The organism is Lysinibacillus sp. KU-BSD001, assembly GCF_042920265.1.
Taxonomy (GTDB): Bacteria; Bacillota; Bacilli; order Bacillales_A; family Planococcaceae; genus Lysinibacillus_B.
This window is the reverse complement of the sequence record NZ_JBDQZI010000010.1, coordinates 57,672-115,342: the sequence shown is the minus strand read 5'-3', so window position 1 is coordinate 115,342 and position 57,671 is coordinate 57,672. Positions and strand designations below refer to the sequence as shown.

Sequence of the window (57,671 nt, the reverse complement as noted above, 5' to 3'; positions counted from 1 at the left end):
ATCTCAGCAAGCATCCACTGGATCCCTTGATATTTTGAAATTTCATTGTTGAAGGCGATACGCTCTTTGGAATATTTTACAGCTTCATCAAGCGCTCTTTGTGCTAAACCGACTGCCATTGCAGCAATACCGATACGTCCACGGTCAACAACTTGCATCGCAATTTTGAAGCCGTCTCCTTCTTGCCCAACTAAATTTTCTTTTGGAATGCGGCAGTTTTCGAAAATGATCTCGTCCGTGCGGGCACCGCGAATTCCCATTTTATCATCGCCAGCACCGTAAATTAATCCTTCTGTGCCTTTTTCTACAATAAATGCACTAATGCCTTTCGTTCCTGCGGCTGTGTCTGTTTTGGCATAGACAACAATAATATCTGCATAAGCCCCATTTGTGATGAACACCTTTTGGCCGTTTAGTACATAGTGGTCACCATCTAATTTTGCTGTTGTACGCATGGCACCAACATCTGTACCACCGCTTGGTTCTGTTAAACCAAATGCAAATAACTTTTCACCTGTACAGCCTGGTGTTAAATATTTTTTCTTTTGTTCTTCACTTGCAGCTAAAAACAAGCCATCAATCCCTAAATAGTGCGCTGTTAAAATAGAGCCTGTTGCTGCGCAGGCTGCTGTGATTTCTTCAACAGCGATAGCTTCTGTAATAGAGTCTGCACCTACACCACCGTACACTTCAGGGTAGGCGATCCCCATTAAACCCATTTCAGCAAGCATTGGAATGGTTTCAGTCGGGAAGCGGTTTTCGCGATCTAATTCCTCTGCTTTTTCTTGTAATACTTCATTGCTGAAAGCTCTTACCATTTTGCGGATTTCAAGTTGTTCATCTGTGTAATTAAAGTTCATAGTCTATTCCACCTTTTCATTATACTAGTTTTTTGTATTTTGAGAAAATTTCTTCGTTGTTTACGCCTAAGACAGGGATTGTTTTGTTAATCTGAGCAGGTGTTTCAGATAGTTTTACTGGGTTCCCAGTAATACGCATTGTGCCAGCGATTGGATGTTCTACATCAATGAGCATATCGCGCTCAGCGATTAAAGGGTCTTCTGCAATATCTTTAATCGTATTAATACGTGAAGCAGGGATACCAGATTGTTCTAAAATTTGCTCTGCCTCAATGGAGCTATAGTTAGCTAGCCATGATTCAATAATTTCTTTTAATTGTGTTTCGTTTTCTGTGCGTAGTTCATCTGTTATAAAACGTTCATCTTTTGAAAGTTCTGGCATTTGAATCGCTTCACAAAATTTTTCAAATAGACGATTATTGGCAATAGCAATAACTAAATAACCTTCTTTTGTTTTAAAAATATCAAATGGTGTACTAATTGGATGGCGACTACCGATACGTTCTGGCACTTCCTTGTTAATTGTGTAGCGAAGTACATTTGTTTCAAGCATGGCAAAAATACTATCCACCATCGAAATATCAACAAACTGTCCGACACCTGTACGTTGTTTATGGAATAGGGCGACCATTGTACCGTAAGCCGCATATAAAGCAGCACTCATATCTCCTAGTGAGTTTCCTGTACGTGTTGGGGGTGAATCAGGATAACCTGTAATACTTGCCATACCACCAATCGCCTGTGCGACTAAATCATAAGCAGGGCGGTGTGACAATGATGTATTTTGTCCGAATCCAGAAATAGACGTATAAACAAGACCGGGATTGATTGCTTTTAAAGTTTCGTAATCTAGTCCGAGTTTTTGGATAACACCAGGACGGAAATTTTCAACAACGACATCTACATCACGAACCATTTCTTTAATTAAGTCAATATGTTCAGGGTTTTTTAGATCCAGTTCGATACTTTTTTTCCCTCGATTCACAAGAGCAAAATAAGCACTTTCGCCATTTACATACGGACCAAAATGGCGTGTATCATCCCCGAAGCCAGGTAACTCCACTTTAATTACTTCTGCACCCAAATCTGCTAAAAGCATTGTACAATATGGTCCTGCAAGTACCCTGCTAAAATCTAGAATAGTAATCCCCTCAAGTGCTTTTGCCATGTTTGATATGCCCCCTTTGATGATTTTCTTTATTGTCATATATAGAAATATTTGTTACTAGCGTAAAAAAAATATGTATTTGTGGATTTTTTAAAGATTAAATGAGATAAAATGTGCACAAAGGGGATTAAAACTTACAAAAGTGAGTTTTTTCGATAAAATGTCCACTTGTATGGAAAATAAACTATTATTAAAATTTTCTAAAAATAGAGTTGTTTTCATCTATTTTTTACACAAGGGGAATGATTTAGCAAAGGGGGAGTATTATGACGAATGTAACAAGGGAGGAACACTTTGAATCAATTTCAGATTCGAAAGTACCGGAAGTAAAAACGACATCACTCGGCATATTTAAGTTTTTGGGGTTTAGCTTAATAGGGATATTAGCATTCTTTATTCCATTTGAAATTAATGGAGTATCATCTATCTTATTAGACCATATTGTGACGTATATTCGTAATTCAGTGCCGACATTTGTAACGTATTTTGCGCTTATTATTTTGTTATTAGGAGCAGCTTTACCGTTTTATGAAAAAACCTGGAACAAATCAATGACAGATATGATCTTATCAGTGTTCAAAGTAATTGGTGCTGTTGCTGGGATAATGTTAGTTTTCGGTTTTGGACCTGCTTGGTTATTTGAGCCAGATTTAGGACCATATTTATATGAAAAGTTAATTAAACCGGTATCATTACTTGTCCCAATTGGAGGGGTATTTTTAGCCTTCTTAGTAGGGTACGGTTTATTAGAATTTATCGGGGTATTTATGCAACCAATTATGCGTCCGTTATTTAAAACACCAGGACGTTCGGCCATTGATGCTGTAGCATCATTCGTAGGAAGCTACTCACTTGGTATTTTAATCACAAATCGTATTTATTTAGAGGGGAAATATACGAAGCGTGAAGCAGCTATTATTGTAACTGGTTTCTCAACAGTATCTGTTACGTTCATGGTTGTTATTGCTAAAACATTAGAATTAATGGATATGTGGTTAACTTATTTTTGGGTGTCTTTAATCATTACATTTACTGTAACAGCTATTACAACACGTATTCCACCGATTAGTAGAATTCCCAATGAGTGTGCACCAGGTGCTACACCACAACCAGAAAAAATGATTAAAAAAGAACGTTTTAAACATGCGTGGGCTGAAGCAATGGAAGTAGTCAATACAACACCAGCATTGCCGCAAAATATTTGGATTAACTTACGTGATGGTTTACGTATGGTCATGAATATTTTACCGACCATTATGTCCGTTGGTTTACTTGGGATGCTACTTGCGCTTTATACACCTGTATTCGATGTGATTGGATTAATCTTCTATCCGTTTACGTGGGCGTTGCAAATGCCAGAGCCTATGTTAACGGCAAAGGCAGCGGCATTATCAGTTTCTGAAATTTTCTTACCAGCACTAATTGCAGCTGGTTCGATGGAATTTACACGCTTTGTTGTAGCGGTCGTTTCAGTATCGGCTATTTTATTCTTCTCAGCGATGATTCCATGTATTTTATCAACAGAAATCAAAGTTAGTATTCCACATTTAATATTCACTTGGTTTGTACGTGTTGTGCTAACATTAATTTTAGTGACACCGGTTGCGATGATATTATTTTAAATCAAAATGTTCCTAAATCGATAGGCGGTTTAGGAACATTTTTGTGGAAATAGAAACGCCATATTTCGCATAGCTACGGTAGGAACTAGTTCACATCGTTAAAATACAAGCACCAAATAAAAAAACGAATGAATCGATTAGATTCATTCGCTTTTATTTATATGCATTTTATTACCGTAAAAGTCGCAGAGGCGATGATTACGTTCCCAAGCCTATAAGATGCACCTTTTATATTACATATCCCAAAGAAGGATGAGTAGAGTACCTAAGATTGTAATAATGACCATTGCAAAGCCATATACGATGTTTGAGTAAATTGACCACTTATCTTCTGTTTCACCAGCGTGCATGAAAATCATAAATTGCAGGCCAGCTTGTAGGAATGCTGTAACTAATAGTACTGTAATCCCTGTTGTCATGGACATGTCCATGAAGTAAACAAGCAGTGCAACTACAGTTAAAACTAAAGAGAATACAAATCCCATTACTTGACCGATTGGAAAGAATTTTGCCATATTACATCATTCCTTTCAAGTAAATGAAACTGAAGATGAAAATCCACACAACATCTAGGAAGTGCCAGTATAGCGAGAAGATGAAAGACTTGTTCGCTGTTTCTGGGTTTAAACCACGTTTCCAAATTTGAATCATTATAAATAATCCCCAGAAGAAACCGACTGTTACGTGCAGACCGTGTGTTCCTAAAGTCGTTAATAGGATCGACGTGAAGGCACTTACAGTAATACCAGCGCCAATATGTGCATAGTGTGTAAATTCATAGATTTCAACACTTAAGAATGCTAAACCTAATAGTAGAGTTACAGCCATAAATGAAAGTGTTGCTTTTTTACTGCCTAAACGCATCGCATGGATCGCAAGACCAATTGTAAAACTACTTGCTAAAAGAATAAATGTTTCAGCTAGGACTGGACCGATTTCAAAAATCTCAGCACCGGCAGGACCGCTACCTGTACGGTCTACTAATGTAAAGTACGCGGCGAATAATGTTCCAAACAGCATAATCTCCGCACCAAGGAATACCCAGAAACCAAAGATTTTTAGGTTATTTTCCTCTGTACTATACTCTAGCGGGCGTGAGTGATCTACTTTAGCCATTATTTCGCACCTCGCTTTTCATATTGACTTTCTGTTGCCTTTACTTCTTCAGCAGAAATGTAGTAACCGTGATCTTTTTCGAATGAACGATGTGCCATACCTGCAAGAATCACGATTAAACCGATAATCGCTGGAATCCACATACTAAAGATTAATGAGAATCCTCCTAGGAAGAATCCACAACTCATAATGAATGGACCACCAGAGTTATTTGGCATATGAATTTTTTCAATATTGCCTTTGAAAATTTTCGTACCTTTTTTCTTCATATCCCAGAATGCTTCAGAAGTGCTGTCTGAGATATCAGGTGTAATTGCAAAGTTGTAATTTGGAACTGGTGTATGAGTTGCCCACTCTAAGCCACGTGCATTCCATGGGTCTGAACCGATGTTGCGTGGAGAGTTTTTAAAGCTATACCAAATGTTCCAAACTAACATGATGAATGATACAGTCATAATTCCTGCACCAACGAATGACACCATGTTTAAAGCGCTAAAGCCAGTTGATTCTGAATAAGTGTACATACGACGAGCTTGTCCGTCTAAACCAGTGATATACATTGGGATGAACGCTAGGACGAAACCAGTCGACATTACCCAAACCGTTGCTTTACCGATTTTTTCATTCAGCATGAAACCAAACATTTTTGGCCAGTAGAATGTTAAACCAGCTAACATCGCGTAAACAACACCAGGGATGATTACGTTATGGAAGTGGGCAACTAAGAACATTGTATTGTGGTATTGGTAGTCAGCTGCAGACATTGCAAGCATAACCCCTGTTACACCACCAAGCGTGAATAACGGGATAAAGTGAACAGCATACAACATCGGTGTTGTAAATTCAATTTTCCCTTTATAAAGCGTAAACAGCCAGTTGAAGATTTTAACCCCTGTTGGGATCGCAATCGCCATTGTTGTGATCGAGAAGATCGAGTTTGTGAAAGCACCTTGACCCATTGTAAAGAAGTGGTGCGTCCATACTGTGAATGCAAACACAGAAATAATAATCATCGACCATACCATTGAGTTATAGCCGTAAAGGTTACGACGTGCAAATGTCGAAATAACCTCTGAGAAAATACCGAATGCTGGTAAAATTAAGATATATACTTCAGGGTGACCCCAAACCCAGAATAGGTTGGCCCATAACATATCCATACCACCGTTGCCGATCGCGAAGAACTGCGTATCGAATAGACGGTCCATCGCACCCATTGCTAACGCTACAGTTAGAACTGGGAAAGCAAATACAACGATTAAGTTGGCAATTAATGCTGACCAAGTGAACATTGGCATTTTGAATAATGTCATACCTGGTGCACGCATTTTCATGATTGTTGTAATAAAGTTAATACCTGTAATTAACGTACCAAGCCCTGCAATTTGGATCGCAATCATATAGTAGTTCGTACCAACTGAAGTACTGAACTCGTTATCTGCTAATGGGAAGTATGAAGTCCAACCCGCGTCAGGAGATCCCCCAACAACGAATGAAAGGTTGAATAGCATTGCCCCCATAAAGAAGAGCCAGAAGCTTAAGTTATTTAAGCGTGGGAACGCAACGTCACGCGCCCCAATTTGTAAAGGTACTAAATAGTTAAAGAAGAATGTAATGAACGGCATTGCCATGAATAGGATCATGACTACCCCGTGTGTTGTAAATACTTCATTATAGTGTTGTGCGTCTAAAAATGTGTTATCCGGAACAGCTAGCTGTAAGCGTAGCATGACCGCATCAACGCCACCACGGAATAACATTAAGAGTGCTACTAGTAAGTACATTATACCGATTTTTTTATGGTCAACCGTCGTAATCCATTCACGCCATAAGTAACCCCATAGCTTGAAGTATGTGATCACCGCGACTAATGCAATCGATACAAGCACAATTAATACCATTGACACGTAAATTAAAAAGCTTGGATGTGGTATCATAAAGCGCTCAAAAAATTCCATATTGTTGTAACTCCTTTCAGACTAGTACCGTCTTTTTAGTTTACATCATTAATGAGAAGAATGATTTTCATGTCCAGTGTCTTATTCTTCATGACCTGCATGTTCGCTATGGTCGGCATTTACAGAATCTGATTTGCCGTGATTATGCTCTGGTGCTGGTGAGAAATCAAGGTGTGTACCTGTATAAGTTGAACGACCAAGGTGACCAGGCTCCAGTAGCTCTTCGAATTTTTCCTCTGTTAGTGGTTCAGCAGTTTCATGTACTTCTTCTACCCACTCATCAAAGTCTTTTTGAGACATTGCTGTTACATCAAATGTTTGTTCAGCTGTTCCCTTACCCGCGAAGTTCGCGTTACGACCCCAAAACTCGCCTTCCACATCTGCAGCTAAGTGAAGCGTTGTTACCATGTCAGCCATCGCATATTTCTGACCGCCTAGCTGTGGAATCCAGAAACTTGTAATTGGTCCGTAAGAGTATAACTTGAACTCAATGTTGCGGTTTGCTGGAATATATAGATAGTTGACCGTTTCAATTCCTTGTTCTGGGTAGCTAAAGTGCCATTTCCAATCAGAAGAAGATGCATAAATCACTAACGGCTCTTCATCTTTATATTGTTCTGGAGCACTTTCTACTAAATAGTTACTTTCTACCGTTCTAAAAGATAAGAACAGAACGATTAGAATTGGAACCCCGATACAAATTGTTTCTACTAGCCAGTGACCATGGATATGTGGCGGCTCGTAGTCAGGACTTTGTTTCGAAGCGCGGTATTTAAATAACATAAATACCAGCAATGCAAGTACAACAAGCACAATGCCAGACATCAGAAAAATTAACATCATTGTGTCATTTGCTTGTACTTCTGCTTGAGGACCTTTAGGGTCAAGCACTAATAAGGGATTACATCCACCAAGAAGCAGAGTGCCAAAGACTATTGATGCTAGTAAAGTCCCTTTCATATTCACTTTCATAGTTAGACTCCTTTCAATTAGATACAGCTAATTAAAGATGTCGTATTTACCTATTTGCACGTTAGAGATAGTGAAAACAAGTAGCAATAGGTATATACAGCATGTCTGAGGTAAACGGTGATATAAAATCAAACGTGATGGATGATGATTCGGTACGTCTATTAGTGCAATCGAATCGCTCTGTAAAGTTTTCTATTTCTGTAAGGTGTCTGTCTAAATCGTTCATTACTGTATAGCAGTTAATTGACAGCTAATTGCCTAAAATAGAATCCATCACCATCGCATCTAATGGTTCATTATGTCAGATAGAACTTTTGATATTTATAATGATAATTACCTCTGACTGCTTAGAAATTTTATTAGAATATTAAGCTATAGTCAAAAAAATAATATGCGATTTTGGATGGTAGAACTATAGAGTCATAATGGATGAAAGTTCCATAGGGCAGGTTGGATAGGAAAAACCGTGTGTTAATCGACATTAATCGACATTTTCGAGCTTTTCAGCATCACGTTTATTTATGTCATTTTTATGACACAGCGTTATTTTCGTAATAATCAAACTATTAAATTAGAGGTTCAACATGAGGGAAAAGAGAGACTATTTTACAGAAAAGTATATAAAAACGATAAAAAAATGAGTATTCTAACAATATTTTGACGATGTGAAGATTTGGATTTTTTTGTAGAAATGAGGACATAATAGTTTAACGATTGTACTGATGAAGATTGTTCTATATAGTCAATTGTTCGACATTTGGGGGTTTTTTGTGTGTGAGATTGCTTAAAAAAAACAAAAAATCATTATTTTTATTAAATTTTTTACGAAATTCAAAAATAATATGTTAATATGTACTTTGTAGAAAAACAAACATCCGCATAGAGAGTACAATTTAGATGCGGTCGGAGGAAATAGATGAAACATTTATTTGCAAGATGGAATCAGATTAATCTAGTAAATCGAATTATTTTCGGTATTATTGTTGGCTTAGTGTTAGCTTTAGTCGCTCCAGAGGCGGCAAGCGGTATTTCAATGGTCGGTTCATTATTTGTAAGTGCGTTAAAGGCTGTTGCACCTGTACTAGTATTTTTCTTAGTAATCAATGCTATTGCAGGACAAAAGAGCGACAACAAAACAAATATGAAATCGATTGTAGTTTTATATGCCGTGGGTACATTTTTAGCGGGATTTGTAGCAGTAGTAGCAAGCTTTATGTTTCCAACGACATTAACACTAAAGGATGCGGCACAAGATGTGGCACCTCCAAGTGGCATTGGTGAAGTATTGCAGACGTTATTATTTAATATCGTGTCCAATCCTGTAACAGCGCTGATGAATGGTAATTACATTGGTATTTTAGCATGGGCTCTTGTGTTAGGAATTGCGCTGAAAAAAGCAAGTGCTTCAACGAAAGAAAGCTTATCGAATATTTCAGATGCGATTTCAACAGTTGTCCAATGGGTCATTAGCTTAGCGCCATTCGGGATTATGGGGTTAGTTTTTGATGCGATTGCGTCAAATGGACTTTCAGCTTTAGGCGAGTACGGACATCTATTATTAGTGCTCGTTGGCTCGATGCTGGTGATTGCGCTTGTTGTAAATCCATTATTAGTATTTGTTTATACAAGAAAAAACCCATATCCTCTCGTTTTAACAAGTTTAAAAGAGAGTGGGATGACAGCCTTCTTCACACGCAGTTCAGCAGCGAATATTCCAATTAATATGAAGCTTTGTGAAAAGTTAGGTTTAGATGAAGACACATACTCTGTATCGATCCCTCTAGGTGCGACGATTAATATGGGAGGGGCAGCTGTAACTATTTCTGTCTTGACACTTGCAGCAGCTCATACACTAGGAGTTGAAGTAGACTTTGTTACTGCTGTCATTTTATCGGTTGTATCAGCTGTATCAGCAGCAGGTGCTTCTGGTGTAGCAGGTGGGTCGCTTTTATTAATCCCGATTGCATGTAGCTTATTTGGTATATCAGCTGATGTGGCAATGCAAGTTGTCGCAATTGGCTTTATCATCGGGGTCATTCAAGATTCTTGTGAAACAGCCTTAAACTCATCTTCTGACGTAGTCTTTACAGCAGCAGCAGAGCAAGCAAAAGCTCGTAAAGGTGCATAAGTAAAATATTGTTGTTTATCAAAAGGGGGTGTTCCGAAAGTAAAAACTTTCGGAACACCCCCTTAATAAATACCTACTAAAAAATATTTCTTCTATGATGGTCGTATCAAAGTGACATCATCCTTTAAAGAGACAAACTACTTAATAGCAGTTAAATTATAAAGCGAAGGAGCTTTCTTTGTGACTCGTATGTTTTAGCCTCTGCGCTTCTATGTTTATAGTGTGCTACGGTAAAAGTAGTGCTACTTTATATAGAATAGAAATAACTGTTCGGAAATGTGCCGATGATACGTTTTATACATAAAAAGAAGCTGCCCCAAAAGACCGTTGAACGATTTTTTGAGGGCAGCTTTTTTGTTTAACGCATATTATCAATAATAGAGGAACGGCTATCTTGCATTTTTTTGATGAAGTTAGTCATCACATCAAATGCTTCATTTCTTCTGTTGGTCATACTTTGAAGACGTAGCATGTCCATTTGATAATAATTATTAAGTTGATCAATGCTTGATTTTAGTTCGGTAATTTGTGATTGTATTGTTGCCTTTTCGCTTTCTTCAGTTGTCTCCTTTAACTTTTGATTTAATTCTGAAAGTTGACTGTTTAGTTCAGTAATTTGCTCATTTCTTTGATTCACTACTTGAACTTGATTTGTTAACTGTGACCCTAACGAGTTAGCTCGCTGTTGTTGTACCATCATTAAAGCTGTTTCAAGGTCCATAGATGAAAGATCGATTGGACTAATACCTTCAATAGACTGTGCAGATGGCTGATTTACTGAAGTAAATAATAGCCCCATTGATAATGGGTCACCTAGCAATAACTTTTTCATAATAAAATCTCCTTTTCATCATATTGTTCGGGACATATCTTATCCAAAGTATAGGGGCAGAAGTTTAAATTTAGGTTAAATACATAGAAGATGAAAAAGGTTTAGTGTAAATGCTTTGGATGCAATAATGAATACTATTTGCGCTTGACTAATCGCTAGAGCATAACGAATGAGACTGCGCTCTTTTGGTAGAAAAAAGCTTTTGTGAACGCCACCTTTCCAACCCACACCTTCGTGAATTTGGAAGGGTATTTTTTTTATTTTCAAAAAAATGTTTATTTTTTGACTATATGGGTAAAGTTGGTTAGGGAGCAACAAATTTCTACAAAGGAGGGGCACTATGCTTAAAATTAGAGCCTGTTTAATTAGTGCTTTTATTGTATTTGCGTCAGCTTCTGCAGTATACGCAACGTCACATTTCCCTGTAAACCTTCATTCTTATGAGCGTATAGATATTCGTGCGTGGGATGCTTTAGAGGAAGTGGTCAGTTTAGATAATCAACTAGAGGCAGAAATTTATACAGTGGCAGAAGGAGATAATTTATATCGCATTGCTGTAAATCATGATATTCCACTTGAAACACTCATGAGTTGGAATGATCTCACGAATTATGTAATTTATCCTGGCGATGAATTAAAAATGTATGGGGAAGAAGTAAAGGATTTAAACGAGCAGAAAAAAGTAGTAGCAACTGTTCCGACTACGATTCCTACCGCTGTTCCTACGCCACCAGCTGTTTCTCAGCCGGTCGTTCAGCAGCCTAAAGAGGAAGTAGTAGCAGAACCGCCAGTAGAACAGACGAGCAAAGAAATGACGGTTACAGCAACAGCGTATACGGCTTATTGTAAAGGGTGTTCTGGCACAACCGCTTACGGTATTGATTTGCGTGCTAATCCAAATCAAAAAGTAATTGCTGTAGACCCACGAGTGATTCCACTTGGGACAAAGGTTTGGGTAGAAGGCTACGGGGAAGCGATTGCGGGTGATACAGGCGGTGCGATTAAAGGGAAGAAAATCGATGTCTTTATTCCAACTTATGAAAATGCTGTAGCGTGGGGCGTTAAAACTGTCAAAATTAGAATACTCAATTAAGAATATGTAGGATGCCAGGTACCTGATGTGATGTTGAGTGAACGTCTTGCTTTAAGATGTTGTCACATTGCAACACAAAGGTACCTGGTATTTTATTGATTAAATATTGGGCATAAGCGCATATTTTTGTTTAAATTCACGATATTTTTGAGCGACCTTTTGATGAAGCGGATGAGCTCGTGGTATCCCTAAGTATTTTGCGATGACGTCATGGATCGTGTGCTTTTGTATAGCCTTTTTTAATTCAACGGCTTCAGGGTCTTCATCATGGTCGTATAGTAAGGCGGCCGCTAGTGTGTTAGTCAGATTCGAAACATCTAAGCCTAAATTATATGTTAGTATCGTTGGACGAACTAATCGATCATTAATGGATAATTTGCGAATGGGTGATCTGCCAATACGAACGATTTCATCGGACAGATAGGGGTTGGCAAAGCGATTCAATGTTTTATGGATGTATCGTGTATGTTCTGTTTCATCGAAATCATGTTTTTCAACTAACATATTACCAGTTTCTTGCATGACTTTTTTTATATCTGTTGCTAATTGAGGGTCCGTCATCACTTCTTGAATCGTCGAATAACCATTTAGGTAACCTAAATAGGCGATGGAGCAATGCCCTGTATTGACCGTAAATAATTTTCTTTCAATAAATGCTTCAAGGGAGTCTACGAACTGTACACCTTTTATGTGTGGTAGTCCTTCAAGCATCGCAGAACGGTCAATAACCCATTCATAGTAGGGTTCAATTGTTACTTCAAGAGGATCTTCGTGATGTAGAGTAGGAACAATTCGATCAACAGCGGTATTGGGAAAGGCTATAAAATGTGAGGCCTTTTCATGTAATTCTTCTGGGAGATGTTCATAGATGTATGTTTGTAGTTTTGTGCTACTATTTATACCATTTTCACAGGCAATAATATGCAGCGGTTCTGGATCGTTGGTTTGCAATCTAAGGCGGATACCTAACGCAATTTTCGAGGCGATACTCGATAAGTTTGCTACACCAACAGCGGTTGTAATCAGATTTGCTTTTGCAATCTGCTTGGCAATCGCGTTTTTGTTTTGGGAAGAAATAGCGGTGACATTTCGAACAAGTATGCGATCATTATTTTCATTGGCAATATTAACGGGGTATTCATTTCTTTGCTGAAGCTGGGTGATTTTCGTTTTGTTACGTGTGATAAAGGTGACATCATAGCCAGACCTCGTTAAAAGTAGACCGATAAACCCTCTGCCAATATTCCCTGCCCCAAAATGCACGGCTTGAGGCTTTTGTGGACGGGTGTTTGCAGTGATATTTAAACCATAAAGCGTGTTGTTACACTTTTTCAAAGCTATTCACTCTCCTTTAGTACATATAAACTTTACAAGAGACGTGCATTAAATCGTTTTTTGCGTAAAACAATCGATAAGCTGTTGTAATTCATAGTGTGCTAAAGATTCAATTGTGTGGTGACCTTGGCCAAAAGTTAATTGTTTTGTAATGGTGTTTTTAATAACGAGGGTATGAAGTCCCGCTGCTACTGCTGCACGAGCTCCGTTTGGTGAATCCTCAATAGCGATTGCTTCGTTTGCTTGAACACCTAATTGCTCCAATGCTTGGAAATAGAGCTCAGGATCTGGCTTTACATGTTTGACTGTATCCGCTGTACAATAGCAGTCGAAGTACTCACCAATGTCTAGTAAGTTAATAAATTGATCAATCCATGCGCGGTGTGAACTACTAGCTAGCCCAATTTTTAAACCGGCTGCTTTAGCTTCCTGTAAAAGTGTTAAAATCCCAGGTCTCATAGATTCTGCCTTCATGAGTTCCGTATGGTTTTGGTGGATTGTTTTTCGGAATGCATCCAAATCCATTGAAATATTGTGATGAGTGCTTAAGTAGGTATACGGATTAAAGGAGTGGAGACTCGTACCGAGGCATTGTGAATACGTATCTAATGATAATTCAACACCGTATTGCTCATAAGCATTTTTAAATACGGTATACCAAGCTGTTTCCGTATCAATAATTGTGCCATCGAAATCAAAAATAATGGCTTTCATCAAATCATCCTTTCTAATTTTAGAATTATTAGAATTAATGGTTAATTTCAAATACAATTATTACCTTAACATTAAAAATTAAGCGGTTCAAGGTTATCCAAATAGCATTATACATATTACAAATTATCTCAACTTACGATAAATGCTGATAAGTAGGTAATGGAAGCGTTATCACTTAAGTGTGTATTATTTTCAAAATTATATCTTTTTTCCTAGTGGGTGTACGAGTTATGATATAGGCGTTTTTTTCGCTGTCACCTTTTGATAAAAAACGTATAAAATAGTATGATCGCCTTTGAATGATGTATAAGAATCGTACTATTTCATTTTGCTTAACAATAGAAGAGGATGATCAAACATGTCAGAACAAATCGAGTATTATAAATATTTAAGGCAGTATGTTGGGACAAAACCTTTAATTTTACCTGGTTCAGTTGTCATCATTGTCAATGATGATGGAGAAGTATTATTGCAAAAGCGCCCTGAGGGAAAATGGGGATTACCTGGGGGATTGATGAACCTTGGTGAAAGCTTTGAAGAAGTAGCGGAACGAGAAGTATTTGAGGAAATCGGATTACGTATACGTAATATTACATTGCTACATGTATTTTCAGGAAAAGACTATTATATGAAAACACCAAATGGCGATGAATTGTATTGTGTGACAGCTGTTTTCATAACGAAAGAGGTAGAGGGAACCGTTCAGTTAGATTGTGCGGAAACGTTAGACGTATGCTACTTTAAATGTATACAGCTTCCTGAAAAAATGGTAGGAAGCCATCGGGAGTTTATCCATCTGTTTCAGAATGAAATTGAGGTGGAACAGAAAAACTTGTAAATGTGTAAAAATAGTCATGGCAAGCTTCGTAAAGCATAAACTAATAATAGAAAGCTTTACTAGTAGTAGCTGTTAGTTGCGAAAGTTTCGTTTCTATTATTTTTGAATACACACATAAAATCACCTAACATCTTAGCATCGAGATTGTAGGTGATTTTTGTTTTGGGGGGAGGGATGGTATGCGTATTTCAAACGGGCGATATTTAGTTGATGGTTTAGAGAAAATCGTACATCTAAGTGACATGAACAAACAGACATATAAAAAACGGTTTAAAGGGAAGCTGTATTGTCCTACGGAGGGGTGTCCGGCATTGCTTTCGTATAGTGGTGGCAAGAAGGCACATTTTAAAACGTGGCGATTACGTCATCATAGTACAGACTGCATGTACAATGTGAATCGTAACATGTTAGAACTGGGTGCTGCTCTAGCTGAAGATGCAACGATTACAATTAGTAGAAACCGTAGACAAAATGCTTTGCGAGATGCTGCAAAAATGTTTGAAGAAACTGTGGAAGAGCACAAAGCGATAAAAGAAGCAAGGTTATCCCGAAAAGGCAGTAATCAGCCAGCGAAGCAAGCACGAAAAAAATATAGGCAAATGACTTTGTATGACGGTGATTTATTAGAAGACGATTCATACGTAAAAGGGAAGGCAATTCGTAAGCGCTTTGTCAATGAGCTGACATTTAAAGATGTTGGCCAAGTTCGTCTCGTGTTAGGTTATGTGCGTTCGATTGTGTTAGTCGGGAGTGTTGCTGATGTGATGATTCAGTATAACGAGCAGTTGTTAAAGGTCACATATCCAGAGGCTTTTGTGAAAGAAAGATTGAATAGTAGCTACTTAAATAAGTTTAGTGCCATCGATCAAGCACTTGAAAGTGGACAAACACTCACTTTCATAGGGATAGGTGATATAGGGCTAGATAAAGAGCAGGAGATGGAGCTTGTGATTTATAGTGGCGCTGATTTTAAAATCAATCAGATGGATTTATCATTATTTGCTAAGCAATATATCGATTAACTCAATTCCTTCTCGATTCTTTTCATAGAATCGGGATTTTTGTTTTGAACGGTTTTGTAGGAGTATATCCCCAATGAATTTAGGCAATAGCTAGTGGAACCTCTATTATTGCATCGAGAGTACATACTGTGAATAGGAGGAACCAATATGTCTGGAGGAACAAGAGACATACTTGCTAAATTTATTTATGTCGTTTTTGCAACAGTTATTGGTGTCGTAATCGCCATACTGGCTTATGCGTGAAATAGAACGATTGCCTAGGTGATTCAGTACTAGGATAAATGGAGTAATAAATATTTATAACTCACCGCCCTTTCGAATCAGTTTCGGAAGGGTGTGTTCATTGCACGAAACAACAAAAAAGTGTGGCATAAAGTGAGTGGTTCTACAATAACCTTATATGGTGGGTGTGAAAGGGAAGGGGGATTTTCGGGGTAGAAAGACACTTAAAATGAGTCTAATTGATCGCTTTATTTGCAGGCTCGGCGCTGTATAATTGCCCTCATTTCATGTATAATAGAACGTATAGGGGGGCGAAACGATGAAAAAGATTGTGATAGACTCACTTGAATTTAAACGTGTAGAAAAAAACCTAGCCCTAGAAGATTTACATGTAAACGAAGAACTTGCTTTAAAGGCCATTGAAACGGTCAATGCAGGGAAAAAACTAACACCAAATATGATAAAAGAAGTGTTAGAGCTTGGAAAAGTATAATTTTGGTGCAGATGTATCGTACTTATTAACTCATAATAAATTAGGCATCCAAACGATGGAACAGCTAGAAAGAGCAGAAGCTTATGCATTTATGATTCGTGCGCTAGAAATTGAAAATGGTCTTTATAAGGTTTCGCACTTTACGAAGCGTAGTTTCATGGACTTACATCGCTATTTATTTCAAGATATTTATACTTTTGCTGGTCAGTTTCGTAGAGTACAACTATCGAAAGGGACCACGCGGTTTTGCCAGTTTCAATATATTGACCAAATGGCCGATGAAATATTTAAGGCGATACAGGTAGAAGAAGATTGGCAGGATATTGAAATGGCTGCAAAACGTTTAGCTCATTTTAAAACAGAGCTAAATATGTTGCATCCTTTCCGTGAAGGGAACGGACGTGCAACACGTATCTTCATTCATGCTTATGCACGTACAAAAGGCTATGAATGGGATTATGCAAGTCTCGAAAAAGATGAATACATGCAAGCGATGATTGAATCAGTTGTGGATACGACATTGCTTGAACACATTTTTTATAGAACATTATCGATCTAAAAATCGGCAAGTCTTCTTACGTTAGAAGAACTTGCCGATTTTTTTAGTACGCTTAGTGAAGCATAATGGAGCCGCCGTCTACCATAAATGTCTGACCTGTCATGTATTTGCAGTCGTCAGAAGCTAAGAATACCGCTACTTTACCGATATCCTCTTCTGGATCACCGAAGCGACCAAGTGGAATACTTTTTAACACTTCTTTGTAGTACTCTGGTTGTGCTTCCGCCCATTGACGAACACCTTCTGAATTTGCGATAGGTGAGATTAAGTTAATATTAATGCCGTCTTTACCGAATTCATTTGCGGCGACACGCGTAATGGCGCGGATCGCTTCTTTTGCTGCTGCATAGGAACCTTGCGTCGCATGTCCTTTTAAACCAGCGCCCGAAGCGAAGTTAATAATATTCCCTTTCGTTTCTTTTAAGTGCGGAATGGCCGCTTGCATTAAATAGAACGTAGGGTAGAAGCCTGTGTTAAACGATAGGTCCATATGTTCTTTTGTCGTTTCTAGGAATGGAACTTGTTTTGATACGTGTGCATTGTTGACTAACACGTTTAGTTTACCGTACTTCTTCACCACTTGCTCTACTAATCCTTTTAATTGATCGTGCTCGGTTAAATTAAATGGAATAAATGAAGAATCAGGTGAAAGGGCTTGTAATTCAGCCTCTGTTTTACGGCCAGCTTCTTCGTTTAAGTCAACGATCACTACTTTTGCGCCCTCTTTTACCATAGCTAGTGCCATCCCGCGACCGATTCCGCCAGCACCACCTGTAATCATAATGACTTTATCTTGTAGTTTTGCCATATAAAACACGCTCCTTTTGTAGTTTCTGTTTTACATTTTTAGCTGAAGAGGAACACATCAGAAGTCTACCTCTTTTTTATTCAATGCCCATAGATAATTTTTGTTTTGGGTGTATCCCTTCGTACCAGTCAAATTCGATCTCGAATGAGTGTTTTTCCCCTTTTTTCGTATATTCATATTCAACTTTCACTTGTCCACTTGGTGCTACCACCACTTGCTCAGTGCCTTGTACAAATATAAATTGCCCCTCTGTTCGTAATTTTTGCGCGATTTTTTCAAGTGTTTCTGCTAATTCTTGAATGCTTTGGTGTTCCTTATGTTTCAATAAAACTTCTGTTACCGGTTTATTTGCTTGCATACAGATCACCTCTTCTTTTTTCCTAATTATACCACGTCGTACATTTTAGCTCGAATGAAACAGCAATTGTTCTCATCGTTGTTACAATTTGCGCTATACTACATATGGAAATATTATTTGGAGGGATTGTTATGGCATTTACAGTGAGCGCCCTAGAGCGTTGCCACAAAGAAACAGAGGAAACGTTAGCAGTTGAAACAGCTGCATTTTTGCAGCAAAATATTAGCTACTTAAAAGCGCATCAAGAAGAGTTTTTATATGCACAGTCAAGTGATTTTACAGAGGCTAAAATTGATGCCGTTGTGTTAGAATTCGATGAAATGTTTAAAGTATACACGGCATTATTCGGTTTACGATTACAAAAAAAAGTGAATCAACAATTAAAAACGTATTTACGTGATAACTTAAAAGGGATGTTAGGTTCGTCTAGTGCCATGTTCTCAGGAGATGAAGGTCTGTGGGAAGTGAATATTGCATTAGATGCAATAGAAGGCTTTACAGGCGAAGAAACATTAGAACAGGCATATGAGTTATTAATCGGCTTTGTGACAAAAATGCTTGGAGTGTTAGAAGCATAATGGTTTCATACTTATACAAATACGGCTGGCGCCCAGATGAAACGGCGCTATGCCGTATGGAAATGCGTGCGTTTTTTGGGACGGACACCGAGGAAAATGTACTCATTTCACCTGTAAAAGTAGAGCCGAGTCGAAGCCCGTTTATACGTGCAAGGCTAGCGATTCAATTTAAGGCAGCGAGTGTAGAAGTGCTGTGTAAACAGCTGACGGATATTCAACTTGAGGACAAAACATACCGTGTCGTGTCATTAAATGATGTAGCTCTTAGTGGAACTGCTAAATGGGCACATACGAAAAGGCGTGCGACAGAGAGACAGCTCGCACTAGCGATTGAAGGGGAACCGGATTTAACGTCACCGGATGTGATATTTGGTGTCGTGCAGATTCATGACACTTTTTACTTTGGAGAGCTTGTGGAAGGGAAGGCTGTTTGGCTAGCACATCAAGAGCGCCCACAGCAATACTCGACAGCACTCAGTACAAAAGTAGCAAGAGCACTCGTTAATATTGCAGTGCCTGTTATTGAGGGAAAGCGTGTAATTGACCCGTGTTGTGGTGTTGGAACGGTATTAGTTGAGGCGCTCTCAATGGGTATTCCGATTATGGGGCGGGATATGAATTGGTTTGTCACATCAGGTTCGCGAAAAAATATCGCGCATTTTGGCTTACAAGGCGAAGTGCAGCTTGGCCCGATTGAAGAGATCTTAGAGCATTATGATGTCGCAATTATTGATATGCCGTATAACGTGTTTACCCATAGTGATTCGGTTAGTTTGCAGTCAATTGTTACGTCCGCTCGTCGCATTGCCGAACGCGTTTTATTTGTGACAGTGGAACCGATGGATGAGTTGCTCATGGTTGCTGGATTTAAAGTAGTGGACCGTGCCGTCGTGAAAAAAGGGAACTTTAGTAGAGAAGTGTTATTGTGTGAATAAAGGAGGAGGTTTGAAAAGCTTTAGCTTTTTAGACCTCCCTTTCTATTACTTGTGATTCTTTCTTGAAGTCCCTATCATAGTAAATATACAGATTATTTTGGGAAATGGAGAGGTTTTCACGTGACACAGCATACATTTACATTACAAACAACGTGGGCAGGCGGACGCAATGATGTGGGGACATTACACGCTGAACGATTATCGACAGCGATTTCAATTCCCCCTGAAATGAACGGTCCAGGCATTGGCACGAATCCAGATGAGATGTTATTAGGGGCGGCAGCGACATGCTACCTTATTTCGCTTGCGGCCATGCTCGAACGTTCTGATATTCAGGCGATGTTAAATATGACATCGGAAGGGATCGTTGATGTAACAAATGGCGTCTTTACTTACGAACAAATTATACACAACCTCCAATTAAAACTTGCTGAAAAGAATGAACGAAATGAACGGATTGCCACACGTCTTGCGCATAAGGCGGAGCAAACGTGCATGATTAGTAAAGCACTAAAAGGCAATGTGGAGATAAAGGTGAATGTAACGATGGAGTAAAGGGTGTGAGTGAATGGATGTTTGGCAGTTGACGATGCAAGTCATCATTGCATCAATCTTGATTTTTTTCGTGAGTGGTCGATTAATTGGTTTTAATGTTAATCTAGTAAAACGAATCTTATCTGTTGTACTAAGTGTTTCATTCACAACATTTGTGTTTTGGTATACGTATTTACGTGATAACCCTGTAAACACAGAAGGGCTTATAGAAAATGTCTTAAATGTCGCAACGCTTTTATGGTTTGGCAGCATGCTGCTCATTTCTATGTTACTTTATTTATTTTTTGAATTATTCGATCCCATTTCATTGGACGAAAATGGCGCCCCTTTGAAAGGAAAAAATAATTTTTTTAAGAGACTTTTCATCTATTGGCGTCGGCAAAAGCGACTGCGCCACGTAGTCCGTATTGCGATGACGAATGGGATTACGCGGACGATGAAATATGTTCGAAATCGTGAGGATGAAAGAGAATTAGCGCTTGCGTTGCGACTGACGTTAGAGCAGTGTGGTGGCATCTTTGTGAAATTTGGGCAAGTGTTATCGACACGTAAAGAATTATTCTCACCGGTGTTTATTGAAGAACTCGAAAAACTACAGAGCAATGCACCGCAGTTGTCAAAAGAGCAAGTAGATGCCATTTTGCGTCAAAATGTACCATCACCAGTTGATGAAGTGTTTAGCTACTTTAGTGAAAAGCCTTTAGCCGCCGCTTCGATTGGCCAAGTACATACAGCTGTGTTACGTGACACAAATGAACAAGTAGTTGTGAAATTACTACGTCCAGAAGTAAAGGAAATTATGCAAGATGACTTAGGGATTTTAGTAGAGTTTTCAAAGTGGATTACGGAAAAATCTACATGGGCAGAAAACTTAGGGTTTAAAGAACTGGCAATTGGTTTTGCGTTAGCATTAAAAGAAGAAATTAATTTTGAAATTGAAGCACGTAATATGATGCAAGTTATGAATATGATGGGGACATCTGTATTGAAGGTTAATGTACCGCGTGTTTATACACAGTACAGCAATGAAAACATACTCGTTATGGAGTATATTGACGGTGTATCGGTTGCTAGCGCGGATGAAGTATTTGAGAAGTTTAAGATTGACCGACACAAATTTGCAGAAACGCTCCTTTATAACTTTTTAGAACAGGCACTGATTTCAGGTATTTTTCATGCCGATCCACATCCAGGGAATGTGTATATTGACAACCGAAGTGGCGTCACGACGATTCTTGATTTTGGGGCGGTTGGTCGTTTAGCTGCACCACAACAAGAAGGATTAAAACTATTTTTAGTAGGGATTTACCAAAATGATGCGAGCGTTTTATTTGATGGGATTACATTACTTGTTGAAAATGCCGATTTAGCAGAGCGGGAAAAGATTGAGCAGGCGATTAGCCATGTATTGTTAAAAATTTCATATGTGAAGCATGTACCAACGGATGAGCTCATTTATTCGATTTTCTCGATTGTGCGTGAATTCGGTTTGCATTTTTATCCGTCGGTCAGTGTAGCATTGCGCGCAATTGTGACATTAGACGGCACATTACGTGTCATTGATCCGACATTTGATATTTTCCAGGAAGCAAAGCTATTTTCAAATGAGTATATTAAAAATAGCATCAAACAACCGTTTAAAGAGCCAGCCGTTACATGGGGGAAATTAGAGGAGGAAATGTCCTTACTACTCCCCAATTTGCGCAAAATTCCGCGTCGTATTGACCAATTAGTAAAGAAGGTCGAGCGTGGTAAAATTATTTTGCATCATGATATTTTTTCAGACAAGGCTAATGCCAATTTTGTTACACAGCTCTTTGCTCAATTTGTGTTATTAATGGTCGGCATTACGTTCGGAATTATTTCGGTTGCCCTGTTAGCGATTTCGCAATTTATTCATACGGCTTATGCTATTTATTTAAATACAGCCGCCTATTTAGGGCTCTTTTTATGCGCGATTTTACTTGTACGATTATCGATTCAAGCGATTCGAAATATGAAGCGATTTTAAAAAAGGGGGTGTTCCAGAAACTTTTCGGAACATCCCCTTCACTTCTTGAAGAAATATTGCTCCTACAGTGATCGCATCAACATGCCACCATCCTCGTCGCAAAGGATCCGTCTAGACGGTCCCTTTCTAATTCCTTAGAAGAAGTTCCCTTCTCCGAATACATAAATAATAGCAATAATCATTAGCGTGACAAGTACTGCAATTGTTACTTTAATTGCAGAGATGGGTGATTGTCCACCAACTTTTCCTGTTTGCCCATTTTTCAGATAGAATGTCGTTTAATGCTTGTGCGAGTTCTAGTGTATGGCCAGGTAGTGCACTGTAGCGGATACCCATTGTTGAAATTTTTGCGAATGCTGGTTGTAGCGCGGTTAATAGCTCTGTACGTAATTGTGTTTCAATCTGTGAGCGACGGAATTCTGTTTCCACATTCCCAGCTACATTTGTATAAAATAAAATCGGGTCTATAATTTTGTATGAGTATTCACCGTGACAGCGAATAGAAATATCGATATCAAGGCCAATGTTGTGATCGATTACACGAAACGGAATAGGGCTCGGTGTGCCGTATTTATTGCCTGGAATTTCTTTTTTGTTGAAAAAGTAAATGCGCTGATCTTTCGGTGCTTCTCCACCAAAGGTAATCCGCTTACCTAACTGTTTAAATGTTTCTTGAATGTTATCACTTAAATCGCCGTAGAAAATACTTGGCTCTGTTGACGTGTCAAATAAAAATTCGCCTGCTTCTGCACAGAATTCGATAATTTTCCCTTGCTCCACAATCATCATGGCTTGCCCTTCATTTACGGCAATAATGGAGCCATTACTAATGATATTATTGCTCCCTTTTCTGTTAAAGCCACGCTTACCGCCCTTTTTCTCCGCTTTCATCATTAATACATCAGCTGGAATAGCATCACAGTAGAAATACTCTCGCCATTGATCTGCTAATACGCCTGTTGCTGCATCAATACCTGCTTGTAATAAACCCATACATATCTCTCCTATAAAGATTTATTTAATTATGACTCTTCACCAAAACGTGTACTTGACCGCACATTCCGTTACGGGCGGACGCTTTCCGCGGGCTTGGCTTCAATCTCCTCGTCACTACGTTCCTGCGGGGCTTTCCGCTCAAGCTTATCCCGCAGGAGTCGCCGCCCTTCACTCCATGTGCTTTTAAAGTGCTCCTCTTTTTAATCAAGAACATATTTTGGTGTTGAGCTTTAATTATACTTCAAAAAAATTCGAAAAGTTTCAAAAATTGAGCGTGGTATTTATTATTTTGCTATATTAATAGGTTTCTGTGAAATGAACTAATGAAAGTAATTATATAGGTATTTATGTTTTAGTGACTTATTTTTGAATAGTAAATAGAAATTTTATATTACTTATAAATAACCGAAGTAGTTATATATAACTAGAAATGTAGAATTATTTAGAAGATAATAGAGGTATCAAAGGGGACAAAGGGGTTTGAAGAAATGAAAAAGGAATCGGTAGTACAAGTATTAGAACAGCAACAACAAGTAAAACAACCAATTTGGATTCAAAATGCGGCACAGATTATTACATTGGCGTCACATAAAAAAGGACCGCGCGTGAAAGAAGAAATGTCGGATTTGCAAGTAATCGAAGGCGGTAGTATATGGATAGAAGATGGCAAAATTCGAGCAGTCGGTACAATGCAGCAAATGATTCCGATTTGTATGCCACGTGCACATGAAGCAAAAATTATAGATGCAACAGGAAAAATTATTACGCCTGGATTAATTGACCCGCATACGCATATTGTGCATGGAGGCTCTCGTGAATTTGAATTCGAAGCGCGGATTAAAGGGAAAGGGTATATGGAAATTTTGCAAAGCGGTGGCGGTATTCATGCGACCGTGAAAAAGACACGCGAAATGTCAGAGGAGCAAATTTATAATGATACGGCACTTCGCTTAGATTCATTTTTACAGCATGGTGTTACGACGTTAGAGAGTAAAAGTGGATACGGTCTAGACTTAGAAACTGAGCTCAAGCAATTACGCATTATGCAACGTTTACATGAAAAACATCCGATTGACATTATTCCGACGTTTATGGGAGCTCACGTTGTGCCAGAAGAATTTGCAGGGCGTGAGGATGAGTATGTTGATTATATCATTACAGAGATGATCCCAGAAATAGCCCGCCTTCGTGTGGCGAAGTTTTGTGATGTTTTTTTAGAAAAAGGTGTGTTTACGGCTGAACAGGCAGAGCGTGTGTTACTGGCAGGAAAAGAGTACGGACTGATGCCAAAAGTGCATGCGGATGAAATCGAATGCTATGGTGGAGCGGAGTTAGCTACAAAAGTAGAGGCGATTTCCGCAGACCACCTATTAAAAACGAGCGATGATGGGCTTCAAAAGCTTGTCGGTAGCGGTGTCATTGCCTGCTTGTTACCAGCAACAGCACTAATTTTAGGGGAGCCCCCTGCAAGGGCACGACATATGATTGACTTAGGCATACCAGTTGCAATATCAACGGATTGTAATCCAGGTTCTTCCCCGACAACATCAATGCCACTTGTCATGAACTTAGCGTGTATTACAATGCGCATGACACCCGCTGAGGCGCTATGTGCGGCCACTTATAATGCAGCATGTGCCATTGGGCTGGAAGAAATCATTGGCTCCATTGAAGTAGGAAAACAAGCAGATTTAGTCGTTTGGAACGTCTCAAACTATCAAAAACTACATTATATGTTTGGTGTAAATCACGTTCATCAAGTGTGGAAAAATGGCGTGAAGGTTGTCGGATAATCCAACTTGAAGGAGCAAGATAAATGATTTCCTTGAATGGTAATCAGTTAACGATGAAACAAATGAAAGCAATCTTGTATGAAGGTGCTTCGATTAACATCGCAGAAGAAGCGAAAGTTAAAGTAATAGCAAGTCGGGTGCGAGTAGAAAAAATTGTCCAGCTGGGTGAAACGGTGTATGGCATTAACACAGGCTTTGGCAAGTTGAGTGATGTGAAAATTGAAGAACGTGAAGTAAATCGATTGCAGCTTAATTTAATCCGCTCACATGCCTGTGCGTTTGGCGAGCCGTTTTCAGAAGTGGTTAGTCGCGCGATGATGGTACTACGTTTGAATGCATTGTTAAAGGGTTATTCAGGTATTCGGCTGGAAGTGCTTGAGCGTCTCGAGTGGATGATAAATGAGCAAGTTCATCCTGTTATTTTCCAGCAAGGTTCGCTAGGTGCCTCAGGTGATCTAGCACCGCTTTCACATTTAGTGCTGGCGCTGATTGGAGAAGGTGATGTATTCCATCATGGTTATCGTTATGCAGCAAAAGCGATTTTTGAAAAGTTTCAGCTTGTACCGATTGAGCTTCGAGCGAAAGAAGGGCTAGCATTAATAAATGGCACGCAAGCGATGACAGCGCAGGGCGTTATAAATTATATTGAGGCGGAAAAGCTAGCGTATGATAGCGAGTGGATTGCGGCTATGACGCTTCAAGGGTTGCGAGGGATTATAGATGCTTTTCACCCGGCTGTACACGCCGCACGTGGTTTTGTGGAGCAAATGGATGTAGCGAGTAGGATGCGGGATTGGTTAGCAGGAAGTAAGCTTATGACAAAGCAAGGGGAACTACGCACGCAAGACCCTTATTCGCTTCGTTGCATTCCACAAATTCATGGTGCAAGTTGGCAAGTGTTAGCTTATGTCAAAGAAAAGCTAGAAATCGAAATGAATGCCGCGACAGATAATCCGCTATTATTTGAAGATGGTACAGTCATTTCCGGGGGGAATTTTCACGGACAACCGATTGCCTTTGCGATGGATTTTTTTAAACTAGCCATAGCAGAATTGGCAAATGTTTCTGAGCGAAGAATTGAACGGTTAGTAAATCCAAGTTTGAATGAAGGCTTACCGGCATTTTTAAGTGCTAGACCAGGACTTGAGTCAGGCGCGATGATTTTGCAATATAGTGCAGCGAGCCTTGTCTCTGAAAATAAAACATTAGCACATCCAGCAAGTGTCGATTCCATTCCGTCATCAGCCAATCAGGAGGATCATGTGAGCATGGGGACAACAGCGGCTCGTCATGCGTATATGATACTTTGTAATGCGCGGCGTGTGTTAGCGATTGAAGCCTTTTGTGCATTGCAAGCAGTTGAATATCGGGGGATGGAATTAATGAGTCCGCGTACCAAAGCGAAGTGGCAGGAACTCCGTGCATTTGTAGCACCTCTTCAGGAGGATCGCGTTTTCCATGATGATATTGAAAAGATTACGTGTTATTTAAAGCCCTAGGATAACCCTCGGCATGAGCGTTTTGCGTCGGCAAAATGCTCATGTATTAGGGAAAGTCACGTAAAAGTAGATGAATGCCGCGTAAAAGTCTTATACAGTCGCGTAAATCGCCTCCTAAAAAGTACGCATTTATCCAAATGCATTAGTTGTTATGAATATTTAGAAATCCATTTTTCAATGTTTTTGTTTATCTAAATAAGTCTCTTTCGTCGGCATTTGTCCAGAATTTGATATAATAGAAATGTCGTAGAAAGAGGGGCTTTGAAGATGACAAAACATTTACTGATTGTAGACGGCATGGCATTGTTATTCCGTTCATTTTTTGCGTCTGCAGCGATGAACCAGTTTATCCGTTTAGAAGATGGTACACCAACAAACGGCGTACAAGGATTTGCGCGTCACGTATTAACAGCGCAGCATCTCATGCAGCCGACGCATATCGCTGTTTGTTGGGATATGGGGATGCATACGTTTCGAAATGATTTATTTGATGGATATAAAGCAAACCGTCCTGCACCACCTGAAGAGATGGTGCCGCAATTTGATCTAGCAAAGGAAGTTTCTGCAATGCTAGGGTGGACAAACTTTGGTATTACAGGAATAGAGGCAGATGATCTCATTGGTTCAATGGTGAAAAAGTGGCAACATGATGCACAAATGACGGTTATTAGTGGAGATAAAGATTTATTACAAATTTTAAATCCATCTACAACAATCGCCTTTACAAAAAAAGGATATACAGAATATGATGTCTATACACTAGAGCGATTCCGAAAGGAGTATGGCATTGAGCCAGAACAGTTTGCCCATGTCAAAGCGTTTATGGGAGATACAAGTGATGGCTACCCAGGCGTAAAAGGAATCGGTCCTAAAACGGCGCTTAAATTAATTCAAGATTTCAACTCCGTTGAGGGCGTGCTGGAGGCGCTCCCAACATTGAAGGCTGGACAACGGATTAAAATTGGTGAAAATGAGGATATGCTGAAATTGTCGTATCAGCTTGCTCAAATTCATTGTGAAGCACCGATTGAAAAGCAGCTGGATGAGCTGATTGTCCCAGCAGATTATACGCAACACTTAGAGCAATTACACGAGCGTGGCTTTAGACTAATTGTGAAGCATGCTAAGTCATTAGGTTTATAACTGCATTCATAGAGCCAAGAGAGTTTATTCTCTTGGCTCTATTTTAACAAAGCTGAGTACATGACGGTTATCGTCGTATTTAATAGAGCGGATTTGACTATCTCGATTGCGACCACCGTTGTCATGAATGATTAAATATAAACTATCATTTTTAATTTCGTATCCAATAAGTGGCACCCAATGATATTTAAATGTAGGCTTCTTTTTCGTAAACCACTGAAAGGTAAAATATTGATCGAACTTCATAGCGACAGGGTATCCGTACCTGAGTTGCCAAATCGCTTCGGATAAATTGCATGAATCAATGCAGAAATTCGGGCCTAGTTGAGCGCGTAAATTGTGAATGAAGCGCCATTTAAACAACCCGATTTTTGTGCTCCCTAACAGCTGATACATTTCGTTAATGTTCTTTTTAGCTACGTGATGATCCTTGCACAAATAGTTTAAAATGACGTGTGCTGTCGTTGGTCCGCAAGCAGAGTTGCGAAATTGTGGATAAACAACCTCACTGTATTGAGACACCCCGTTCACATCTAATAAAACCTTCATTGCTAAACCACCTCCGATAGTATGAACATACATTAATATCCAATTCACATCAAGGGAAGTCTTTTTCAGCGTATAAAATAAGGCTCGCCATGTATGATATGACGAGCCTTGCAATCATTTATGCATTTTGTGCTTCTAAAAAGTCTGTTACTTGGTCAGGTGATTTTGCATTTGCGCTGTGCAAGTGCGCTAATTTTTCACCATTTTGGAAGATTAATAGTGAAGGGATACCCATCACTTGATACTTTTCTGCTAATTCTGGGAAGTTGTCGCGGTTCGCTGAATACCAAACATATTGATTGTATTCTTCTACGATTGGGTCAATGAACATATCCATACGTGTACAATCTGGGCACCAACCAGCGAAGAATTTGACAATCACCTTTTGATCACCTGAAATGATTTCGTTAAACTGTTCTACTGTTGTAATTTCCTGCATCTTTATCACGCTCCTATAATTGCTAGTTTACACATTTTAGTGAAAAGCTAAAAGTAATTTGCTTTCTCTAGATGCTAGATGAGATAATTTTAAAAAAGAGTGAATGAGTATTCAGTTTTTCCTTGGTATATTAACGTTTATGGAGAAATATTTAGAATTTTATAGAAATAAATGTTAAAAAACGTTGCTAAAACTGACAAAATAATCTACACTAAGAACAGAAAAGCTGTTTCGAGTTTTTTTTTCGGTTAAAAATGAATGGCTATTCATTACGATGAAGAAGAGTGGAGAAGGGGGAAATTCTCGTGACTTACAAAATTCAAAAAGCAGCCGTATTAGGCTCAGGGGTTATGGGTTCAGGTATTGCCGCTCACTTAGCTAATATCGGTATCCCAACATTATTGCTAGATATCGCACCAAAAGAGCTAACTACAGAAGAGCAAGCAAAGGGGTTAACGCTTGAAAATCCTGCAGTACGCAACCGATTTGTAAACGGTGCATTGCAAAAATTATTAAAGCAAAAACCAGCACCTCTCGCTTCTAAGAAAAACTTAGCGTTAATCACGCCAGGTAACTTTGAAGACGACTTGGACCAATTAAAAGATGTAGATTGGATTATTGAAGTTATTGTAGAAAACCTTGAGATTAAAAAAGGCCTAATGGAAAAAATTGATGCGGTACGTACGCCAGGTACAATTATCAGCTCGAATACGTCAGGCGTCAGCATTAATGCGATGGCGGAAGGGCGCTCAGAAGATTTTAAAAAGCATTTCCTTGGCACACACTTTTTCAATCCGCCACGTTATTTAAAGCTATTAGAGGTCATTCCTTCTACTACTACTGCGCCAGAAGTGGTGGAGTTTATGCAAGTATTCGGTGAAGATGTGCTTGGTAAAGGCGTCGTAATTGCAAAAGATACACCAAACTTCATTGCCAATCGTATCGGTACGTACGGCTTAATCGTGACGATGAAGGAAATGCAAGAACGTGGCTACTCCGTTGGTGAAGTGGATTCGGTAACAGGCCCACTTATTGGTCGTCCATCATCTGCAACATTCCGTACACTTGATGTGGTGGGGTTAGATACATTTGCGCACGTAGCGAAAAATGTTTACGACCATACAACAGGTGAAGAACAGGCGGTGTTTGCTGAAGATCCAACATTAAAGAAAATGATTGAAAATGGTTGGCTTGGCGCGAAATCAGGTCAAGGCTTCTTCTTAAAACAAGGAAAAGAGATTAAAGAGTTAAATTTAGATACATTTGAATATGAGCCAGTGAAAAAGCTAAAAACGCCTTCTATTGAAATGGTGAAACAAGCACGTGGTCTTGCCAATAAAGTGAAGACATTAGTGTACGCAAAAGACCGTACTGGCGAACTTTTATGGAATATTTTTGCACCAACATTAATTTACTCAGCGCAGCTTACAGGTGAAATTGCGGATGATATTGTTGCGATTGATAATGCACTGAAATGGGGCTTCGGTTGGGCGCAAGGTCCATTCGAAATGTGGGATGCAATCGGCGTCAAACAATCTGTTGACAAAATGAAAGAAGAAGGACGCGAAATTCCAGCGTTTGTTCAAGGCTTACTCGACAAAGGCTTGGAAACATTCTATTCAGAAGTTGATAATGAGCTAGCTTACTACAACGGTACTGACTATGTAAAAGTACCAGTAAACGAGAAAGCGATTGATTTAAAACGTTATAAGAAAAAGCATGGTGTCATTAAATCGAATGCTGGCGCTAGCTTAATAGACTTACAAGACGGTGTTCTTTTATTAGAGTTCCATTCACAATCAAATGCCATTGGCTTAGACATTATTCAAATGTTAAATACGGCCATTGATGAATTGGAAAACAACGCAGCGTATAAAGGGCTTGTTATTGGTAACCAAGGCAAAAACTTCTGTGTAGGGGCCAACCTTGGCATGATCTTAATGGAAGCGCAAGATGATAATGTTTTTGAACTTGATTTTGTCATTGGGGCATTCCAAAAAGCAATGCGTCGTATTAAGTACGCCTCAAAACCAGTTGTAGCAGCACCGTTCCAAATGACGCTTGGTGGTGGAGCAGAAGTTTGCTTACCGGCAGCACATATTCAAGCTTCAGCAGAGACGTATATCGGCTTAGTAGAGGCAGGAGTTGGTGTCATTCCAGGTGGTGCAGGGAACTTGGGACTTTATGAAAAGTTCCTAAAAGGTTTACCAAATGGTGTAGATATCGATTTACAAGCAGTAGTCAATAAAGTGTTTGAGACGATTGCGATGGCAAAGGTGTCAACATCTGGTGAAGAAGCACGCGAAAATAACTTCTTAGATTTTGCAGACGGCGTATCGGTTAACCCAGATCACTTAATCTATGATGCGAAACAAGCAGCAATCGCCCTTTATGATGCAGGATACAAGCCACCAGTGAAGAAGAAAGTGAAAGTGGTTGGGGCATCAGGCTATGCAACATTACTGCTAGGGGCGCAGGGAATGTTCGATTCAGGCTATATTAGCGAATACGATTTATCGATTGCGAAAAAATTAGCATTTGTTCTTGCAGGTGGTTTAGTACCATATGGAACAGAGGTTGAGGAAGAGTATATTTTACACTTAGAAAAGCAAGCATTCTTGGAGTTAGTACAGCAACCGAAAACACAGCAACGTATGCAGCATATGCTTGTGAAGGGGAAACCGCTTCGTAATTAATCTACGAGTTTAATAGAAAATGATGAATAGCATGAAGCTAAACAAGGGGGAGACATCATTATGCGTGAAGCCGTAATTGTAGCAGGTGCACGAACGCCTATTGGGAAAGCGAAAAAAGGTTCACTTGCAACAATGCGTCCAGATGATTTCGGTAGCATTGTTGTAAAGGAAACATTAAGACGAGCAGGCTATGAAGGTCCGATTGATGATTTAATTATGGGCTGTGCCATGCCTGAAGCAGAGCAAGGGATGAATGTAGCGCGTTTAGTCGGCGCGTTAGCAGGGCTACCTGATACGACACCAGCTATTACAGTAAATCGCTTCTGTTCATCAGGGTTACAATCCATTGCATATGCAGCAGAACGTGTTATGTTAGGCCATTCAAAAGCGATTATCGCAGGTGGTACAGAATCGATGAGTATGATTCCAATGACGGGTAATACAGTGCGTTTAAATCCAACATTAGCAGAAACAGCACCTCAGTACTATATGGGCATGGGACATACAGCAGAGGAAGTAGCACGTCGCTATGAAGTAAGCCGTGAAGACCAAGATGCTTTTGCTGTACGTTCACATGAGCTGGCTGAAAAAGCGATTAAAGAAGGTAAATTCAAAGATGAAATCGTACCGATTGAAGTCACACAACACTTCGTTGGTAAAGATCATAAACCTGCAACACGTACCTTTACGTTTGATACAGATGAAGGGGTACGTTCGAATACAACCGTTGAAGGATTAGGGAAACTTCGCCCAGCATTCAATGTTAAAGGGTCTGTAACAGCAGGAAATGCTTCACAAACTTCTGACGGTGCAGCAGCAGTGCTTGTAATGGACCGTGAAGAAGCAGAGTCGCAAGGATTAAAACCAATGGCGAAATTTTTAGGATTTGCTGTTGGCGGTGTACCACCAGAAGTAATGGGAATCGGACCAATTGAGGCGATACCGAGAGCGTTAAAAATTGCTGGTCTTACACAAGATCAAATTGACCTGTGGGAAATCAATGAAGCATTTGCTTCACAGTCTATCCAAGTTGTACGCCACTTAGGAATTGATATCGATAAAGTGAATGTAAATGGTGGTGCGATTGCGCTTGGTCACCCACTTGGTGCAACAGGAGCGATTCTGACACTAAAACTGCTTCACGAATTAAAACGTCAAAATAAGAAATACGGCGTTGTCACAATGTGTATCGGTGGCGGTATGGGTGCAGCTGGTGTATTTGAAGTCCTTTAATTTCTAGAAACAGCTTTTGGAAAGTTTATTCTCTTTGCCTCCGAGTAAACTTTCCGAGCTTTTCTATACACAAATTATGAATAACTATTCAGTTTTTGCTTTTTTATAATGGTAGGAAAATGAATTGACTATGAGGGGGAAATGGGTATGAAATTAACAACAAACATCATTAAAGGCGGCGGCTTTTTAATCGAGGACGTAGATATCAATCGTGTTATTACACCAGAGGATTTCACGGATGAGCAAAAAATGATTGCGCAAACAACGACTGATTATGTACAAAATGAAGTGTTACCAGTAGTGGAAAACTTAGAAAATCATGAGTTTGAGCATTCGGTACGTTTATTAAAAACAGCAGGGGAATTAGGACTACTCGCTGCCGATGTGCCAGAAGAATATGAGGGTCTAGGTCTAGACAAAATTTCTTCAGCGTTAATCGCTGAAAAAATGTCTGTCGCTGGTGGTTTCTCTATTACGCACGGTGCACATGTAGGAATCGGTTCTTTACCAATCGTATTATTCGGTAACGAAGAGCAAAAATCAAAATACCTTCCGAAATTAGCTTCTGGTGAGTTAATTGCTGCGTATGCCCTAACAGAACCAGGTTCAGGTTCAGATGCATTAGGTGCAAAAACAACTGCGAAGTTAAATGAAGCAGGAACACACTATGTATTAAATGGTGAAAAACAATGGATTACAAACGCAGGCTTTGCAGATGTATTCGTTGTGTACGCTAAAATCGATGGGGAAAAATTCACTGCCTTTATCGTAGAAAGAGCGTTCCCAGGCGTTTCTGTCGGCGCGGAAGAGAAGAAGATGGGCATTAAATCATCCTCTACTCGTACATTAATTTTAGAAGATGCACAAGTGCCGGTAGAAAATTTACTTGGTGAAGTCGGTCGTGGTCACGTCATTGCATTTAACATTTTAAACATCGGTCGTTATAAGCTTGGTATAGGTACTGTTGGTGGAGCGAAGCGTGCACTGGAGCTTGCTATTCAATATACGAACCAACGCCAACAATTCAAAACGCCAATTTCTAGCTTCAACTTAACGAAAGAAAAATTAGCGACAATGGCAGCACATTTATATGCGTCTGAGTCATTAAATTATCGTACAGTAGGGTACTTCGAAGATACGCTTAACCAACTATCAGAAGAAGAGCAAAAAAATGGTGTAGCCATTGCAGCAGCTGTCGCTGAGTATGCAATCGAATGTTCAATCGCCAAAGTGTTTGGCACTGAAACATTGGATTATATCGCGGACGAAGCAGTACAATTACACGGCGGTTATGGTTTCATGGCTGAATATGAAGTAGAACGTATTTACCGTGATTCACGTATAAATCGTATTTTCGAGGGGACAAATGAAATTAACCGCATGATCGTACCGGGTACATTTATGAAGAAAGCGTTAAAAGGTGAGTTACCGCTTCTTCAAGTAGCGCAAAACCTACAAAGTGAACTGCTCATGATGATGCCAGAAGAGCTTGAAGATGCGCCGTTAGCACAAGAAAAATATCTTGTGAAGAACGCGAAGAAAATCGCAATTCTTGCAGCAGGTACAGCAGCGCAGGCGTTCGGTGCAAAATTAGATCAAGAGCAAGAGCTACTTGTAAACATTGCAAACATTGCGAACCAGTTATACGCGATGGAATCAGCAGTTATACGTACGCAAAAGGCAATTGAACGCGAAGGTGTAGAAAAAGCAGCGCAAAAAATCCTTTACACACAAATCTTCTGTCAAGAAGCGTTTGCCATTATTGAAGCAGAAGCAAAAGATACATTACTTGCTTCAGTAGAAGGCGACAATGGTCGTATGATGTTGTCAGCTCTTCGTAAATTAACACGCAATAGCCCTTACAACTTAATTCCGAAAAAACGCGAAGCAGCAGCAAAACTGATTGAAGCTGAAAAGTACGTAGTGTAAGGTATAAAATCCGGATGCTAAAAACATCCGGATTTTTATTGATTTGAACAGTTTACAATTCGTTTTGTCGCTCTTTGCTACATATGAATATGATAATAGAGCGGGGGACGCTTCATTTACTGGAGCGAGGCATGTCGTTTAGTTCTTTTTTTAGCATTCGGCTAGGAAATCTTATACAATAGAAGAGAAGATAACAATAAAAGGAGCTACATACATGCCATTAAAATTTATTCAATATCCAAAATGTACGACATGTAAAAAGGCACAAAAATGGCTAGAAGAAAACAATGTCGCTTACGAATCTATACACATTGTTGAACAAACGCCAACACAGCAACAATTAACAGAACTCTATAAGAAAAGTGGCCTTCCACTAAAGAAGTTTTTCAATACTTCAGGGAACAAGTATAAAGAACTAGGCTTAAAGGATAAATTAGCAAATATGTCCGAAGAAGAGCAATTAGCTTTGCTTGCATCTGATGGGATGTTAATTAAACGTCCAGTTGTGACAGATGGTGAAAAAGTTACGCTTGGTTTCAAGGAGTCTGACTTCTCAGAAACGTGGAAATAGGCTGATTACAACCTTGTTTTTACTACTGAAATATGTCAAACTGAAAGAGATTTATACATTTTGTTGGAGGGATTTTCATGAGTATTCCTAAAGATTTACGCTACACAAAAGAACACGAATGGGTAAAAATCGAAGGCAATAAAGTACGCGTTGGTATTACGGATTTTGCACAAAACGAACTTGGTGATATTGTATTCGTTGAGCTACCAGAAGTAGGCGATACAGTAACAATTAACGAACCGTTCGGTAGTGTAGAGTCAGTAAAAACAGTTTCTGAATTATATTCACCAGTATCTGGTACAGTAGTAGAAGCAAACGACGAATTATCAGATAACCCAGAATTCGTTAATGAATCTCCATACGAAAATGCTTGGATGATTGTGGTTGAACTTTCAAATGAAGCAGAAGTGGAAGAATTATTAACTGCAGAAGCATACGAAGAGTTTATTTCTGAATAATACAAAGAAGCGCCTGAATCTAGTATGGATTTTGGCGTTTTTTTCGACGTAGGGGGAGAATTGAATGATTGAAAAGTGTATAATCGTAGAGGGTCGCTCTGATAAATTAAAAATCACACCCCTTCTTGCTGAGCAAGTATTGATTTTGTGTACAAATGGCACAATCGACGAAGAAGCATTAATCGATTTACTTGAACCATACGAAGATATTGAGCTATTTACCTTTTTTGATCGCGATAAATCAGGGGATTATTTAAGAAAAATTATGCGCCGAACATATAGCGAGGCTGTGCAACTTGAATTACCTGTGCCATTTAATGGTGTAGCCGAGGCACCAAGTAGTGTCGTGCGTGATATTTTACAAGCGGCTAAATTCAAAGTGAAATAGGATGAGCAGATGGAAGACTGGACAAAAGAACAGTGGCAGCAAATCATAAACGAAAAAGAGATGGCCGCTTTTTATTTATATACACCGATGTGCGGTACATGTGCTGTTGCATCTAAAATGTTAAATGTGGTGGAAGAGTTACTGCCCACATTACCCCTTGGTAAAGCAAATTTAAATTATATGGAAGACCTAGCATATGACTATGAAATTGAAAGTGTGCCGTGTTTAGTAATCGTTAAAAACGGTAAAATTGTCCAAAAAGTGTACGCATTTCAATCCGTACTAAATTTGTATGAAATGTTAAAAAACAATTGACGGACAATTAATAGTCATGGTACATTTACATGCATAAAATAAATTTTATAACGTTACTCTTATAAAGAGCGGTGGAGGGAAGTGCCCTATGAAGCCCGGCAACCATCACAATTGTGAAAAGGTGCCAAGTCACTCAAAGTTTTGCTTTGAAAGATGAGAGAGCGGTTAACGTATAAATTGTGCGAAAACCTTTCTGCTTGTCTATATTAGTAGGAAGGTTTTTTCATGTAGAAGGAGTTTATTATGATTGAGTTAAGTAATATAACAAAGGTTTACAAGACCAAAAATGGTGAACTAAAAGCTGTTGACAATGTAAACTTAGCGATTGAGAAAGGCGAAATATACGGCATTATTGGCTATAGTGGTGCTGGTAAAAGTACGATGATTCGCCTGTTGAATGGTTTAGAAAAGCCAACAACAGGTTCGGTAGTGGTGAATGGTGAAGAAATTTCGGCGATTTCAGGCAATAAGCTACGTGCAGCGCGTCAAAAGATTAGCATGATTTTCCAACATTTTAATCTTCTATGGTCGCGTACAGTGGAAGAAAATATTGCGTTCCCATTAGAAATTGCAGGTGTACCAAAGGATGAGCGCGCAAAGCGTGTGGCAGAGTTAATCGATTTAGTTGGTCTTGCAGGGCGTGACAAAGCGTACCCTTCACAACTATCAGGTGGTCAAAAGCAACGTGTCGGCATTGCACGAGCGCTTGCCAACAATCCGGAAGTATTGCTTTGTGATGAGGCGACATCTGCACTTGACCCAGAAACAACGGATTCGATTTTAGAGCTGTTATTAGATATTAATAAGCGACTTGGTTTAACGATTGTATTGATTACACACGAAATGCATGTTATCCGCAAAATTTGTCATCGTGTCGCTGTCATGGAAGCTGGAAAGGTAGTAGAGGCTGGCGAAGTATTAAACGTCTTCCAAAACCCACAAGCCCCAATTACAAAAAAATTCGTTTCACAAGTGTCCGGTACAAATGAAACAAAAGAATCGATTGAGCAAATTTTAGCCAACTACCCTACAGGGAAGCTTGTGAAAGTGACATTTGTAGGACAAGCAACCGAACAGCCGGTCATTTCGCAAGTCATTAAAGAATACGGCGTCGATGTGAATATTGTACATGGTTCGATTTCACATACAACAAGTGGTCCATACGGGACATTGGTTGTGCATATTGATGGCACAGAAGAGCAAGTGCAACAAGCACTAAACATATTATCGCAGCATGAGATTCAGACGGAGGTGATTGAACATGCTTAGTCAATTATTTCCGAATGTAAAATGGGAAACGATGTATGAGGCAACATACCAAACGATTTACATGACAGCCATTTCAACAGTTATTACGCTTATTTTAGGGTTAGCCATTGGGGTTTTATTATTTTTAACGAGTCCGAATCAAATGTGGGCAAATAAAATCGTTCATTTTTTAACGGGGTCATTGGTGAATATTTTCCGTTCGATTCCGTTTATCGTCTTGATTATTTTATTAATTCCATTTACGAAGTTTTTAGTTGGCACAATTCGTGGCACGAACGCAGCGCTCCCTGCATTAATCATTGGGGCTGCACCATTTTACGCACGTATGGTATTAATTGCGTTACGTGAAATCGACAAAGGCGTTATTGAAGCAGCTCGTTCAATGGGGGCTAAAACATCCACGATTATTGTTAAAGTGCTTATTCCAGAAAGTTTACCAGCACTGATTTCAGGGATTACCGTAACAGCTGTTGCGCTTGTTGGTTACACAGCGATGGCAGGGATTATCGGAGCAGGCGGTTTAGGGAACTTGGCGTTTATCGAAGGGTTCCAGCGTAGTCGTGATGACGTAGTGTTGATGTCAACGATTATTATTTTAGTAATTGTATTTGTGATTCAATGGATTGGCGATGCGATTACAGCACGTACAGACAAGCGATAAGGTAGTATCGGCAACAGCCGTTTTTATAAAAAGACATATAAGATAAAGAAAAGGGGTTTCAACACATGAAAAAGTATTTATCATTATTAGCAGTACCATCATTAGCACTTGCATTAGGAGCTTGCGGTTCTGATGACGAAAAACCAACAAATGATACAGCAACAAATGATGCTGGGGAAACAGCAGAAGATACAAAAATTGTTGTTGGTGCTTCAAATGGTTTACATGAATTAATTTTAAAAGAAGCAGAGCCGATTTTAGAAGAAGAGGGTATCGATTTAGAGATTAAGCCATATCAAGACTATATTATGCCAAACCAAGATTTAGAGTCAGGTGATCTTGATGCGAACTATTTCCAACATATCCCTTATTTAGAGCTTGAAATCGCAGAAAAGGGCTATGATTTCGTAAATGCTGGTGGGATTCATATTGAGCCAATCGGTATCTACTCTCAAAAATATAAATCATTAGACGAGCTACCAGATGGAGCTACAATTATCATCTCAAACTCAGTATCTGACCAAGGTCGTATTCTTCAATTATTAGAAGCACAAGGATTAATCACATTAAAAGAGGATATCGACAAAACAGCTGCAACGATCGATGATATTGTAGACAATCCGAAAAAATTAGTAATTGATGCAAGCTCTGCACCTGAATTATTAGTAACATACTATGAAGAAGGTGAAGGAGATGCAGTAGTTATCAACTCTAACTTTGCAATCGATGCTGGGATCAATCCACTTGAAGATTCAATCGCAATCGAAGGTTCTGAGTCTCCATATGTAAACGTCATCGCAGTTCGTAGCGAAGACAAAGACAGTGAAGCAATTGCTCGCTTAGTAGAAGTACTACGTTCTGAACCAATTCAAGAATTCATTCTTGAAGAGTGGGGCGGCGCAGTCGTACCTGTATCTGAATAATAAAATGATTTATCCCGAGGTTAATATCAAAACCTCGGGATTTTTTGTCGTAAATTGCGTTTTTCTAAGCGCAGTTCGCTAATATTTCCTAGGAAATCACCCTACGTACGTCATTATTGAAATTGTGTTAAACGAGAGAAGAAGTTTGTAACAAATTGTAGAAATACTTGTTCAGATGGAGCGAGTTCTCGGTTCGTTGGGGAAATGACACCAACTGTTCGACGGATTACAGGTAATGCGATTGGGACTTTTACGGTAAAGCGTGGTGTCGAGTCAGATAAGGAGCTTTCAGGTAATAACGTCACGCCGATACCTGCTGCCACTAACCCTTTTAATGCGTCCATATCTTCTCCTTCAGATGTAATCTTTGGGACAAAACCGGCTGATTTACATGCTTCCACAGCTACTTTATGCAAAATATACCCTTCTGGGAATAAAACAAAATTTTCGTTACGTAAATCTACTAAGTTAAGACGCTCGTTTTTGGCAAGGGGGTGATTTGCTGGTAATAGTGCATGGATATTCTCACTAAACAGAATGGTTGGCGTAATCGCTTCATCTTTTGGCGGAAGCGGACCTAAAAAAGCTAAATTTAATTCTCGATTTTTGACAGCCTCGATTAAAAATTTATACGAACCTTGTCGCAAATGAAAAGATACATCGGGATATTCCTTTTTAAAGGCAGAAATGACTGTTGGCAATACATAACTTGCTAAACTTGTCGGGAAACCGATTTTGATTGTTCCTTTTGCTGGATCTAAGTATTCTTCCACTTGCTTTGCAGCAAAGTCAATTGCCTTCAACGCGGTAATTGCATGTTCTAAAAAAATTTTACCGATTGGTGTTAATTTAACATTGCGCCCAATTCGTTCGAAAAGCGGTGTTCCTAGTTCATCTTCTAAATTTGCGATTTGTCGGCTAATCGCTGACTGTGCTACGTGAAGATAGTCTGCTGCTTCTGAAATATGTTCTCGTTCAGCTACCTCTACAAAGTAGCGTAATTGCCTTAATTCCAACGCTTTCACCTCATTTATCGAAATATTAGATTGATTCCATCCAAACTATATATTGTTTATATTATTTCGAAAACTTTAAAATGTAAATACGTTAGTGAAAGATTTGGGGGGAATTTATTATGACTTTTCATCAATATCCACAACCACAGGGCCTGTATTCGCCACAATTTGAACATGATGCGTGCGGTATTGGGATGTACGCAAATTTTAAAGGGAAGCCATCACATGATATCGTAAAAAACGGTTTAGAAATGTTATGTCGCTTAGAGCACCGTGCCGGACGTGGCGGAGACGGAAAAACAGGTGACGGAGCAGGGATTATGGTACAAATCCCTCATGCCTTTTTTAAATCGAACTGTCCAGACATGCATTTACCAGAAAAAGGTGAATATGCTGTAGGGCAATTATTTTTTACAGACAAAGAGCAAGAACGTACGGCCATTGAAGAAAAAATGAATGAGCTGATCGCACAAGAAGGTCAACGTTTAATTGGTTGGCGCTGGGCCCCGACAAACAAACAAAACTTAAGTGCGATTGCCAAATCTTCTGCACCGGTTGTACGCCAAGTATTTGTACGCAACGAAGCAGGAGAACGTTTAGCCTTTGAACGTAAATTATACGTCATCCGTAAACAGTTAGAGCACTGGGCAGAGGCACAGGGCTATGAGTTATATATGCCAAGTTTGTCAAGTGAGACAATGGTATTTAAGGGCTTACTTGCGCCAGAGGAAGTAAGTGACTTCTATCAAGATTTGCAAGATCCTAGCTTTGTATCGGCTTTTGCGCTTGTTCACTCCCGTTATTCTACCAATACATTCCCTTCTTGGAAACGTGCACACCCAAATCGTTATATTATCCATAACGGTGAAATTAATACACTACGCGGTAATATTAACTGGATGCGTGCACGTGAGCAACAGTTTGTATCGGAAGCATTCGGTGAAGATTTACAAAAAATCTTGCCGATTATTGATACAACAGGATCTGATTCATCGATGTTGGATAATGCATTTGAGTTTTTTGTATTAGCAGGTCGTACACCTGCACATGCAGCGATGATGTTAATTCCAGAGCCATGGACAGAAAACCCACGTCTGGAGAAAGACCGTAAAGCATTCTATCAATATCATGCGAGTTTAATGGAGCCATGGGACGGTCCGACAGCCATTTGCTTCACGGATGGTAAACAAATCGGTGCCATTTTAGATCGAAATGGCTTACGTCCAGGGCGCCTATATGTAACAAAAGACGACCATGTTATTTTCTCTTCTGAAACGGGCGTTGTCGATGTTCCAGAAGAAGACGTTGTATTAAAAGACCGTTTAAGCCCAGGTCGTATGCTGTTAATTGACCTTGAGCAAGGCAAAATCATTTCAGATGATGAGCTAAAGGCAGAAATGGTCGCAAAAGAGCCCTATCAACAATGGCTTGAAGATAATATGTTAAAGCTGAAAACTGAAAAAGAGCAGCCAGTCGTGCTGAATGATTTAACGCTGCGTCAAAAAATCTATGGCTACACATTTGAAGATGTGCAAAAATATATCGTTCCGTTAGCAAAAGACGGAAAAGATCCGCTCGGTTCGATGGGGAATGATACACCACTCGCTGTGTTATCCGATCGGCCACAATCATTATTTCATTACTTTAAGCAATTATTTGCACAAGTAACAAATCCACCGATTGACTCGATTCGTGAGCATGTTGTGACGTCCACAATGACCTTACTTGGCAAGGAAGGAAATTTACTTCACCCAAGTGCAGAAAATGCGCGACGTATTATTTTAGATACACCAATCTTAACAAACAGTGAGTATAAACAATTAGTAGCCAACGAAGAGAAGGGCTTCCGATCGGCGGCCATCTCACTTCAATATACAGAAAATATTGAAAATGAATTGAATCGTATACGACAAGAAGCTGTTCAAGCCATTACAGCAGGTAAAACGTTATTAATACTTTGTGATCATGTTGAAGATCCAGCAACACCGACAGTCCCTGTACTACTAGCGGCTAGTAGCTTACATCAATTTTTAGTGCGTGAAGGTTTGCGAACGAAAGTAAGCCTTATTGTTAATAGCGCGGAAGCACGTGAAGTGCATCATTTCGCTGCATTGATTGGCTTTGGGGTTGATGCCATTCATCCGTATTTAGCTTATGCGACAATCGCAGAGGCCATTGAAAAAGGGAATTTAACACTGGATTATCAAACAGCAGTGAAAAAATTTCGTCAAGGTGGTGCAGACGGTGTTGTCAAAGTCATGTCGAAAATGGGCATTTCGACAGTACAGTCATACCGCGGTGCACAAGTATTTGAAGCGGTTGGCATTGGGAAGGAAGTCATCGAGGAACATTTTACAGGAACAGCGTCGCAAATTGATGGGATCGACTTAGCCACAATCGGTGAAGAGGCAAAACGTCGTCATGCAAGTGCTGTAAAATCATTGCGAGCAGAGTTAGAATCAGGCTCTGACTTCCAGTGGCGAGCAGACGGAGAGCATCACGCGTTTAATCCAAAAACAATTCATACATTACAATGGGCCACACGTAAAAATGATTACGGTTTATATCGTATGTTCGCAGAAATGGCAAATGAAGAACGTATTGGCTTCTTACGTAACTTATTTGATCTCAAAAAAGCGGAGAAAAAAATACCTTTAGAAGAAGTAGAGTCAGTAGAATCGATTGTCAAACGCTTTAAATCAGGGGCGATGTCATTTGGTTCTTTATCAAAAGAAGCGCATGAGACACTTGCCATTGCGATGAATCGTTTAGGTGCTCGTTCAAACTCTGGTGAGGGTGGAGAAGATCCAACACGCTTCACGCCAGAAGCAAACGGGGATAGCAAACGCTCTGCTATTAAACAAATTGCATCAGGTCGCTTCGGTGTAAAATCGCATTACTTAGTAAATGCAGATGAGCTGCAAATTAAGATGGCACAGGGCGCTAAACCAGGTGAAGGTGGGCAATTACCAGGGAACAAAGTATATCCATGGGTGGCAGAAGTACGAGGTTCAACACCAGGTGTAGGTTTAATTTCACCACCACCGCATCACGATATTTACTCGATTGAGGATATGGCGGAGCTAATTCATGACTTAAAAAATGCTAACCGCTTTGCACGTATTTCGGTGAAGCTAGTTGCGAAGGCAGGGGTCGGAACGATTGCTGCTGGTGTAGCAAAAGGGGCAGCAGATGTCATCGTGATTTCTGGATATGATGGTGGTACAGGAGCTTCTCCGAAAACATCGATTAAGCATACAGGTCTACCATGGGAGCTTGGTCTGGCAGAAGCGCATCAAACGCTCATGTTAAACGGTCTTCGAGATCGTGTCATTTTAGAAACAGATGGGAAGTTAATGACAGGGAAAGATGTTGTCATGGCGGCGTTATTAGGAGCGGAAGAATTTGGTTTTGCAACAGCACCGTTAATCGTTTTAGGCTGCGTCATGATGCGTGCGTGTCATTTAGATACTTGTCCAGTAGGGGTGGCGACACAAAACCCAGAACTTCGCGCCAAATTCATGGGCAGTGCCGACCACGTAGTGAATTATATGCGCTTTGTAGCAGAAGAAATGCGTGAATATATGTCAATTTTAGGTTTCCGTACAGTGGAAGAGATGGTTGGTCGTACAGATCTATTAACGATTTCAGAACGTACAAAGCAGCATTGGAAAGCGAGTCAGCTAGATTTATCAGCCCTTCTTTATCAAGTGCAAGGTACACGTACAAAACAACGTGAGCAAGATCATGGTATCGAGCAAAGCTTTGATATGGTGCACTTATTGCCACAGCTTGAACAAGCGATTGCTGAAAAACGGAAAATGGAGTTACAATTCCAAATTAAAAATACAGATCGTGTCATGGGCACAATCATTGGTAGTGAAATTTCACGTAAGTATGGTGAACAAGGATTACCAAATGATACAATCCATTTAAAATTCCATGGTCATGCTGGTCAAAGCTTCGGTGCCTTTATCCCACGTGGTATGACAATGACGGTTGTTGGAGATGTCAATGACTACTTCGGTAAAGGATTATCTGGCGGGAAGGTAGTAGCTGCTTCACCGATAAAAGGTCATTATGAGAAAAATGTGATCGCTGGTAATGTATGTTTATATGGTGCGACAAGTGGTCAGGCATTTATGAACGGACGTGCTGGACACCGATTTGCTGTCCGTAACTCAGGGGCAAATATTGTGGTTGAAGGTATCGGGGACCACGGCTGTGAGTACATGACAGGCGGAAAAGTTGTCATCTTAGGTGATGTTGGTCAAAACTTTGGGGCTGGTATGTCAGGTGGTATTGCCTATGTATTACCGACAAATGAAGCAGTGTTCAAAGCACAATGTAATATGGAAATGATTGAATTTGCAAAGCTAGAAGAAAAAGCCGAGATAGAAGCTGTGCGTACAATGATTATTCAGCATTTAGAGCACACAGATAGCTCGCTAGCACTGGATGTATTAGCGAAGTGGGAGCAAATGGTGCCGAAATTTGTAAAGGTTGTACCAACAGATTATCAAAAAATGCTTGATAAAATCGAATTCCACAAGCTACAGGGCTTAACAGAAGAAAATGCTGCAATGCAAGCATTCGTAGAAACAACAGGCAGCAAGGAGCTTGCCATTTCTAAATAAGAGGAGGGTTCTAGCATGGGTAAACCTACTGGATTTATGGAATACAAACGAGAAAAAACAAAGGAACAGCCAACACTAGAGCGTGTCTCGAGTTGGAAAGAGTATGCTTCTAGGTTGTCAGATGAGTCTTTACAAACACAAGGAGCACGCTGTATGGATTGCGGTACACCATTTTGTCATATGGGAATGGAAATTCGCGGAACAGCTGCAGGCTGTCCGATTCATAACGTGATTCCAGAGTGGAATGATTTAGTATATAAAGGACAATGGAAGGAAGCTTTAGATCGTCTGCATATGACGAATAACTTCCCAGAATTCACAGGGCGCGTTTGTCCAGCGCCTTGTGAGGGGTCTTGTACATTAGCGATTACAGATCCAGCAGTAGCGATTAAATCGATTGAACGGACGATTATCGATAAAGGCTTTGAAAATGGATGGGTTGTACCGCGCATGCCCCGCCAACGTACAGGATACAAGGTAGCAATCGTCGGCTCAGGCCCTGCTGGTTTAGCAGCGGCAGATCAATTAAATCAATTTGGGCATACGGTAACAGTATTTGAACGTGCTGACCGTCCAGGTGGGCTTTTAATGTACGGTATCCCAAACATGAAGCTTGAAAAAGAAGTCATTGAGCGCCGTGTAAATCTCCTATCATTAGAGGGCATTGAATTTAAATGTGGTATCAATGTAGGGGTAGATGTAACAGCAGACGAATTACGCACACAATATGATGCCGTTGTTTTATGTATCGGTGCACAGAAACAACGCCTACTCCATATGGAAGGCTCAGATGCACAGGGTATTCATCTAGCAATGGATTATTTAACAGACGTTACAAAAAGCTTATTAGACTCAAATTTTGCAGATGGTAAAGCATTAAGTGTAGAAGGTAAAGACGTCATCGTTATTGGTGGAGGTGATACAGGGGCAGACTGTGTAGCGACAGCGATTCGTCAAAAATGTAAATCTGTTTATCAATTTGGTAAGCATCCAGCACTGCCATTCACACGTACAGAGGATAATCCATGGCCAAAAGATCCAAACGTATTCACATTAGACTACGCATATGCAGAAGTGAATGATGTGAAAGGGTATGACCCACGTGAGTATTGTATTCAAACACAAAAAATTGTGAAAGATGAACAGGGCCAAGTAAAAGAATTACACACGATTCAAATGGAAAAAATCTTAGGTGATGACGGTTTCCATTACTTTAAAGAGTTACCAGGTACAGAGCACATTTGGCCAGCTCAGCACGTATTTGTAGCGATTGGTTTTGAAGGGGTTGAAAAATCGTTACCGAAGCATTTTGGTATAGAAATTGCGAATAATCGCATTCGCGCATCGATAAAAGATTTTGAAACGAATATCCCAGGCGTATTTGCAGCGGGGGATGCACGGCGTGGTCAAAGCTTAGTCGTTTGGGCGATTAAGGAGGGGCGTGCTGTAGCAGCGAGTGTGGATTACTATTTAACTCATGCGAAAGTAACTCTATAATAGATAAAAGTGTTGCTCGAAAAAGAGCAACACTTTTTTGTATTTCACTTTATTTTTACTTGTTAGTATTTTGAGAGTTATGTGCTGTATGATGGGGAAGGGGTGAGTGTGCATGTGGAAAAAGCTAACGAGTTGGATACTGATATTGTTATCAATTCTGATTCTTTTTTTTATGATATTTAGTGATCAAGATACACGGAAAACAAAGATTCAAGCTGAGGATGGTGTACTCGATTTAACATCGATTACACTAGATGAGCAAATTGTCGCACTTTCAGGTGAATGGAAGTTTATTCCTGGTGAATTGAGTGCTACTCAAATTTTCCAAGAAGATGCACCGACGCAGGTCGTACCAGGAGCATGGAAAGTGGACGCGCAGTTTGGAACATATCAGCTTAAAATTAAATTACCTGAACATTTTAAAGACATCGGATTAAGAATTCGAAATATTTGGTCTGCTCATCAGCTATATATTAATGGAGAAGAGCTAGCCTCCCAGGGAAAAGTAGGAACTGAGAAAGTGGATGTAGACCCAAGTAACCCAACGTATGAGGTTTATTTTACCCCTGAAACAAAAACGATTATTTTAACGATTCAAGTCGCGGATTTTTATAATGCTAGACAAGGTATTATTTTTCCCATTGATATCGGGGTAGCAGAAGCAATACAAAATGATGTAATTCAAGATGTAAATTTGGAATGGACTGTTATTTTACTATTACTTATTTTTTCTATTTTTCATTTTAGTTTATTTTTACTTAGGACAAAAGATAAGGCATTTTTCTATAGCGCATTTTACTTTATATCATTAGCCGTTCTCGTGTTAACGCGTGGAGAGCGAATACTATTACGTTATTTTCCGGATTTACCGTTTGAGTTTTATTTTCGATTTCAGGATTTTATCACGTTTTTTAATGGCTTTATGCTCATTTATTTTGTGTATTACACAATCGATGCAGTATTGAAGCGTCGGACTGTATTCATGTTGTCGTTACCTTTAATCATTTACAGTATTGCGATTTTATTATTTCCTGCGAGGGAATTATCTAGCATGCAATACGTTTTTTTCGGTTATATGAATTTGTTAGCGTTTTTATTGGGTGTGCGCTGTTTATTTTTATTTATTACGAAGAGGACGAAAGCACCTAAAAATGAGTTAGTCACGTTAATTTTAATTTTTTTCTCGATTTTGATTTTTAGCCTTAGTGGTACGTTTGATCAATTGTTTTTCTCAGGACGAAATATTTTTAATCGGATTGGCATGGTACTTTTTCTTTTAAGTATGAATATTTTCCTTGCGCTGCGATTAGTGAATCGAACGATAGATGCAGAAATGTTTAGTGAGCGACTGGAAAAAGCAACAATTGGAAAGGACTCTTTTTTAGAAGTGACGACGAAAGAGCTAGAGCAGCCTCTTTACCATGCACTCAATATAACAAGGACCATAGGAGAAAACCAATCGTCCGATGAGAAGCGCTTACTTGAGCAACAGTTGGAACGCTTGCTTTATTTGGTGAGCGATTTAAAGGATTTTACACGTATTCGTTTTGAGGAATTTCAAATTTCGGTATCTTCAATTAATCTTCAGATGATCCTTCAACATGTGACGACGATGCATGCACTAACAATGGAAAAGAAAGGAATATGTCTATTTTTGCAGGTAGATAGTACATTAGAGGTCACGGCGAATGAACAAAAGTTAAGTCAAATTATGTACCGGGTACTTGAAACAGCTATTCATCATGCAGTCAATGGGCAAGTGATTATATCGGTCATGCACCTCGATACAGATGTTCGCATTACAATCGAAGGAAATGGACCGGAAGTAACAACATTAATAGCCGCTGATGAAACTGGGCAATCGATCGGCCAAGCTATTATTGAACAGATGAGAGGCTCTTATGTTGTGAATACTACAGAGCACGGTATTCGTTATACCATCACATTACCATTTGCAAAATATGCAAAACAGCATGAAATGCAACTTGCATCGAATGCTCATGACAAAAGCTTAGTAAGTGATACTCGCCTACCTCAATTACTGATTGTAGAGGATGATGTGACACATGCTGAGGTTTTACAAGCGTTACTAAGTAGTCATTATACTATTCAGTTGGCTCATAATGCAGAAACTGTGCTAGTAAAATTAGAAGATTGTAAGCCTGATTTCTTACTAATGGATGAAGTAATGCCACACAAAGATGGATTAGCTTTAACAAAGATCATTAGAGAAAAGTATAGCTATTTTGATTTACCGATTATTATGCTTGTAGCAGATGAATATCCAACGAATATTTCACTCGTTCTCGGGGCAGGGGCAAATGATTATGTTCGAAAGCCCGCAACAAAGGAAACCATTATGGCTAGATTATCTGCTATCTCTTTAACGAAAGAGGCGATGAACAAAGCAGTAGAGAACGAAATGGCATTTTTACAGGCACAAATAAAGCCCCATTTTTTATATAATGCTCTTAGTAGTATTATTTATTTTTGTTATACAGATGGTGAAAAAGCAGGGCATTTATTGACAATGCTCTCAACTTATTTACGTTATATTTTTGAGTCAAGCAAAGAAAGTACAATTGCTACTGTGGAAAAAGAATTAGAAATTATTGAAGCTTATGTTGAGATCGAGCAGGCACGCTTTGGGGAACGATTAACTGTTCAAATAGAGATAGATGAAACGTTAAATTTAAATATGACGAAAGTGGAATTGCCAAGCTTACTTATACAGCCTCTTGTTGAAAATGCGATTCGTCACGGTATTTTTGAAAAGGAAGGCGAAGGGCATGTCACAATTACTATTCAACAATTCTCTCAAATGATACAAATTAAAGTCATTGATGATGGTATAGGTATGACAGAAGAGCAGGTAACGATGCTGATGGAAGGAAAAATTATTAGCAGTAGCGGTATTGGATTTAGCAATGTACTGCGCCTACTGCGCCGTGTACGAGAGATGCAGAGTGCGACCTTAACAGTGCATTCAGAAGTGAATGAAGGAACAACTGTTACGTTAACATTACCGACTAAAGGAGAGTAGCTATGTGGAAAATTGTCATGGTGGAAGATGAGCAGCCGATTTTAGAATTGCATAAGCGAATTCTTGAAAAAGATCATCTATTTCAAGTGATTGCTAGTTTTACATCTTCGGTAGCGGCAACATTAGAACTACCAAAAATTCAAGCGGATGCATTTTTGTTAGATATTGAGATGCCCAAAATGACGGGACTTGAGCTTGCTCAAAAGCTTGTTGAAGAAGGAATCGATGTTCCTATTATTTTTTCCACAGCGTATGCGCAATATGCTGTAGAGGCCTTTCGGGTGCAAGCATTAGACTATGTATTAAAACCAATGACACCTAGTATGGTGCATCAGTTAGACGAACGACTTTCCAAATACTATGGCATAAAAAAACAACGCCATATGTCAAGGTTAGAGGTATGCTTGTATGGGGAAGCGGAAGTGCGTATAAATGGTCAAGCATTGAAATGGCCTACAAAAGTAACGGAGGAGCTATTTTATTACTTGCTAGTTCATGAGGGGAAAAGGGTTTCGAAATATCGAATATTAGATGATCTTTGGCCAAATCATGAGGAGAAGAGGGCATTAGCCAACTTATATAATACAATTTACCGGTTACGTCAGTTATTTACTGAGCATGATTTGTCTATTGAAATTGAACGTATTAACGATGGGTATGAATTAAAGTCAAATCATGCGATTACACGCCTATCTTCGCTAAATTCTCATGGGACACTTTTAGAAACAAAAGGCTATTTGTGGGCATATGCGAAAACAGATGTCTATTGATTTATAAGTTTGTAATAATATATAATTTTTCTTCTCGAAATAAGGTACAACCAAAGAGGTGAGTCGATGAAGTTATTGGATATACGTGAGCGGCTTTCCAATGATAAGCAAAAAGAGTTAGAGTGGCAATTGTTTTATGAGAATATGATGCGTAGTAAACTCTTTGCGAAAGTGGTTATTGTATTTGAAGTTTTACTCATTTTAATGAATGTCTTCTCACCAGATGAAATATTCAATCCTTATTTCTTCATGTATATAACATTATTGCTTTTAGCATTAGTTATGTTAGTTTATATTTCAATCTTTGAGAAGGGCGATATTCATGAAGAATCTCGATTTAAAAAATTTCAAAAAGGCTTACATGTTTTAGTTTTTTTATTTTTATTATGGGGGGCTGTATTAACACTAGTTGATCAACACAGCTATGGACATATTATGGCTTTTGTTGTAAATGCAATGTGTGTTTCCATATTATTCCATGCTTCTAATACAGTATTTTTTCGTTTATTTACAATCCCAGTTATTGTGTTGGTAGGAGGGCTCCCTTTTTTTCAAGTGTCTGAAGAAGTTTTAGTCGGACATTATATCAATTTAGCCGTCTTTTTATTTTTCTGTTGGTTAGCTGCTAAAATGCTCTATACAAGCTATTATCGAAACTTTTGTAATAAGGTACTGCTTGAGGAATCCAATGAGAAACTAGCACAAAATATGGAGGAAAATATTCATATCAACCTTCAACTTGAACAAGCGGTCAAACAGCTGAAACAATTAACAACGATGGATGAATTATCTCAAATTCCAAATCGTCGAGGATTTGATGAATATATTCAAAAGTATATAGAACGGATCGATACAAAACAACGTTTGTCAATTATTATGCTAGATATCGACTCTTTTAAACTATATAACGATTATTACGGGCATGTAGCTGGTGATAGCATTATTCGCGAGGTGGCCCAGCAAATTCATGCATATATTGATCCGACAATTAGTTTAGCTGCAAGATATGGTGGCGAAGAATTTATCATAGCAACATTTAATGTACCTGTCAGTGATGTTCAGCGACTAGGGGAGAAAATTCGGATAGCTATTGAACGGCTACAAATTCCACATAAGGAATCGTCTATTTCTAATGTTGTCACAATCAGTTTGGGATTGGCAGCGGGTGATATTACACAAGAAGCTGATATTAAAGTATTAATTGAAAAGGCCGATCAAATGCTATATAAGGCTAAGCAAACTGGGAGGAATCGTTTAGAAATATGGGCTGAAGATCAATTACGTATATAACATGTAAAGGGTCTGTGTACGATACAATGTCGAACACAGACCTACATTTTTCAATTTGATTAGTAAATACATAATTAGTAAATAAAATATAGCCATAACTCTCACGCCACGTTACTTCAAATGTTATGTTAGTATCCGTCGTAATAGCCCTCTCTTTCAACTCTTCTTGCTTCGTTCCTAGTGGTTACGATTTTTTATAGTAGCCTAATTCTATTTGATTGTAATTCTACATAAATAAATGAAATTGATTCTCAGTTAAAGGTGACTTATTGAAAATATAATACGAGATTCAAATTTCGATACAATAATGCAAATTCAAGTAATAATAACGTTTTTGATTAATAATTCTTCTTTATTTAATTAAAATCATTCTAAAGTATTTGCAACTCATTCTCATTTCAGTTAAGATTGTTTATGATAATAAAATAGCAATGGAAAAACCATGCGATGAATTAATGGAGGTAGTTTAATGGCAACTTTAGAAATTAAAGATCTTCACGTTGAAATCGACGGAAAAGAGATTTTAAAAGGTGTAAATCTAACAATTAATACAAATGAAGTACATGCAATCATGGGTCCTAACGGTACTGGTAAATCTACACTAGCATCTGCAATCATGGGACACCCTAAATATGAAGTCACACAAGGTGAAGTATTACTTGATGGCGAAAACGTGTTAGAAATGGAAGTAGACGAGCGTGCAAAAGCAGGTCTATTCCTAGCAATGCAATATCCATCTGAAATTTCAGGTGTTACAAACGCAGACTTCTTACGTTCAGCAATTAACGCGCGTCGCGAAGAAGGTGATGAAATTTCATTAATGAAATTCATCCGCGAATTAGATAAAACAATGGCATTTTTAGAAATGCCAGAAGAAATGGGTCAACGTTACTTAAACGAAGGTTTCTCTGGTGGTGAGAAAAAGCGTAACGAAATTCTTCAAATGATGATGATTAAACCAACTTTCGGTATTCTTGACGAAATCGACTCAGGTCTTGATATCGACGCATTAAAAGTTGTATCAAAAGGTATTAACGAAATGCGCGGCGAAGGCTTCGGTTGCTTAATGATCACGCACTACCAACGTCTACTGAACTACATTACACCTGACCACGTTCACGTAATGATGCAAGGGAAAGTCGTAAAATCAGGCGGTGCTGAATTAGCACAACGTTTAGAAGCTGAAGGTTACGAGTGGATTAAAGCTGAATTAGGTATTGAAGATACAAGCGCTGTAGTAGAAGAAGCTTAATTAGAGGAGGACGTACAAGATGACGGTTGAAACAAAATTAGCGTTATCCGTAGAAGAAGTTCGCTCGTTCTCTCAAAGCAATGGGGAGCCAGCAGCATTTGCTGATTTCCGCGCTACAGCTCTTGAAAAAGCGGCAGAGCTTGCACTACCAACGCCAGATAAAACAAATATTACAAAATGGAACTTCACTGAATTTCCAGTACACACTGTAGAATCAGCACCATTCTCTTCATTAGAAGAGCTTCCTGAAGAAGTAAAAGCGTTAATCGATATCGAAGGGCAAGAAAACCTGTATATCCAACGCAACAATACACCTGCATTTATTAAAGTTTCGGAAGAACTTGTAAACAAAGGTGTACTTTTCACAGACATTCAAACAGCTATTCGTGAGCATGCGGATTTAGTTGAAAAATATTTTATGACAACGGCTGTAAAAGTAGATGAGCATAAATTAGCGGCTTATCACGCAGCACTTGTTAACGGTGGTGTATTCGTATATGTACCACGCAATGTGATTATTGAAGCGCCTCTTCAAGTAGTATTCTTAAACGACAATGAAGAAGCTTCATTATTTAACCACGTACTAGTTGTAGCAGAAGAATCTTCAGCTGTAACGTATGTTGAAACATACGTATCAACAATTGATGAATCGAAAGGTCAAGCAAACATTATCGCTGAAGTAATTGCAAAAGACAATGCACAAGTAACTTACGGTGCTGTAGACGTGTTAGCAAAAGGCTTCACAACTTATGTAAACCGTCGTGCAAACGTAGCGCGTGATGCAAAAATCGATTGGGCACTTGGTTTAATGAATGATTCCAATACAATTTCTGAAAATATTACGCACTTAGTAGGTGATGGCTCAGCGGCAGATACAAAGACAGTAGTTGTTGGTCGCGGTGAGCAAAAACAAAACTTCACAACAGAAGTTCGCCACTGGGGTAAAAACTCAGATGGTCAAATTTTAAAACATGGTGTTATGAAGGATGCAGCTCAATCAATCTTCAATGGGATTGGTAAAATTGAGCACGGTGCTACAAAAGCAAACGCTGAGCAAGAATCTCGCGTATTAATGCTTTCTGAAAAAGCACGTGGCGATGCAAACCCAATTCTTTTAATTGACGAAGACGATGTAACAGCAGGACATGCAGCATCTGTTGGACGTGTTGACCCGACTCAACTGTACTATTTAATGAGCCGTGGTATTTCGAAAGCAGAAGCAGAGCGTCTTGTAATTCATGGATTCCTTGCGCCAGTTGTAACTAATCTGCCAATCGAAGGCGTTAAAAAGCAGCTGACGGAGGTTATCGAAAGGAAAGTTCGATAATGATGGCAAAAGACATTAAAAGCTATTTTCCAGTTTTAAATCAAGAAGTAAACGGGCACCCGCTCGTTTACCTTGATAGTGCAGCGACGTCACAAAAACCAATTCAAGTAATTGAAGCGATGAAAAGATACTATGAATTCGATAATTCAAATGTGCATCGCGGCGTTCATACATTAGGTAATCGTGCTACGGATTTATATGAAGGTGCGCGCGACAAAGTGCGTAAATTCATCAATGCAAAATCAACGAAAGAAATTATCTTTACACGTGGTACAACAACTTCTATTAATAAAGTTGCAGCAGGATATGCACGCCAGAACTTGCAAGAGGGTGATGAGATTGTCATTAGCATGATGGAACATCACTCCAATATCATTCCTTGGCAACAAGTAGCGAGAGAAAAAGGCGCAGTTTTAAAATATATTGATTTAGAAGCAGACGGTACAATTTCTTTAGAAACGGTTCGACAAACGATTACGCCTAAAACAAAAATTGTATCTGTCATGATGGTTTCAAACGTATTAGGTACCATTAATCCAATCAAAGAGATTGCTCAAATTGCACATGACAATGGGGCGATTATGGTGGTCGATGGTGCACAAGCAGCACCTCATATGAAAATCGATGTGCAAGAAATCGATTGTGACTTCCTAGCATTCTCGGGGCATAAAATGTGTGCGCCAACAGGAATTGGTGTACTATACGGTAAACAAGCGATTCTCGAAAACATGGAGCCGGTTGAATTCGGCGGTGAAATGATTGACTTTGTAGGGCTTTATGAGTCGACATGGAAAGAGCTACCGTGGAAGTTTGAAGGCGGGACACCGATTATTGCAGGGGCAATTGGTCTTGGTGCAGCAATTGACTTCTTAAACGAAATTGGACTAGAGAACATCGAAGCATACGAGCACAAGCTGGCTGCGTATGCAATGGATCAAATGGAAACAATTAATGGTCTCACAATTTATGGTCCTCGTGATGCAAATGAGCGCTGCGGCTTAGTAACATTCAATCTAGATGATGTACATCCTCATGATGTGGCAACAGTATTAGATATGAGTGGAATTGCTGTACGTGCAGGGCATCACTGTGCTCAACCGTTAATGAAATGGCTTCAGGTGACGGCAACTGCTCGTGCAAGCTTCTACATGTATAATGATGAAGCGGATATCGATAAATTAGTTGCAGGATTGCGTTCGGCGAAGGAGTATTTTAACGATGTCTTTTAATAATAACTTAGATCAGCTATATCGCTCAGTCATTATGGATCATTACAAAAACCCACGCAACAAAGGCTCTTTAGCAGACAATAGCGTAACGATTGATATGAACAACCCAACATGTGGTGATCGTATTCATTTAACGTTACAAGTTGAAAACGGGCTTGTACAAGATGCGAAATTTGACGGTGAAGGCTGTTCCATTTCCATGTCTTCTGCCTCGATGATGACACAAATCATTAAAGGTAAAAAAATCGAAGAAGCACTTGAGCTAGCAGACATTTTCTCAAAAATGATGCTTGGCGAAGAGTTTGATGTAGATAAGTATGATTTAGGGGACGTAGAGGCACTACAAGGTGTAGCGAAATTCCCAGCGCGTATTAAATGTGCGACATTAGCTTGGAAAGCGATGGAAAAAGGCGTAAAAGAAGAAAACTAACTTTTACGCACTAAATGAAAGGGGCAGTCTAAAACACTATCTACATTTTGGTGGAGGTGTTTTAGTACTTTCCTAAAATGAACGGAGGAGACAACATGGCTAAAAAAATGCCTGATATCGGCGATTACAAATATGGTTTCCATGACAAGGACGTATCTATTTTCCGTTCTGAGCGTGGTTTAACAGAAGAAATCGTTCGTGAAATCTCAAAAATGAAAGAAGAGCCAGAGTGGATGCTTGAATACCGCTTAAAAGCTCTTGAAAAATTTTATACAATGCCGATGCCACAATGGGGTGGCGACCTTGCAGCATTAAACTTCGATGAAATTACGTACTACGTAAAACCATCTGAAGCAACACAACGTTCTTGGGATGAAGTACCGGAAGAAATCAAAGCAACATTCGATAAATTAGGTATTCCAGAAGCAGAACAAAAGTATTTAGCAGGTGTATCTGCTCAGTACGAATCTGAAGTAGTTTACCACAACATGAAACAAGACCTTGAAGATATGGGGATTGTGTTCAAAGATACGGACTCAGCATTACGTGAAAATGAAGATATTTTCAAACAACATTGGGGTACAGTAATCCCTTATACGGACAACAAATTTGCTGCGCTGAACTCAGCGGTTTGGTCAGGTGGTTCATTTATTTACGTACCACCGGGTGTAAAAGTAGAAACGCCATTACAAGCTTACTTCCGTATTAACTCTGAAAACATGGGTCAATTCGAACGTACGCTAATTATCGTAGACGAAGGCGCACACGTACACTATGTAGAAGGATGTACAGCACCTGTTTACACAACAAACTCTCTACACTCAGCTGTCGTAGAAATTATCGTTAAAAAAGATGCTTACTGCCGTTACACAACGATCCAAAACTGGGCAAACAACGTATACAACTTAGTAACAAAACGTACAGTGGTTGAAGAAAACGGTACAATGGAATGGATCGACGGTAACATCGGTTCGAAATTAACGATGAAATACCCAGCTTGTATTTTAAAAGGTGAAGGCGCTCGTGGTATGACGTTATCGATTGCACTTGCAGGTCGTGGACAGCATCAGCACGCAGGGGCAAAAATGATTCACTTAGCACCAAACACTTCGTCAACAATCGTTTCTAAATCGATTGCGAAACAAGGCGGGAAAGTGTCTTACATGGGTCAAGTGAAGTTTGGTCCAAAAGCAAGCGGTGCACGTGCGAACATTGAATGTGATACATTAATTATGGATAATGAATCTACTTCAGATACAATTCCATACAATGAAATCTTTAATGATAATGTCTCTTTAGAGCACGAAGCAAAAGTATCAAAAGTATCTGAAGAGCAATTATTTTATTTAATGTCTCGTGGTGTTTCGGAAGAAGAAGCAACAGAAATGATCGTAATGGGCTTCATCGAGCCATTTACAAAAGAGCTTCCAATGGAATACGCAGTAGAAATGAACCGTCTTATCAAATTCGAGATGGAAGGTTCTATCGGTTAATCGTTATAAAGTATAATTATGGAAGGGTTTCTTAGATGTATTGGCATCTAAGAAACCCTTTTTACTCTATGTAGTGGTATTTTGGAATTGATAAAAAATATTTTAGCAAATACTATCAAAAATTCCTTTTTCTTTTCCGTTAAGATGAAAGTGAGGTGAGCAGCATGTACAGTGATGTGACAAGAGACATAATCAGCTATATTGAAGAGCACTTATTAGAAGATCGATTTCTAGATGATATTGCAAAAGAAGTGGGTTATTCAAAGTTTCATTTATCCAGGCTATTTAAACAAGAGACAGGTGTAACGATTAGTGAGTATACTCGTATGCGACGTTTAGCAGTAGCAGCGATGTATTTGTTGTATTCCGATGAATCGATACTTCAGATTGCTTTTTCATTACAATTTCAGTCACAAGAAGCATTTACAAGGTCTTTTAAGGAACTGTACGGAATGCCACCAGGAAAATACCGAAAAATGATGAAGGCACTTAGTGGAATGGAGGAAGAAGGAATGAATGGACAAACAATGATTAAAGGGTGGACTTTAAGTGGCTCACATCCGAATTATTACGATGTAGGTATCGATGATCAAATTTTCCATACAGGAACGAAATCCGGTGTTCTATATGCAAAAGGGAATGCAGGCG

50 protein-coding genes and 1 riboswitch (2 of these 51 cut by a window edge) are annotated in these 57,671 nt (G+C 39.2%); of the genes, 35 read left to right on the top strand and 15 right to left on the bottom strand.

Annotated elements, in window-relative coordinates; translation table 11 throughout:
- Both AAGS61_RS14695 and AAGS61_RS14690 read right to left on the bottom strand, forming a co-directional pair.
- Nucleotides 1-860, bottom strand: partial view of an acyl-CoA dehydrogenase family protein gene (locus tag AAGS61_RS14695; RefSeq protein WP_391373407.1) — the 5' portion only. The gene continues 280 nt to the left of window position 1, outside the view; the window shows 860 of its 1,140 coding nt (coding positions 1-860); it begins with the start codon at nt 858-860; its stop codon lies beyond the left edge, outside the window.
- 19 nt (nt 861-879) lie between these two features.
- Complete coding sequence (locus tag AAGS61_RS14690; RefSeq protein ID WP_391373404.1) at nt 880-2,028, bottom strand: CaiB/BaiF CoA transferase family protein; 1,149 nt, start codon at nt 2,026-2,028, stop codon at nt 880-882.
- A gap of 266 nt (nt 2,029-2,294) precedes the next feature.
- On the opposite strand from AAGS61_RS14690, the gene AAGS61_RS14685 reads away from it, so the two are divergent.
- Nucleotides 2,295-3,650, top strand: a complete 1,356-nt coding sequence (locus AAGS61_RS14685) for a YjiH family protein (protein WP_391373401.1) — start codon at nt 2,295-2,297, stop codon at nt 3,648-3,650.
- A 233-nt stretch (nt 3,651-3,883) separates the two neighbouring features.
- On the opposite strand, the gene qoxD is transcribed toward AAGS61_RS14685, so the two are convergent.
- The 4 genes from qoxD to qoxA form a co-directional block, all read right to left on the bottom strand.
- Complete coding sequence (qoxD, locus tag AAGS61_RS14680) at nt 3,884-4,165, bottom strand: cytochrome aa3 quinol oxidase subunit IV (protein WP_391373398.1); 282 nt, start codon at nt 4,163-4,165, stop codon at nt 3,884-3,886.
- 1 nt (nt 4,166) lies between these two features.
- Nucleotides 4,167-4,766: a cytochrome (ubi)quinol oxidase subunit III gene (locus tag AAGS61_RS14675; protein WP_391373395.1), complete on the bottom strand. Its 600-nt coding sequence runs from the start codon at nt 4,764-4,766 to the stop codon at nt 4,167-4,169.
- Nucleotides 4,766-6,724: a cytochrome aa3 quinol oxidase subunit I gene (gene qoxB / locus AAGS61_RS14670; RefSeq protein ID WP_391373392.1), complete on the bottom strand. Its 1,959-nt coding sequence runs from the start codon at nt 6,722-6,724 to the stop codon at nt 4,766-4,768. The genes AAGS61_RS14675 and qoxB overlap by 1 nt, the downstream gene beginning before the upstream one ends.
- Before the next feature lie 81 nt (nt 6,725-6,805).
- Complete coding sequence (qoxA, locus tag AAGS61_RS14665; RefSeq protein ID WP_391373389.1) at nt 6,806-7,696, bottom strand: cytochrome aa3 quinol oxidase subunit II; 891 nt, start codon at nt 7,694-7,696, stop codon at nt 6,806-6,808.
- A gap of 916 nt (nt 7,697-8,612) precedes the next feature.
- Between qoxA and sstT the strand changes: the two genes are divergently transcribed.
- A complete protein-coding gene (sstT, locus tag AAGS61_RS14660; RefSeq protein ID WP_391373386.1) occupies nt 8,613-9,824 on the top strand; it encodes a serine/threonine transporter SstT in 1,212 nt (403 codons plus the stop codon).
- A gap of 358 nt (nt 9,825-10,182) precedes the next feature.
- On the opposite strand, the gene AAGS61_RS14655 is transcribed toward sstT, so the two are convergent.
- Nucleotides 10,183-10,656: a hypothetical protein gene (locus AAGS61_RS14655; RefSeq protein WP_391373383.1), complete on the bottom strand. Its 474-nt coding sequence runs from the start codon at nt 10,654-10,656 to the stop codon at nt 10,183-10,185.
- A gap of 340 nt (nt 10,657-10,996) precedes the next feature.
- On the opposite strand from AAGS61_RS14655, the gene AAGS61_RS14650 reads away from it, so the two are divergent.
- On the top strand, nt 10,997-11,749 hold the full coding sequence (locus AAGS61_RS14650) for a 3D domain-containing protein (protein ID WP_391373380.1): 753 nt from the start codon (nt 10,997-10,999) through the stop codon (nt 11,747-11,749).
- Nucleotides 11,750-11,848: 99 nt separating this feature from the next.
- On the opposite strand, the gene AAGS61_RS14645 is transcribed toward AAGS61_RS14650, so the two are convergent.
- Both AAGS61_RS14645 and AAGS61_RS14640 read right to left on the bottom strand, forming a co-directional pair.
- Nucleotides 11,849-13,084, bottom strand: a complete 1,236-nt coding sequence (locus AAGS61_RS14645; protein ID WP_391373377.1) for a mannitol-1-phosphate 5-dehydrogenase — start codon at nt 13,082-13,084, stop codon at nt 11,849-11,851.
- A gap of 48 nt (nt 13,085-13,132) precedes the next feature.
- Nucleotides 13,133-13,801, bottom strand: a complete 669-nt coding sequence (locus tag AAGS61_RS14640) for an HAD family hydrolase (RefSeq protein WP_391373374.1) — start codon at nt 13,799-13,801, stop codon at nt 13,133-13,135.
- A gap of 355 nt (nt 13,802-14,156) precedes the next feature.
- Here AAGS61_RS14640 and AAGS61_RS14635 point away from each other — a divergent pair, with 355 nt between their 5' ends.
- From AAGS61_RS14635 to AAGS61_RS14620, 4 genes are all read left to right on the top strand, one after another.
- On the top strand, nt 14,157-14,636 hold the full coding sequence (locus tag AAGS61_RS14635) for an NUDIX hydrolase (RefSeq protein ID WP_391373371.1): 480 nt from the start codon (nt 14,157-14,159) through the stop codon (nt 14,634-14,636).
- Nucleotides 14,637-14,815: 179 nt separating this feature from the next.
- Nucleotides 14,816-15,658: a hypothetical protein gene (locus tag AAGS61_RS14630; RefSeq protein WP_391373368.1), complete on the top strand. Its 843-nt coding sequence runs from the start codon at nt 14,816-14,818 to the stop codon at nt 15,656-15,658.
- Between the two features lie 541 nt (nt 15,659-16,199).
- Nucleotides 16,200-16,373, top strand: a complete 174-nt coding sequence (locus AAGS61_RS14625; protein ID WP_391373365.1) for a hypothetical protein — start codon at nt 16,200-16,202, stop codon at nt 16,371-16,373.
- Nucleotides 16,360-16,932 (top strand): Fic/DOC family protein, encoded by a 573-nt coding sequence (locus AAGS61_RS14620; RefSeq protein ID WP_391373362.1) that lies wholly within the window; start codon nt 16,360-16,362, stop codon nt 16,930-16,932. Before AAGS61_RS14625 ends, AAGS61_RS14620 begins: the two co-directional genes overlap by 14 nt.
- 52 nt (nt 16,933-16,984) lie before the next feature.
- On the opposite strand, the gene AAGS61_RS14615 is transcribed toward AAGS61_RS14620, so the two are convergent.
- Both AAGS61_RS14615 and AAGS61_RS14610 read right to left on the bottom strand, forming a co-directional pair.
- Nucleotides 16,985-17,740, bottom strand: coding sequence for an SDR family NAD(P)-dependent oxidoreductase (locus tag AAGS61_RS14615; protein ID WP_391373359.1), 756 nt, complete (start codon nt 17,738-17,740; stop codon nt 16,985-16,987).
- Between the two features lie 76 nt (nt 17,741-17,816).
- On the bottom strand, nt 17,817-18,098 hold the full coding sequence (locus tag AAGS61_RS14610) for an amphi-Trp domain-containing protein (protein ID WP_391373356.1): 282 nt from the start codon (nt 18,096-18,098) through the stop codon (nt 17,817-17,819).
- Between the two features lie 131 nt (nt 18,099-18,229).
- Between AAGS61_RS14610 and AAGS61_RS14605 the strand changes: the two genes are divergently transcribed.
- The 4 genes from AAGS61_RS14605 to AAGS61_RS14590 all read left to right on the top strand — a co-directional run bounded on the left by AAGS61_RS14605 (nt 18,230) and on the right by AAGS61_RS14590 (nt 22,177).
- Nucleotides 18,230-18,676: a hypothetical protein gene (locus AAGS61_RS14605; protein ID WP_391373353.1), complete on the top strand. Its 447-nt coding sequence runs from the start codon at nt 18,230-18,232 to the stop codon at nt 18,674-18,676.
- The gene (locus AAGS61_RS14600; protein WP_391373350.1) at nt 18,676-19,611 is read left to right on the top strand and encodes a TRM11 family SAM-dependent methyltransferase; all 936 of its coding nucleotides are present in this window, start codon (nt 18,676-18,678) and stop codon (nt 19,609-19,611) included. The genes AAGS61_RS14605 and AAGS61_RS14600 overlap by 1 nt, the downstream gene beginning before the upstream one ends.
- 120 nt (nt 19,612-19,731) lie before the next feature.
- Nucleotides 19,732-20,166, top strand: a complete 435-nt coding sequence (locus tag AAGS61_RS14595) for an SACOL1771 family peroxiredoxin (RefSeq protein WP_391373347.1) — start codon at nt 19,732-19,734, stop codon at nt 20,164-20,166.
- 13 nt (nt 20,167-20,179) lie between these two features.
- Nucleotides 20,180-22,177, top strand: coding sequence for an ABC1 kinase family protein (locus AAGS61_RS14590; RefSeq protein ID WP_391373344.1), 1,998 nt, complete (start codon nt 20,180-20,182; stop codon nt 22,175-22,177).
- Nucleotides 22,178-22,387: 210 nt separating this feature from the next.
- On the opposite strand, the gene AAGS61_RS14585 is transcribed toward AAGS61_RS14590, so the two are convergent.
- Nucleotides 22,388-23,170 (bottom strand): SPFH domain-containing protein, encoded by a 783-nt coding sequence (locus AAGS61_RS14585; protein WP_391373341.1) that lies wholly within the window; start codon nt 23,168-23,170, stop codon nt 22,388-22,390.
- Between the two features lie 491 nt (nt 23,171-23,661).
- Between AAGS61_RS14585 and hutI the strand changes: the two genes are divergently transcribed.
- From hutI to AAGS61_RS14570, 3 genes are all read left to right on the top strand, one after another.
- Nucleotides 23,662-24,966 (top strand): imidazolonepropionase, encoded by a 1,305-nt coding sequence (gene hutI / locus AAGS61_RS14580; RefSeq protein WP_391373338.1) that lies wholly within the window; start codon nt 23,662-23,664, stop codon nt 24,964-24,966.
- Nucleotides 24,967-24,989: 23 nt separating this feature from the next.
- On the top strand, nt 24,990-26,465 hold the full coding sequence (gene hutH, locus AAGS61_RS14575; protein WP_391373335.1) for a histidine ammonia-lyase: 1,476 nt from the start codon (nt 24,990-24,992) through the stop codon (nt 26,463-26,465).
- A gap of 267 nt (nt 26,466-26,732) precedes the next feature.
- A complete protein-coding gene (locus tag AAGS61_RS14570; protein WP_391373332.1) occupies nt 26,733-27,608 on the top strand; it encodes a 5'-3' exonuclease in 876 nt (291 codons plus the stop codon).
- Nucleotides 27,609-27,632: 24 nt separating this feature from the next.
- On the opposite strand, the gene AAGS61_RS14565 is transcribed toward AAGS61_RS14570, so the two are convergent.
- Both AAGS61_RS14565 and AAGS61_RS14560 read right to left on the bottom strand, forming a co-directional pair.
- Nucleotides 27,633-28,157: a C39 family peptidase gene (locus AAGS61_RS14565; RefSeq protein ID WP_391373329.1), complete on the bottom strand. Its 525-nt coding sequence runs from the start codon at nt 28,155-28,157 to the stop codon at nt 27,633-27,635.
- Between the two features lie 118 nt (nt 28,158-28,275).
- Nucleotides 28,276-28,596, bottom strand: a complete 321-nt coding sequence (locus tag AAGS61_RS14560) for a thioredoxin family protein (protein ID WP_391373326.1) — start codon at nt 28,594-28,596, stop codon at nt 28,276-28,278.
- A gap of 305 nt (nt 28,597-28,901) precedes the next feature.
- On the opposite strand from AAGS61_RS14560, the gene AAGS61_RS14555 reads away from it, so the two are divergent.
- From AAGS61_RS14555 to AAGS61_RS14510, 10 genes are all read left to right on the top strand, one after another.
- Complete coding sequence (locus AAGS61_RS14555; RefSeq protein WP_391373323.1) at nt 28,902-31,292, top strand: 3-hydroxyacyl-CoA dehydrogenase/enoyl-CoA hydratase family protein; 2,391 nt, start codon at nt 28,902-28,904, stop codon at nt 31,290-31,292.
- A 60-nt stretch (nt 31,293-31,352) separates the two neighbouring features.
- Nucleotides 31,353-32,525, top strand: coding sequence for an acetyl-CoA C-acetyltransferase (locus AAGS61_RS14550; RefSeq protein ID WP_391373320.1), 1,173 nt, complete (start codon nt 31,353-31,355; stop codon nt 32,523-32,525).
- A gap of 147 nt (nt 32,526-32,672) precedes the next feature.
- Nucleotides 32,673-34,454 carry an acyl-CoA dehydrogenase family protein gene (locus AAGS61_RS14545; protein WP_391373317.1) on the top strand — a complete coding sequence of 594 codons (1,782 nt, stop codon included), beginning with the start codon at nt 32,673-32,675 and terminating at the stop codon, nt 34,452-34,454.
- Between the two features lie 214 nt (nt 34,455-34,668).
- Entirely contained in the window at nt 34,669-35,025 is a 357-nt protein-coding gene (locus AAGS61_RS14540; RefSeq protein WP_391373314.1) for an arsenate reductase family protein, read from the top strand.
- A gap of 77 nt (nt 35,026-35,102) precedes the next feature.
- Entirely contained in the window at nt 35,103-35,483 is a 381-nt protein-coding gene (gene gcvH, locus AAGS61_RS14535; protein WP_391373312.1) for a glycine cleavage system protein GcvH, read from the top strand.
- A 64-nt stretch (nt 35,484-35,547) separates the two neighbouring features.
- Nucleotides 35,548-35,871 (top strand): hypothetical protein, encoded by a 324-nt coding sequence (locus tag AAGS61_RS14530; RefSeq protein WP_391373309.1) that lies wholly within the window; start codon nt 35,548-35,550, stop codon nt 35,869-35,871.
- A 9-nt stretch (nt 35,872-35,880) separates the two neighbouring features.
- The gene (locus AAGS61_RS14525) at nt 35,881-36,186 is read left to right on the top strand and encodes a thioredoxin family protein (RefSeq protein WP_391373306.1); all 306 of its coding nucleotides are present in this window, start codon (nt 35,881-35,883) and stop codon (nt 36,184-36,186) included.
- Nucleotides 36,187-36,242: 56 nt separating this feature from the next.
- Nucleotides 36,243-36,346, top strand: a riboswitch (SAM riboswitch).
- Nucleotides 36,347-36,429: 83 nt separating this feature from the next.
- Nucleotides 36,430-37,455 carry a methionine ABC transporter ATP-binding protein gene (locus tag AAGS61_RS14520; protein ID WP_391373303.1) on the top strand — a complete coding sequence of 342 codons (1,026 nt, stop codon included), beginning with the start codon at nt 36,430-36,432 and terminating at the stop codon, nt 37,453-37,455.
- Nucleotides 37,448-38,116: a methionine ABC transporter permease gene (locus AAGS61_RS14515; protein ID WP_391373300.1), complete on the top strand. Its 669-nt coding sequence runs from the start codon at nt 37,448-37,450 to the stop codon at nt 38,114-38,116. The genes AAGS61_RS14520 and AAGS61_RS14515 overlap by 8 nt, the downstream gene beginning before the upstream one ends.
- A 65-nt stretch (nt 38,117-38,181) precedes the next feature.
- Entirely contained in the window at nt 38,182-39,039 is an 858-nt protein-coding gene (locus AAGS61_RS14510) for a MetQ/NlpA family ABC transporter substrate-binding protein (RefSeq protein ID WP_391373297.1), read from the top strand.
- Nucleotides 39,040-39,152: 113 nt separating this feature from the next.
- On the opposite strand, the gene AAGS61_RS14505 is transcribed toward AAGS61_RS14510, so the two are convergent.
- Nucleotides 39,153-40,055 (bottom strand): LysR family transcriptional regulator, encoded by a 903-nt coding sequence (locus tag AAGS61_RS14505; protein ID WP_391373295.1) that lies wholly within the window; start codon nt 40,053-40,055, stop codon nt 39,153-39,155.
- Between the two features lie 119 nt (nt 40,056-40,174).
- Between AAGS61_RS14505 and gltB the strand changes: the two genes are divergently transcribed.
- The 11 genes from gltB to AAGS61_RS14450 form a co-directional block, all read left to right on the top strand.
- Nucleotides 40,175-44,692, top strand: a complete 4,518-nt coding sequence (gene gltB, locus AAGS61_RS14500; protein ID WP_391373293.1) for a glutamate synthase large subunit — start codon at nt 40,175-40,177, stop codon at nt 44,690-44,692.
- Nucleotides 44,693-44,707: 15 nt separating this feature from the next.
- Nucleotides 44,708-46,189 (top strand): glutamate synthase subunit beta, encoded by a 1,482-nt coding sequence (locus AAGS61_RS14495; RefSeq protein WP_391373290.1) that lies wholly within the window; start codon nt 44,708-44,710, stop codon nt 46,187-46,189.
- A 112-nt stretch (nt 46,190-46,301) separates the two neighbouring features.
- Complete coding sequence (locus AAGS61_RS14490; RefSeq protein WP_391373287.1) at nt 46,302-49,232, top strand: hybrid sensor histidine kinase/response regulator; 2,931 nt, start codon at nt 46,302-46,304, stop codon at nt 49,230-49,232.
- A 2-nt stretch (nt 49,233-49,234) separates the two neighbouring features.
- Nucleotides 49,235-50,002, top strand: coding sequence for a response regulator (locus tag AAGS61_RS14485; RefSeq protein WP_391373285.1), 768 nt, complete (start codon nt 49,235-49,237; stop codon nt 50,000-50,002).
- A 66-nt stretch (nt 50,003-50,068) separates the two neighbouring features.
- Nucleotides 50,069-51,292: a GGDEF domain-containing protein gene (locus AAGS61_RS14480; RefSeq protein ID WP_391373282.1), complete on the top strand. Its 1,224-nt coding sequence runs from the start codon at nt 50,069-50,071 to the stop codon at nt 51,290-51,292.
- 469 nt (nt 51,293-51,761) lie between these two features.
- Nucleotides 51,762-52,544, top strand: coding sequence for a Fe-S cluster assembly ATPase SufC (gene sufC, locus AAGS61_RS14475; RefSeq protein ID WP_391373280.1), 783 nt, complete (start codon nt 51,762-51,764; stop codon nt 52,542-52,544).
- Between the two features lie 19 nt (nt 52,545-52,563).
- Entirely contained in the window at nt 52,564-53,871 is a 1,308-nt protein-coding gene (gene sufD / locus AAGS61_RS14470) for a Fe-S cluster assembly protein SufD (RefSeq protein WP_391373277.1), read from the top strand.
- A complete protein-coding gene (locus tag AAGS61_RS14465) occupies nt 53,871-55,100 on the top strand; it encodes a cysteine desulfurase (RefSeq protein ID WP_391373275.1) in 1,230 nt (409 codons plus the stop codon). Before sufD ends, AAGS61_RS14465 begins: the two co-directional genes overlap by 1 nt.
- Nucleotides 55,090-55,530: a Fe-S cluster assembly sulfur transfer protein SufU gene (gene sufU / locus AAGS61_RS14460; protein WP_391373272.1), complete on the top strand. Its 441-nt coding sequence runs from the start codon at nt 55,090-55,092 to the stop codon at nt 55,528-55,530. The genes AAGS61_RS14465 and sufU overlap by 11 nt, the downstream gene beginning before the upstream one ends.
- Nucleotides 55,531-55,625: 95 nt before the next feature.
- Complete coding sequence (sufB, locus tag AAGS61_RS14455; protein ID WP_391373269.1) at nt 55,626-57,023, top strand: Fe-S cluster assembly protein SufB; 1,398 nt, start codon at nt 55,626-55,628, stop codon at nt 57,021-57,023.
- A gap of 164 nt (nt 57,024-57,187) precedes the next feature.
- On the top strand, nt 57,188-57,671 hold the 5' portion of the coding sequence (locus AAGS61_RS14450) for a helix-turn-helix transcriptional regulator (protein ID WP_391373266.1). Its footprint extends 389 nt past the window's final position; the window shows 484 of its 873 coding nt (coding positions 1-484); its start codon is at nt 57,188-57,190; the stop codon falls past the right edge of the window.

Coding starts and splice junctions, on each gene's coding strand:
- AAGS61_RS14690 (WP_391373404.1), bottom strand. CDS start 2,028: ATGGCAAAAGCACTTGAGGGGATTACTATTCTAGATTTTAGCAGGGTA.
- AAGS61_RS14685 (WP_391373401.1), top strand. CDS start 2,295: ATGACGAATGTAACAAGGGAGGAACACTTTGAATCAATTTCAGATTCG.
- qoxD (WP_391373398.1), bottom strand. CDS start 4,165: ATGGCAAAATTCTTTCCAATCGGTCAAGTAATGGGATTTGTATTCTCT.
- AAGS61_RS14675 (WP_391373395.1), bottom strand. CDS start 4,766: ATGGCTAAAGTAGATCACTCACGCCCGCTAGAGTATAGTACAGAGGAA.
- qoxB (WP_391373392.1), bottom strand. CDS start 6,724: ATGGAATTTTTTGAGCGCTTTATGATACCACATCCAAGCTTTTTAATT.
- qoxA (WP_391373389.1), bottom strand. CDS start 7,696: ATGAAAGTGAATATGAAAGGGACTTTACTAGCATCAATAGTCTTTGGC.
- sstT (WP_391373386.1), top strand. CDS start 8,613: ATGAAACATTTATTTGCAAGATGGAATCAGATTAATCTAGTAAATCGA.
- AAGS61_RS14655 (WP_391373383.1), bottom strand. CDS start 10,656: ATGAAAAAGTTATTGCTAGGTGACCCATTATCAATGGGGCTATTATTT.
- AAGS61_RS14650 (WP_391373380.1), top strand. CDS start 10,997: ATGCTTAAAATTAGAGCCTGTTTAATTAGTGCTTTTATTGTATTTGCG.
- AAGS61_RS14635 (WP_391373371.1), top strand. CDS start 14,157: ATGTCAGAACAAATCGAGTATTATAAATATTTAAGGCAGTATGTTGGG.
- AAGS61_RS14630 (WP_391373368.1), top strand. CDS start 14,816: ATGCGTATTTCAAACGGGCGATATTTAGTTGATGGTTTAGAGAAAATC.
- AAGS61_RS14625 (WP_391373365.1), top strand. CDS start 16,200: ATGAAAAAGATTGTGATAGACTCACTTGAATTTAAACGTGTAGAAAAA.
- AAGS61_RS14615 (WP_391373359.1), bottom strand. CDS start 17,740: ATGGCAAAACTACAAGATAAAGTCATTATGATTACAGGTGGTGCTGGC.
- AAGS61_RS14610 (WP_391373356.1), bottom strand. CDS start 18,098: ATGCAAGCAAATAAACCGGTAACAGAAGTTTTATTGAAACATAAGGAA.
- AAGS61_RS14605 (WP_391373353.1), top strand. CDS start 18,230: ATGGCATTTACAGTGAGCGCCCTAGAGCGTTGCCACAAAGAAACAGAG.
- AAGS61_RS14600 (WP_391373350.1), top strand. CDS start 18,676: ATGGTTTCATACTTATACAAATACGGCTGGCGCCCAGATGAAACGGCG.
- AAGS61_RS14590 (WP_391373344.1), top strand. CDS start 20,180: ATGGATGTTTGGCAGTTGACGATGCAAGTCATCATTGCATCAATCTTG.
- AAGS61_RS14585 (WP_391373341.1), bottom strand. CDS start 23,170: ATGGGTTTATTACAAGCAGGTATTGATGCAGCAACAGGCGTATTAGCA.
- hutI (WP_391373338.1), top strand. CDS start 23,662: ATGAAAAAGGAATCGGTAGTACAAGTATTAGAACAGCAACAACAAGTA.
- hutH (WP_391373335.1), top strand. CDS start 24,990: ATGATTTCCTTGAATGGTAATCAGTTAACGATGAAACAAATGAAAGCA.
- AAGS61_RS14570 (WP_391373332.1), top strand. CDS start 26,733: ATGACAAAACATTTACTGATTGTAGACGGCATGGCATTGTTATTCCGT.
- AAGS61_RS14565 (WP_391373329.1), bottom strand. CDS start 28,157: ATGAAGGTTTTATTAGATGTGAACGGGGTGTCTCAATACAGTGAGGTT.
- AAGS61_RS14560 (WP_391373326.1), bottom strand. CDS start 28,596: ATGCAGGAAATTACAACAGTAGAACAGTTTAACGAAATCATTTCAGGT.
- AAGS61_RS14550 (WP_391373320.1), top strand. CDS start 31,353: ATGCGTGAAGCCGTAATTGTAGCAGGTGCACGAACGCCTATTGGGAAA.
- AAGS61_RS14545 (WP_391373317.1), top strand. CDS start 32,673: ATGAAATTAACAACAAACATCATTAAAGGCGGCGGCTTTTTAATCGAG.
- AAGS61_RS14540 (WP_391373314.1), top strand. CDS start 34,669: ATGCCATTAAAATTTATTCAATATCCAAAATGTACGACATGTAAAAAG.
- gcvH (WP_391373312.1), top strand. CDS start 35,103: ATGAGTATTCCTAAAGATTTACGCTACACAAAAGAACACGAATGGGTA.
- AAGS61_RS14530 (WP_391373309.1), top strand. CDS start 35,548: ATGATTGAAAAGTGTATAATCGTAGAGGGTCGCTCTGATAAATTAAAA.
- AAGS61_RS14525 (WP_391373306.1), top strand. CDS start 35,881: ATGGAAGACTGGACAAAAGAACAGTGGCAGCAAATCATAAACGAAAAA.
- AAGS61_RS14520 (WP_391373303.1), top strand. CDS start 36,430: ATGATTGAGTTAAGTAATATAACAAAGGTTTACAAGACCAAAAATGGT.
- AAGS61_RS14515 (WP_391373300.1), top strand. CDS start 37,448: ATGCTTAGTCAATTATTTCCGAATGTAAAATGGGAAACGATGTATGAG.
- AAGS61_RS14510 (WP_391373297.1), top strand. CDS start 38,182: ATGAAAAAGTATTTATCATTATTAGCAGTACCATCATTAGCACTTGCA.
- gltB (WP_391373293.1), top strand. CDS start 40,175: ATGACTTTTCATCAATATCCACAACCACAGGGCCTGTATTCGCCACAA.
- AAGS61_RS14495 (WP_391373290.1), top strand. CDS start 44,708: ATGGGTAAACCTACTGGATTTATGGAATACAAACGAGAAAAAACAAAG.
- AAGS61_RS14490 (WP_391373287.1), top strand. CDS start 46,302: ATGTGGAAAAAGCTAACGAGTTGGATACTGATATTGTTATCAATTCTG.
- AAGS61_RS14485 (WP_391373285.1), top strand. CDS start 49,235: ATGTGGAAAATTGTCATGGTGGAAGATGAGCAGCCGATTTTAGAATTG.
- AAGS61_RS14480 (WP_391373282.1), top strand. CDS start 50,069: ATGAAGTTATTGGATATACGTGAGCGGCTTTCCAATGATAAGCAAAAA.
- sufC (WP_391373280.1), top strand. CDS start 51,762: ATGGCAACTTTAGAAATTAAAGATCTTCACGTTGAAATCGACGGAAAA.
- sufD (WP_391373277.1), top strand. CDS start 52,564: ATGACGGTTGAAACAAAATTAGCGTTATCCGTAGAAGAAGTTCGCTCG.
- AAGS61_RS14465 (WP_391373275.1), top strand. CDS start 53,871: ATGATGGCAAAAGACATTAAAAGCTATTTTCCAGTTTTAAATCAAGAA.
- sufU (WP_391373272.1), top strand. CDS start 55,090: ATGTCTTTTAATAATAACTTAGATCAGCTATATCGCTCAGTCATTATG.
- sufB (WP_391373269.1), top strand. CDS start 55,626: ATGGCTAAAAAAATGCCTGATATCGGCGATTACAAATATGGTTTCCAT.